The sequence below is a fragment of the Micromonospora sp. NPDC050276 genome, from assembly GCF_044459545.1.
Classification (GTDB): Bacteria; Actinomycetota; Actinomycetes; order Mycobacteriales; family Micromonosporaceae; genus Micromonospora.
In genome coordinates this window covers 67,058-123,915 of sequence record NZ_JBITJA010000009.1, presented here as the reverse complement: position 1 = coordinate 123,915, position 56,858 = coordinate 67,058, and the positions used below count along the sequence as shown (strand labels likewise).

General features: G+C 71.4%; 51 protein-coding genes and 1 pseudogene (2 of these 52 running past the window's edge). 31 read left to right on the top strand and 21 right to left on the bottom strand.

Features of this window, described 5'->3' with window-relative positions:
- Positions 1-237: the beginning of an MmpS family transport accessory protein gene (locus tag ACIBF8_RS21260; protein ID WP_396785056.1), read on the bottom strand. It extends 264 nt beyond the left edge of the window; the window shows 237 of its 501 coding nt (coding positions 1-237); its start codon is at positions 235-237; the stop codon falls past the left edge of the window.
- Positions 238-810: 573 nt separating this feature from the next.
- On the opposite strand from ACIBF8_RS21260, the gene glmS reads away from it, so the two are divergent.
- A complete protein-coding gene (gene glmS / locus ACIBF8_RS21255) occupies positions 811-2,724 on the top strand; it encodes a glutamine--fructose-6-phosphate transaminase (isomerizing) (protein WP_396785055.1) in 1,914 nt (637 codons plus the stop codon).
- A gap of 57 nt (positions 2,725-2,781) precedes the next feature.
- On the opposite strand, the gene ACIBF8_RS21250 is transcribed toward glmS, so the two are convergent.
- Positions 2,782-4,386, bottom strand: coding sequence for an alpha/beta hydrolase (locus tag ACIBF8_RS21250; RefSeq protein ID WP_396785053.1), 1,605 nt, complete (start codon positions 4,384-4,386; stop codon positions 2,782-2,784).
- Complete coding sequence (locus ACIBF8_RS21245; RefSeq protein WP_396785052.1) at positions 4,383-4,679, bottom strand: hypothetical protein; 297 nt, start codon at positions 4,677-4,679, stop codon at positions 4,383-4,385. The genes ACIBF8_RS21250 and ACIBF8_RS21245 overlap by 4 nt, the downstream gene beginning before the upstream one ends.
- A gap of 174 nt (positions 4,680-4,853) precedes the next feature.
- Here ACIBF8_RS21245 and ACIBF8_RS21240 point away from each other — a divergent pair, with 174 nt between their 5' ends.
- The 6 genes from ACIBF8_RS21240 to ung all read left to right on the top strand — a co-directional run bounded on the left by ACIBF8_RS21240 (position 4,854) and on the right by ung (position 10,303).
- Complete coding sequence (locus ACIBF8_RS21240; protein WP_396785051.1) at positions 4,854-5,222, top strand: holo-ACP synthase; 369 nt, start codon at positions 4,854-4,856, stop codon at positions 5,220-5,222.
- Positions 5,223-5,277: 55 nt separating this feature from the next.
- Positions 5,278-6,747, top strand: a complete 1,470-nt coding sequence (locus ACIBF8_RS21235; RefSeq protein WP_396785050.1) for an NAD(P)H-hydrate dehydratase — start codon at positions 5,278-5,280, stop codon at positions 6,745-6,747.
- 91 nt (positions 6,748-6,838) lie between these two features.
- A complete protein-coding gene (gene alr / locus ACIBF8_RS21230; RefSeq protein ID WP_396785049.1) occupies positions 6,839-7,957 on the top strand; it encodes an alanine racemase in 1,119 nt (372 codons plus the stop codon).
- The gene (locus tag ACIBF8_RS21225) at positions 7,954-9,057 is read left to right on the top strand and encodes an alpha/beta fold hydrolase (RefSeq protein ID WP_396785048.1); all 1,104 of its coding nucleotides are present in this window, start codon (positions 7,954-7,956) and stop codon (positions 9,055-9,057) included. The genes alr and ACIBF8_RS21225 overlap by 4 nt, the downstream gene beginning before the upstream one ends.
- Positions 9,054-9,536 carry a tRNA (adenosine(37)-N6)-threonylcarbamoyltransferase complex ATPase subunit type 1 TsaE gene (tsaE, locus tag ACIBF8_RS21220; RefSeq protein ID WP_396785046.1) on the top strand — a complete coding sequence of 161 codons (483 nt, stop codon included), beginning with the start codon at positions 9,054-9,056 and terminating at the stop codon, positions 9,534-9,536. The genes ACIBF8_RS21225 and tsaE overlap by 4 nt, the downstream gene beginning before the upstream one ends.
- A gap of 65 nt (positions 9,537-9,601) precedes the next feature.
- Complete coding sequence (gene ung, locus ACIBF8_RS21215; protein WP_396785045.1) at positions 9,602-10,303, top strand: uracil-DNA glycosylase; 702 nt, start codon at positions 9,602-9,604, stop codon at positions 10,301-10,303.
- Positions 10,304-10,314: 11 nt separating this feature from the next.
- Here ung and ACIBF8_RS21210 read toward each other — a convergent pair whose 3' ends face one another.
- Positions 10,315-11,019, bottom strand: coding sequence for a helix-turn-helix domain-containing protein (locus tag ACIBF8_RS21210; protein WP_396785043.1), 705 nt, complete (start codon positions 11,017-11,019; stop codon positions 10,315-10,317).
- Positions 11,020-11,370: 351 nt separating this feature from the next.
- Here ACIBF8_RS21210 and tsaB point away from each other — a divergent pair, with 351 nt between their 5' ends.
- The 4 genes from tsaB to ACIBF8_RS21190 are packed head-to-tail and all read left to right on the top strand — an operon-like array spanning position 11,371 to position 13,835.
- Complete coding sequence (tsaB, locus tag ACIBF8_RS21205; protein WP_396785041.1) at positions 11,371-12,048, top strand: tRNA (adenosine(37)-N6)-threonylcarbamoyltransferase complex dimerization subunit type 1 TsaB; 678 nt, start codon at positions 11,371-11,373, stop codon at positions 12,046-12,048.
- Positions 12,045-12,527: a ribosomal protein S18-alanine N-acetyltransferase gene (gene rimI / locus ACIBF8_RS21200; protein WP_396785040.1), complete on the top strand. Its 483-nt coding sequence runs from the start codon at positions 12,045-12,047 to the stop codon at positions 12,525-12,527. The genes tsaB and rimI overlap by 4 nt, the downstream gene beginning before the upstream one ends.
- Positions 12,520-13,566: a tRNA (adenosine(37)-N6)-threonylcarbamoyltransferase complex transferase subunit TsaD gene (gene tsaD / locus ACIBF8_RS21195; RefSeq protein WP_396785039.1), complete on the top strand. Its 1,047-nt coding sequence runs from the start codon at positions 12,520-12,522 to the stop codon at positions 13,564-13,566. Before rimI ends, tsaD begins: the two co-directional genes overlap by 8 nt.
- A gap of 14 nt (positions 13,567-13,580) precedes the next feature.
- Positions 13,581-13,835: a hypothetical protein gene (locus ACIBF8_RS21190; RefSeq protein WP_088987640.1), complete on the top strand. Its 255-nt coding sequence runs from the start codon at positions 13,581-13,583 to the stop codon at positions 13,833-13,835.
- A 31-nt stretch (positions 13,836-13,866) separates the two neighbouring features.
- Here the strand turns inward: ACIBF8_RS21190 and ACIBF8_RS21185 are convergent, their stop codons facing one another.
- The 8 genes from ACIBF8_RS21185 to ACIBF8_RS21150 form a co-directional block, all read right to left on the bottom strand.
- Positions 13,867-14,607, bottom strand: a complete 741-nt coding sequence (locus ACIBF8_RS21185; RefSeq protein WP_396785038.1) for a DUF4142 domain-containing protein — start codon at positions 14,605-14,607, stop codon at positions 13,867-13,869.
- Between the two features lie 125 nt (positions 14,608-14,732).
- Positions 14,733-15,029 (bottom strand): DUF1707 domain-containing protein, encoded by a 297-nt coding sequence (locus ACIBF8_RS21180; RefSeq protein ID WP_396785036.1) that lies wholly within the window; start codon positions 15,027-15,029, stop codon positions 14,733-14,735.
- A 19-nt stretch (positions 15,030-15,048) separates the two neighbouring features.
- Positions 15,049-16,230, bottom strand: a complete 1,182-nt coding sequence (locus tag ACIBF8_RS21175) for an ROK family protein (protein WP_396785035.1) — start codon at positions 16,228-16,230, stop codon at positions 15,049-15,051.
- A 22-nt stretch (positions 16,231-16,252) separates the two neighbouring features.
- Positions 16,253-17,515: a sugar ABC transporter permease gene (locus ACIBF8_RS21170; protein WP_396785034.1), complete on the bottom strand. Its 1,263-nt coding sequence runs from the start codon at positions 17,513-17,515 to the stop codon at positions 16,253-16,255.
- On the bottom strand, positions 17,512-18,330 hold the full coding sequence (locus tag ACIBF8_RS21165; protein WP_396785032.1) for an ATP-binding cassette domain-containing protein: 819 nt from the start codon (positions 18,328-18,330) through the stop codon (positions 17,512-17,514). Before ACIBF8_RS21165 ends, ACIBF8_RS21170 begins: the two co-directional genes overlap by 4 nt.
- A 115-nt stretch (positions 18,331-18,445) precedes the next feature.
- Entirely contained in the window at positions 18,446-19,534 is a 1,089-nt protein-coding gene (locus tag ACIBF8_RS21160; protein ID WP_396785031.1) for a sugar ABC transporter substrate-binding protein, read from the bottom strand.
- Positions 19,535-19,714: 180 nt separating this feature from the next.
- Positions 19,715-20,194, bottom strand: coding sequence for a Cys-tRNA(Pro) deacylase (ybaK, locus tag ACIBF8_RS21155; protein ID WP_396785029.1), 480 nt, complete (start codon positions 20,192-20,194; stop codon positions 19,715-19,717).
- Between the two features lie 91 nt (positions 20,195-20,285).
- Positions 20,286-21,467: a methyltransferase domain-containing protein gene (locus tag ACIBF8_RS21150; RefSeq protein ID WP_396785027.1), complete on the bottom strand. Its 1,182-nt coding sequence runs from the start codon at positions 21,465-21,467 to the stop codon at positions 20,286-20,288.
- Between the two features lie 259 nt (positions 21,468-21,726).
- Between ACIBF8_RS21150 and groES the strand changes: the two genes are divergently transcribed.
- From groES to ACIBF8_RS21135, 3 genes are all read left to right on the top strand, one after another.
- Positions 21,727-22,041 carry a co-chaperone GroES gene (groES, locus tag ACIBF8_RS21145; protein ID WP_030330046.1) on the top strand — a complete coding sequence of 105 codons (315 nt, stop codon included), beginning with the start codon at positions 21,727-21,729 and terminating at the stop codon, positions 22,039-22,041.
- A 70-nt stretch (positions 22,042-22,111) separates the two neighbouring features.
- A complete protein-coding gene (gene groL, locus ACIBF8_RS21140) occupies positions 22,112-23,752 on the top strand; it encodes a chaperonin GroEL (RefSeq protein WP_396785026.1) in 1,641 nt (546 codons plus the stop codon).
- Between the two features lie 135 nt (positions 23,753-23,887).
- Complete coding sequence (locus ACIBF8_RS21135) at positions 23,888-25,522, top strand: molybdopterin-dependent oxidoreductase (RefSeq protein ID WP_396785024.1); 1,635 nt, start codon at positions 23,888-23,890, stop codon at positions 25,520-25,522.
- Positions 25,523-25,710: 188 nt separating this feature from the next.
- Here ACIBF8_RS21135 and ACIBF8_RS21130 read toward each other — a convergent pair whose 3' ends face one another.
- On the bottom strand, positions 25,711-26,295 hold the full coding sequence (locus ACIBF8_RS21130; protein ID WP_396785023.1) for a hypothetical protein: 585 nt from the start codon (positions 26,293-26,295) through the stop codon (positions 25,711-25,713).
- 886 nt (positions 26,296-27,181) lie between these two features.
- The gene (locus tag ACIBF8_RS21125; protein WP_354995091.1) at positions 27,182-27,565 is read right to left on the bottom strand and encodes a WhiB family transcriptional regulator; all 384 of its coding nucleotides are present in this window, start codon (positions 27,563-27,565) and stop codon (positions 27,182-27,184) included.
- Positions 27,566-27,818: 253 nt separating this feature from the next.
- Between ACIBF8_RS21125 and ACIBF8_RS21120 the strand changes: the two genes are divergently transcribed.
- Positions 27,819-28,637, top strand: a complete 819-nt coding sequence (locus tag ACIBF8_RS21120; RefSeq protein WP_396785022.1) for a response regulator transcription factor — start codon at positions 27,819-27,821, stop codon at positions 28,635-28,637.
- A 46-nt stretch (positions 28,638-28,683) separates the two neighbouring features.
- Here the strand turns inward: ACIBF8_RS21120 and ACIBF8_RS21115 are convergent, their stop codons facing one another.
- On the bottom strand, positions 28,684-29,103 hold the full coding sequence (locus ACIBF8_RS21115) for a DUF5319 domain-containing protein (protein WP_030337860.1): 420 nt from the start codon (positions 29,101-29,103) through the stop codon (positions 28,684-28,686).
- 186 nt (positions 29,104-29,289) lie between these two features.
- Between ACIBF8_RS21115 and guaB the strand changes: the two genes are divergently transcribed.
- Entirely contained in the window at positions 29,290-30,852 is a 1,563-nt protein-coding gene (guaB, locus tag ACIBF8_RS21110) for an IMP dehydrogenase (protein ID WP_396785021.1), read from the top strand.
- Positions 30,853-30,882: 30 nt separating this feature from the next.
- A complete protein-coding gene (locus ACIBF8_RS21105; RefSeq protein WP_124778268.1) occupies positions 30,883-32,001 on the top strand; it encodes a GuaB3 family IMP dehydrogenase-related protein in 1,119 nt (372 codons plus the stop codon).
- 70 nt (positions 32,002-32,071) lie between these two features.
- Here ACIBF8_RS21105 and ACIBF8_RS21100 read toward each other — a convergent pair whose 3' ends face one another.
- Entirely contained in the window at positions 32,072-33,187 is a 1,116-nt protein-coding gene (locus ACIBF8_RS21100) for a sugar phosphate isomerase/epimerase family protein (protein ID WP_396785020.1), read from the bottom strand.
- A 221-nt stretch (positions 33,188-33,408) separates the two neighbouring features.
- Here ACIBF8_RS21100 and ACIBF8_RS21095 point away from each other — a divergent pair, with 221 nt between their 5' ends.
- Positions 33,409-34,815: a M1 family metallopeptidase gene (locus tag ACIBF8_RS21095; RefSeq protein ID WP_396785019.1), complete on the top strand. Its 1,407-nt coding sequence runs from the start codon at positions 33,409-33,411 to the stop codon at positions 34,813-34,815.
- Positions 34,816-34,925: 110 nt separating this feature from the next.
- Positions 34,926-36,383 carry a M1 family metallopeptidase gene (locus ACIBF8_RS21090; RefSeq protein WP_396785017.1) on the top strand — a complete coding sequence of 486 codons (1,458 nt, stop codon included), beginning with the start codon at positions 34,926-34,928 and terminating at the stop codon, positions 36,381-36,383.
- 6 nt (positions 36,384-36,389) lie between these two features.
- Here the strand turns inward: ACIBF8_RS21090 and ACIBF8_RS21085 are convergent, their stop codons facing one another.
- Positions 36,390-37,508 carry an LCP family protein gene (locus tag ACIBF8_RS21085; protein ID WP_396785015.1) on the bottom strand — a complete coding sequence of 373 codons (1,119 nt, stop codon included), beginning with the start codon at positions 37,506-37,508 and terminating at the stop codon, positions 36,390-36,392.
- 145 nt (positions 37,509-37,653) lie between these two features.
- Here ACIBF8_RS21085 and ACIBF8_RS21080 point away from each other — a divergent pair, with 145 nt between their 5' ends.
- Together ACIBF8_RS21080 and guaA are read left to right on the top strand one after the other, a co-directional pair.
- Complete coding sequence (locus tag ACIBF8_RS21080; RefSeq protein WP_396785013.1) at positions 37,654-39,351, top strand: FAD-dependent oxidoreductase; 1,698 nt, start codon at positions 37,654-37,656, stop codon at positions 39,349-39,351.
- Positions 39,352-39,499: 148 nt separating this feature from the next.
- A complete protein-coding gene (guaA, locus tag ACIBF8_RS21075; protein WP_396785011.1) occupies positions 39,500-41,056 on the top strand; it encodes a glutamine-hydrolyzing GMP synthase in 1,557 nt (518 codons plus the stop codon).
- Positions 41,057-41,063: 7 nt separating this feature from the next.
- Here the strand turns inward: guaA and ACIBF8_RS21070 are convergent, their stop codons facing one another.
- On the bottom strand, positions 41,064-41,378 hold the full coding sequence (locus tag ACIBF8_RS21070; RefSeq protein ID WP_396785010.1) for a PspC domain-containing protein: 315 nt from the start codon (positions 41,376-41,378) through the stop codon (positions 41,064-41,066).
- 143 nt (positions 41,379-41,521) lie between these two features.
- On the opposite strand from ACIBF8_RS21070, the gene ACIBF8_RS21065 reads away from it, so the two are divergent.
- The 3 genes from ACIBF8_RS21065 to ACIBF8_RS21055 all read left to right on the top strand — a co-directional run bounded on the left by ACIBF8_RS21065 (position 41,522) and on the right by ACIBF8_RS21055 (position 45,063).
- Positions 41,522-42,472, top strand: coding sequence for an NUDIX domain-containing protein (locus ACIBF8_RS21065; protein ID WP_396785008.1), 951 nt, complete (start codon positions 41,522-41,524; stop codon positions 42,470-42,472).
- Positions 42,473-42,725: 253 nt separating this feature from the next.
- Complete coding sequence (locus ACIBF8_RS21060; protein WP_396785007.1) at positions 42,726-43,766, top strand: NUDIX hydrolase; 1,041 nt, start codon at positions 42,726-42,728, stop codon at positions 43,764-43,766.
- 346 nt (positions 43,767-44,112) lie between these two features.
- Positions 44,113-45,063 carry a CDP-alcohol phosphatidyltransferase family protein gene (locus ACIBF8_RS21055; protein ID WP_396785006.1) on the top strand — a complete coding sequence of 317 codons (951 nt, stop codon included), beginning with the start codon at positions 44,113-44,115 and terminating at the stop codon, positions 45,061-45,063.
- Positions 45,064-45,120: 57 nt separating this feature from the next.
- On the opposite strand, the gene ACIBF8_RS21050 is transcribed toward ACIBF8_RS21055, so the two are convergent.
- The 3 genes and pseudogenes from ACIBF8_RS21050 to ACIBF8_RS21040 all read right to left on the bottom strand — a co-directional run bounded on the left by ACIBF8_RS21050 (position 45,121) and on the right by ACIBF8_RS21040 (position 49,049).
- Positions 45,121-46,374: a phosphatidylserine decarboxylase gene (locus ACIBF8_RS21050; RefSeq protein WP_396785005.1), complete on the bottom strand. Its 1,254-nt coding sequence runs from the start codon at positions 46,372-46,374 to the stop codon at positions 45,121-45,123.
- Positions 46,375-46,968: 594 nt separating this feature from the next.
- A pseudogene (locus ACIBF8_RS21045) lies at positions 46,969-47,220 on the bottom strand (hypothetical protein); the annotation flags it as partial.
- Positions 47,217-49,049, bottom strand: coding sequence for a PspC domain-containing protein (locus ACIBF8_RS21040; protein WP_396785004.1), 1,833 nt, complete (start codon positions 49,047-49,049; stop codon positions 47,217-47,219). The pseudogene ACIBF8_RS21045 and the gene ACIBF8_RS21040, both read right to left, overlap by 4 nt.
- A 182-nt stretch (positions 49,050-49,231) precedes the next feature.
- On the opposite strand from ACIBF8_RS21040, the gene ACIBF8_RS21035 reads away from it, so the two are divergent.
- From ACIBF8_RS21035 to ACIBF8_RS21005, 7 genes are all read left to right on the top strand, one after another.
- Complete coding sequence (locus ACIBF8_RS21035) at positions 49,232-50,470, top strand: PspC domain-containing protein (protein WP_396785003.1); 1,239 nt, start codon at positions 49,232-49,234, stop codon at positions 50,468-50,470.
- Positions 50,471-50,472: 2 nt separating this feature from the next.
- Positions 50,473-51,159 carry a response regulator transcription factor gene (locus ACIBF8_RS21030; protein WP_030337843.1) on the top strand — a complete coding sequence of 229 codons (687 nt, stop codon included), beginning with the start codon at positions 50,473-50,475 and terminating at the stop codon, positions 51,157-51,159.
- Between the two features lie 578 nt (positions 51,160-51,737).
- Positions 51,738-53,378: an ABC transporter substrate-binding protein gene (locus tag ACIBF8_RS21025; protein ID WP_396785002.1), complete on the top strand. Its 1,641-nt coding sequence runs from the start codon at positions 51,738-51,740 to the stop codon at positions 53,376-53,378.
- A 148-nt stretch (positions 53,379-53,526) separates the two neighbouring features.
- Positions 53,527-54,453: an ABC transporter permease gene (locus tag ACIBF8_RS21020; protein WP_393313908.1), complete on the top strand. Its 927-nt coding sequence runs from the start codon at positions 53,527-53,529 to the stop codon at positions 54,451-54,453.
- The gene (locus ACIBF8_RS21015; RefSeq protein WP_396785001.1) at positions 54,446-55,414 is read left to right on the top strand and encodes an ABC transporter permease; all 969 of its coding nucleotides are present in this window, start codon (positions 54,446-54,448) and stop codon (positions 55,412-55,414) included. The genes ACIBF8_RS21020 and ACIBF8_RS21015 overlap by 8 nt, the downstream gene beginning before the upstream one ends.
- A 10-nt stretch (positions 55,415-55,424) precedes the next feature.
- Positions 55,425-56,468 (top strand): ABC transporter ATP-binding protein, encoded by a 1,044-nt coding sequence (locus tag ACIBF8_RS21010; RefSeq protein ID WP_396785000.1) that lies wholly within the window; start codon positions 55,425-55,427, stop codon positions 56,466-56,468.
- Positions 56,461-56,858, top strand: partial view of an ABC transporter ATP-binding protein gene (locus ACIBF8_RS21005; RefSeq protein WP_396784999.1) — the beginning only. Its footprint extends 616 nt past the window's final position; the window shows 398 of its 1,014 coding nt (coding positions 1-398); its start codon is at positions 56,461-56,463; the stop codon falls past the right edge of the window. Before ACIBF8_RS21010 ends, ACIBF8_RS21005 begins: the two co-directional genes overlap by 8 nt.

The window sequence follows — 56,858 nt, the reverse complement described above, 5'->3', positions numbered from 1 at the left end:
CGTCACCGGGGCCGGTCCGGAGGTCGGTCGGGTGATCGGCTGCTTGCTGGGGCTGGGCGCCGCGACGGTCGGCCCGGTGGTGGGTCGGTCCGGGAGGAGCGGTCCGGCGCTCGGTGGGGTCCAGCCGTCGTCATCGGGGTAGCCCCACGGTTCCTCGGCGACCGGGTCCGGGTTGGTCTGATCGAGCCACAGGCCGCCCACACAGAGGCAGCCACACACGAGTAGCGCGAGTGCCACGACGACCGCGACGACGATTCCGACGACTCGCCCGCTGCTCGTGGCCGGTCTGACGGGGGCCTGCGGATACCCGGGGTAGGCGTACGGCGGCGGATAGCCGGGCGGTGGCCAGCCAGCCGGCGGTGGCCAGCCAGCCGGCGGAGGCGGCGTCCACGGCGCGGCCGGCGGGGACGGTGACCATGGGGCCGGCGGTACCCACGGCTGGCCCAGTGCCAGCGGGTCGGGGGGCGGGAACGGAGCCGAGGAGGGCGCTGCCGTCGGATCCGGTGGGGGTGCGGAGGAGGCCGGGTCCGGTGCGGGTGAGGGGGATGGGTCGGGCGGGGGCGCGTCGGACATGGCTGCTCCGGGTGGGAGTGGGTATGGGACGAACGGGCCGTGGACGGGAGCGCCAAACCCGCCGAGAGACTGTCGCACCGGAAGGCGGGTCGCAACCCCGCCATCCAGGGCGGGGCGCGAGTGGCCTGTGACGCTCGTCCCGTTGCGGCCGTCCAAGCACCGATCGCTCAGATTCCGTGATTGATAACCCGACTTTCGAGCACCCATCATGAGCGAAACTGGGTTAGGCTGCGGGCCATGTGTGGAATCGTGGGATACGCGGGCGCGCGCCCCGCACTCGGCATCGTGCTCGACGGGCTGCGGCGGCTGGAATACCGCGGCTACGACTCGGCAGGCGTCGCGATCGTCTGCGACGACCAGCTGCTGACCGAGAAGAAGGCCGGCAAGCTGGCCAACCTGGAGAAGGTGCTCTCCGAGCGAGCCGCCGACGACCCGACGTCCTGCGCGGCCAGCCCGATCGGCATCGGTGACGGCACCACCGGCATCGGGCACACCCGGTGGGCCACCCACGGCGGCCCGACCGACCGCAACGCCCACCCGCACGTCGCTCCCGACGGGCGGGTCGCGGTGATCCACAACGGCATCATCGAGAACTTCGCCAAGCTCCGCGCCGAGCTGGAAGCCGATGGCGTCCAGTTCGCCAGCGACACCGACACCGAGTGCGCCGCGCACCTGCTCGCCGCCGCGCTGGCCGACCTGCGCGCCGCCGGTCAGCCGGACAGCCCGCAGCTGCTCGCCGCCGGCATGCGCGTCGTCTGTCAGCGACTGGAGGGCGCGTTCACCCTGCTCGCGGTGGACGCCGCCGTGCCCGGCGCGGTGGTCGGCGCCCGACGCAACTCGCCGCTGGTGGTCGGCCGGGGCGACGGGGAGAACTACCTGGCCAGCGACGTGGCCGCGTTCATCGAGCACACCCGGGAAGCGGTCGAGCTGGGCCAGGACCAGATCGTGCTGATCACCGGTGACAGCATCGAGATCACCGATTTCGAGGGCCAGCCCGCCGCCGGCAAGGACTTCCACATCGACTGGGACTCCTCGGCCGCGGAGAAGGGCGGCTACGACTGGTTCATGCTCAAGGAGATCGAGGAGCAGCCGCAGGCCATCGCCGACACGCTGCTCGGCCGGCTCACCGAGAGCGGTGAGATCGCCCTCGACGAGGTCCGCCTCAGCGACCAGGATCTGCGCGACGTCGACAAGATCTTCATCGTGGCCTGCGGCACCGCGTACCACGCCGGCATGGTCGCCAAGTACGCCATCGAGCACTGGACCCGGATCCCGTGCGAGGTGGAGCTGGCCAGCGAGTTCCGCTACCGCGACCCGGTGCTCGACCGGTCCACGCTGATCGTGGTGATCTCGCAGTCCGGCGAGACGATGGACACCCTGATGGCGCTGCGCCACGCCAAGGAGCAGAAGGCCCGGGTGCTGGCGATCTGCAACACCAACGGCTCGACCATCCCCCGCGAGTCGGACGCCGTGCTCTACACCCACGGCGGGCCGGAGATCGCCGTCGCCTCCACCAAGGCGTTCCTGACCCAGGTCGTCGCCTGCTACCTGATCGGTCTGCACCTGGCCCAGGTACGCGGGATCAAGTTCGCCGACGAGGTGGGCGCGGTGGTCGCGCAGTTGCAGGAGATTCCCGGCAAGCTGCGGGAGCTGCTCGACCGGATCGAGCCCGTCCGCGAGCTGGCCCGCGACCTGAAGTCCGAGCCGACGGTGCTGTTCATCGGCCGGCACGTCGGCTACCCGGTGGCCCTGGAGGGCGCGCTGAAGCTCAAGGAGTTGGCGTACATGCACGCCGAGGGCTTCGCCGCCGGTGAGCTGAAGCACGGCCCGATCGCGCTGATCGACAAGGGCACGCCGGTGATCTGCGTGGTGCCCTCGCCGGTCGGCCGGGGCATGCTGCACGACAAGGTCGTCTCCAACATTCAGGAGGTCCGGGCGCGCGGCGCACGGACCATCGTGATCGCGGAGGAGGGTGACGAGGCCGTCGTCCGGTACGCCGACCACCTGATCTACGTGCCGCGTACGCCCACCCTGCTGGCCCCGCTCGTCACCACGGTGCCGCTGCAGGTGCTCGCCGCCGAGATCGCCGCCGCCCGGGGGCACGACGTGGACCAGCCCCGCAACCTGGCCAAGTCGGTCACCGTCGAGTAACCGCCGTCCACGTCCGGAACCCCGGTCGCCGCACCCCGCGGAGGCCGGGTTCCGTCGTCACAGCGGGCGGCCCAGCACGACCCGGGCCATCCCGTCCAGCGCGGGATTGCCCGGGTCCCAGTAACCGGTGTGGCCGCCGCGTCCACTGTCGAAGACCCGGCCACCGAACCCGGGATCCGACGGGTCGTGCCCGAACCACAGCTCGTGCCCGGTCTGGGCGGGCCAGCCCAGCACGGCGGCCAGCGGAGCCGCACCCCACAGGGCCCGTCGACCCAGCTCGTCCGCCGACCGGGCCGCCCGGATCACGTCGTCGGGGGCGCTGCTCGCCCAGACCTCCCCGGGCGGCACGCCCAGCTCGCCGGCGTGCGACGCGCCGACACCGGGCGAGCCGACGAAGACCAGCGCGTCGGCGGCGAGCCCGTGCTCCCGGGCCGCCACCCCCACCACCAGCGACCCGTAGCTGTGCCCGAGCACGGTCTGCCGGGCCGGTGGCCCGTCGTGGCTGACGCGCAGCCCCTCCTGGAAACGGTGCAACGCCGGGCCGGCGTCCCGGGCCTGGCCCGCCGAGGCGGCCTCGGTCAGCAGATCCGGAGCGTCGTAGTCCAGCCAGAGCACCGCCGCGCTGCGCTCACCCGGTGCGAGCGCGGCGCACCGGTCCAGCACTCGGGCCGCCCTGCCCAACTCGCCGGGGGCGTCGTCCAGGCCGGCGGTCATCCCCGGCACGTAGGTCAGCACCCGGTCGGCGTGGTCCGGGTCGCCGAGTGCCACCACCGCACGGCCCTCACCGGCCGGATCCAGCCCGAGCAGGTACGCCCGTGGCGCCCCGCCGGCCGTCAACCGCCCGACCAGCGCGTCCAGGCCGGTCAACCGCCCGGCCAACCCGCGCAGGCGGATCGACGCGAGTGGCCCCGGCGGCACCCGGGCCAGCAAGCGTCGCCGCTCGGCCAGCAACTCCTCGCGCCAGACCCCGAGCCGTAGCCGGTTGGCCTGGTCGCGGGCGGCCACCGGCACCCCGTCCAATCGGCCGACCAGGGCCGGCTCGCGCCCGATCAACCACCGTCGCTGAGCCGGCGTCAAACCGGACCACCAGGCGTGGACCAGGCTCGGCGCGGACCCGGAGGCCGGCCGGCCCGGCGGGGGCGGGGACGCCCAGCCGGTGCCGGCAGCTCGGGCCAGGTCGTCCAACCGGTCGGCGGCGACCCGGTCCGCCGCAGCTGCCCGGTCGAGCGCGTCCCGCACGATGGCGGCCACCCCGGCCACCGCCATGCCGGCCGCTGCCGCTCCGGCCCGGTCGGTGGGGCGAACCCGGGGATGGACCCCGCCCGAGCGGTCCACCAGCAGGCCGGCGGCCTCGGCCTGGGCGACCGCCTCGGTGAGTCGTGCCTTCGCCACGGTCAGCCGACCGGCCAACTCGGCCAGCACCTGGTCGACCTCGATCAGCGCGGGTGCGATCGAGGCCAGCTCGGCACGGAGACCGGCGAGCCGGGTGTCCGCCGCCGTGGCCGCCGCACCCGACCACCCACTCCGCAACCGTTCGCCGGACGTACGCAGGCCGGCCACGCGCCGGTCGACCGGCCCGGTCAACCCCGCCCATGCTGCCCCGGCGGCCCGCCACCCGCCCGGGTCGGCAGCCCACAGCTGCCGGTAGCCGACGCCGCTCACCGGGGCAGGGCGGCGAACCGGTCGGCGGCCCGGTCGTCCACCGACTCGTACGCCTCGGCCGCCACCCGGACCCCACCGGAGGCCGCCGCCACCTGGGCACCCCGCCGGCAGAACCAGGCGTGCCCGGCTGCCTCCAGCGCGGCCAGGGCCGCGCCGGCTTGCCACTCGGGCGCCGCCACCACCAGCCCGGGTAGCCCCGCGAGGCCCGACGCCAACCGGCGGGCCTCGTCGTCGAGCAGGGCGGCGACCGCCCGCAATTCCTCCGGCCGGACGGCGAACGGCTCGTCGGACATGACCACACCCCCGTGGACGATCGGTATCGACGCGCTGACGCTAGGCGCGTACCGGAGGTCGCGCGGTGCCCTGTGGACAGCCGGCGTCGAGGCGTACCCGGGGGTGTCCACAGGCGTTGCCCAGCGCGAGCCCGACGGCTAATCTGCGGCCCCGACCGCCGGTAGGGTGATGTGGTGATCGTCGCTGTCGGCATCGACGTCGTCCTGGTCGACCGGTTCGCCCGGGCGCTGGCACGGACGCCGCTGCTCGCCGACCGACTCTTCACCGACGCCGAGCGGCACACCCGCGCCGGCAACCCGCGCTCGCCAGAGTCGCTCGCCGCCCGGTTCGCCGCGAAGGAGGCGGTGGCCAAGGCGCTCGGCGCTCCGGCCGGGCTGCACTGGCACGACTGCGAGATCGTGCCCGACCCGGATGGCCGCCCCTGGCTGGCCGTCTCCGGCACCGTCGCGGCGGTGGCCGAGGCGCGCGGGGTCAACCACTGGCACCTCTCGTTGTCGCACGACGGCGGGATCGCGTCGGCGATGGTGGTCGCGGAACGATGACGTCGGCCGGGAGGGCCGTTCGGGCCCGCCCGCGAACGGAATGGGACAGGGTGGCATGAGAGCGGTGTGGCGGGTGGCCGACGTACGGGCGGCCGAGGCGGGGTTGATGGGCACGCTGCCGGAGGGGACGCTGATGCAGCGGGCCGCCGCCGGGCTGGCCCGCCGTGCCGCGCTGCTGCTCGCCGAGCGAGGTGGGGTGTACGGCGGCCGGGTGCTGCTGCTGGTCGGCTCGGGCGACAACGGCGGTGACGCGTTGTACGCGGGGGAGCGGCTGGCCCGCCGGGGTGTCCAGGTGTCCGCCGTGCTGCTCACCCCCGGGCGGGCGCACGCTGCCGGTCTGGCCGCGCTGCGCGCCGCCGGCGGCCGGCTGGTGCCGGGCCCGACCGGCCCGGTCGACCTGGTCCTCGACGGCATCGTCGGCATCGGCGGCACCGGCGGGCTGCGAGCGAACGCGGACGAGATGGTCCAGCGCCTCGGCGAGCTGCGTGGACGCGACGGTGCGCGGGCCACCGTGCTGGCGGTCGACGTGCCCAGCGGGGTCGCGGTGGACACCGGCCACGTGCCGCTGTCCGCGTCCGGCCAGCCCACCGCGGTCCGCGCCGACGTGACGGTGGCCTTCGGCGCGCTGAAGCCCGCCCTCGTTGTCGGTCCGGCCGCTGCCCTGGCCGGGCAGGTCGAGCTGGTCGACATCGGGCTGCGCCCGTGGCTGCGCGGCACCCCGGCGCTGCGGGTCACCGAATGGTCCGACCTGGTCGACTGGTGGCCCCAGCTGGGCCCGGCGTCGGAGAAGTACACCCGGGGCGTGGTGGGGGTGGCGACCGGCTCGGCAACCTACCCGGGTGCGGCGGTGCTCTCCGTGAGTGGTGCCCTGGCCGGGCCGACCGGCCTGGTCCGCTACGCCGGTAGCGCCCGGGCCGAGGTGCTGCACCAGCACCCCTCGGTGATCGCCAGTGGGCGGGTCGCCGACGCCGGCCGGGTGCAGGCCTGGGTCTGCGGTTCCGGGCTGGGCACCGGTGCCGACGCGGCGGCCGAGTTGCGTGCCGTACTGGCCGCCCCGGTGCCGGTGGTTCTCGACGCCGACGCGCTGACCCTGCTGGTGGACGGCTCGCTCGCCGACCGGCTGCGGGGTCGGGACGCGCCGATCGTGGTCACCCCGCACGACCGCGAGTTCACCCGGCTGTGCGGGGAGGAGCCGGGCGCCGACCGGGTCGGCGCCGCGCTGCGGCTGGCCGCCTGGATGAACGCTGTGGTGCTGCTCAAGGGCGACCGCACGGTGATCGGCACGCCGGACGGCCGGGCGTACGTCAACCCGACCGGCACCCCGGCGCTGGCCACCGGGGGCACCGGCGACGTGTTGGCCGGGCTGCTCGGCTCGCTGCTGGCGGCCGGGGTGCCCGCCGACCGGGCGGCGGCCTCGGCCGCGTACCTGCACGGGCTCGCCGGGCGGGAGGCGACCCGGGGCGGGCCGGTGACCGCGCCCGACGTGGCGACCGCGTTGCGTCCGGTGCTGGCCCGGCTGGGCTGAACGGGTCGGTTCCGGGTGCGGTGACCGGATCACCGCGCCGGGGACGTGCGTCGCCGCCCGCGGTGATCACGGCGGAAAGTAGGCTGGGCACATGTGGCAGGCCGAGGTGCGCGTCGATCTTGACGCGATCCGCGAGAACGTGAGCAGGCTCCGCTCCGGCACGACCGCCGAGTTGATGGCGGTGGTGAAGGCCGACGGGTACGGCCACGGCATGCTTCCGGCCGCCCGCGCGGCGCTCGACGCCGGTGCGGACTGGCTCGGTGTCTGCACCCTCGACGAGGCCCTCGCGCTGCGGCGGGGCGGGGTGACCGTGCCGGTGCTGGCCTGGCTGCTCGCCCCCGGGTTGCCGCTGCACGAGGGGGTCAGCGCCGGGGTGGATCTGGGCGCGGCCAGTCTCGGGCAACTGGACGAGATGATCGAGGCGAGTCGCCTCGCCGGGCGTCCCGCCCGCCTGCACCTGAAGATCGACACGGGGCTGTCCCGGGGCGGTGCGACCGTCGCCGACTGGCCGGCACTGCTGGACGCCGCCGCGAAGGCACAGGCCGACGGCCTGGTCGAGGTGGTCGGCGTGTGGAGCCACTTCGTGTACGCGGACTCGCCCGGCCACCCCACCACCGACCGTCAACTGGCCGTCTTCCAGGAAGGGCTGGCCATGGTCGAGCGGGCCGGGCTGCGCCCGCGCTGGCGGCACCTCGCCAACTCGGCGGCCACCCTCACCCGCCCGGACACCCACTTCGACCTGGTCCGCCCCGGTCTGGCCATCTACGGGCTCTCCCCGGTGGCCGGTGAGACGTACGGGCTGCGGCCGGCGATGACCGCCCGCGCCCGGGTGATGCTCACCAAGCGGGTGCCGGCCGGCACCGGCGTGTCCTATGGGCACACCTACACGACCGACGCCGACGCGAACCTGGCCGTGGTGCCGCTCGGATACGCCGACGGGGTTCCCCGGCACGCGTCCAACACCGGCCCGGTGCAGCTCGGCGGCGTACGCCGGACGATCTCGGGCCGGGTCTGCATGGACCAGTTCGTGCTCGACTGCGGCGACGACCCGGTGGCCGACGGCGACGTCGCGACGCTGTTCGGCAGCGGCGTCGACGGCGAGCCGACCGCGGACGACTGGGCCGAGGCGGTTGGCACGATCAACTACGAGATCGTCACCCGGTTCGGCGGCACTCGGGTGCCCCGGGTCTACGACGGCGAAAGATCATGAGCTATCGCATTCCGCGTCCGCGCACGGCTGCGGGCCGGGTCGCGGGGATCGTGGGCGCGGCGGTGGGGGTGGCCGCGGCGGGTCTGGCGGCTGGGGTCGCGACCGAACGGACCCTGGTCCGCCGGCTCAAGGCCGACCCGGCCGACCGCTACGCGCACGAGACGTTCGACGAGCAGCGGTACGACGAGGCGTTCCGCCTGGAGCTGCCGGACGGTACGGACATCCACGTCGAGGTGGTCGAGCCGACCCGGCCGGTGCCGGGGCATCCGACGGTGGTGCTGGTGCACGGCTTCTGCCTGGACATGGGGACGTTCCACTTCCAGCGCCAGATGCTGGCCGCCCGGGGTGACTACCGGATCGTGGCGTACGACCAGCCTGGTCACGGTCGGTCCGGCCGGTTGGAGACCGGGGAGTACGATCTCACGGTGCTGGGGCGCACGCTGCGCCAGGTGATCGACCGGACCGCCCCGGACGGGCCGCTGGTGCTGGTCGGTCACTCGATGGGCGGGATGACCATCATGGCGTTCGCCGAGTTGTTCCCGGAGCTGTTCGGTGACCGGGTGGTGGGCACCGTGCTGATGGCCACGTCGGGCGGGCTCATCGCGGAGACCAAGCTGGTCGCGCCCGCGCTGCTCGGTCGGGTCGGTGGCCCGGTGCTCTACATGGTCAGCAACGCCACCCGGTACGGCGGGCCGGTGATCGACAAGGCCCGCAAGTCGACGTCGAACGTGGCCTGGCTGCTGACCCGCAAGTACGGCTTCGGCACCCGCAAGCCCAGCCCGTCACTGGTTTCGTACGTGGAGACGATGAACTCCCGGACGTCGGCCGACACGGTGACCCGCTACCTGCGGACCCTGGCCACCCACTCGCGCTTCCCGGCGCTGGCGGCGTTGGCGGCGACTCCGGTGTTGGTGGTGGTCGGCGACAAGGACATGATCACTCCGGTGACCCACTCCGAGGAGATCGTCCGTCGGTTGCCGGACGCCGAGTTCGTGAAGATCAAGGACAGCGGTCACGTGGTGATGTTGGAGCACGCGGACGAGGTCAACGCCGCGCTGGCGCGGTTCCTGGAGTCATTGCAGAGCGTGGAGGAACGGTGAGTCACGTCGTCAAGCTGCCGACCGTCGAGGACACCCGGGACTTCGGCCGGCGGCTGGCCGGGTTGCTGCGCGCCGGCGACCTGGTGCTGTTGACCGGCCCGTTGGGCGCCGGCAAGACCGCGTTGACCCAGGGCATCGGCGCCGGGCTCGGCGTCCTCGGGGACATCACCTCGCCGACCTTCGTGATCGCCCGCGTGCACCGCCCCGATCCGGCCCGAGGCGGTCGGGTGGCGCTCGTGCACGCCGACGCGTACCGGCTGGGTGACGCCACCGACCCGCGCGCCGAGATCGACGACCTCGACCTGGACGCGTCGGTGGACGACTCGGTGACCGTCGTGGAGTGGGGTGAGGGCCTGGTGGAGCAGTTGGTGGACGCCCACCTGCGGGTCCGCATCGACCGCCGCGACGACGACACCCGCGTCGTCGAGCTGGACCCGATCGGCGGCGACTGGGCCCGGCGGCTCGCGGATCTGGGCTAGGCCGGTCGCTGTCGTACCCGATGCCTAGAGTGCGGGGGACCGACCCGCGCTGTGAGAGGTTCCTGATGCCCGACGACACCCCCGCCCTGGATCTGCTGGCTCTGTTGCCGGAGCAGTGGCGTGCCGTGCTCACCCCGCACCTCGACCCGGCACGCACCGCCGCGTTGGCCGAGTTCGTCGCCCGGGAATACGCGACGCAGACGGTCTTCCCGCCGCTGGAGGATCTGTTCTCGGCGTACCGGCTCTGCCCGCCGCAGGACACCCGGGTGCTGATTCTCGGGCAGGATCCCTACCACCGGGCCGGGCAGGCACACGGGTTGAGCTTCAGCGTCCGCGAGGGTGTGACGGTGCCGCCGTCGTTGCGCAACGTCTTCAAGGAGCTGGGCGAGGACGTGGGCGTGGCCAAGCCGCGCAGCGGCAATCTCGACGGCTGGGCCGCCCAGGGTGTGCTGCTGCTCAACGCGGTGCTGACCGTCCGTCAGGCCACCCCGGGTTCGCACGCCAACGCCGGCTGGGAAGAGTTCACCGACGCGACCATCCGGGCACTGGACGCGGCACCGCAGCGGGTGGTCTTCCTGCTCTGGGGTGGCTACGCCCGCAAGAAGGCCGCGCTGGTCACCAATCCGCAGCACGTGGTGCTGGAGGCCGGTCACCCCAGCCCGATGAATCCGCGCGGTTTCCTCGGCAGCCGCCCGTTCAGCGCCGCCAACAAGGCGCTCGCCGACGCCGGCCTGCCCACCATCGACTGGGAGCGCACCACCGGCTGAGCCGCTGCTGCTCAACCGCCGCCGGCCAGCTGCCGGTCCCGGTAACGGCGCAACAGCTCGGCGGCGCGTGGCTCGCTCAGTTCCAGCTCGACAAGCGGCACCACCGGGTAACTCCGCCCGCCGTGGCGCACCTCGATCGTCTCGGGGAGCTCGTCGCACATCGTGGCCCTGATCTCCCCGTACCAGGTCGACCATCGGTGTTCGCCCGGCTCCTCGGGCTCCAACCACACCCCGCCGAACTCACCCCAGCGAGCGTTCCACCGCTGGCCGTAGTTCGTCTCCAGCCAACGGGTGAATGGTTTGGAGTCCCGCCAGCGCAGGGCGATCTCCAGCGCGTCGACCGGCACCGGCGCGCCCTGCAACAGCGCCGCGGTGGTGCCGGTGATCACCTGCGGGAAGTCAGCGAGCTGGTCCAGCAGCTCGTCCAGGCCGAGCTCGTCGATCCGTTTGGCGATCGGCCGGGCGGCCAGCTCGTCGATCCGGGCGTCGAGGTGCGCGTCCAATGGCTCGACCCCGATGACCAACTGCACATCCATCGCGGCGAGCAACCGCTCCAACACCGGGATGGTCGGCGCCCGCTCACCGCGTTCGAACCGGGCCACCGCAGCCTGGCTGACCTCGGCGAGCGCGGCCAACTGACGCTGGCTCAGCTCGCGTAGTTGTCGTTGATGCCGTACCTCAGCGCCGAGAAGCTTGACGAGGCGAGTGGATGACATCCCGGCATGGTGGCCCAGGGCGAGACGTCCTCGGTACCGCTGCGCCAGATTGACGACTCGCCATCGTTTCGGGCTGAAGGCCCGCCCGGTCGATATCCGTCTGCTGGCGGGCCTTGTCGCAATGAGTGTGATGTCTGTGAGTCATCAAGATGACTCACAGACATCACACTCATTGCAGGATGTGGCCGCCGTGGTGGCTCGGGACCATGCGGTGGGATCGGGCCGGGTGGGGGGTCGCCCGCCGGGGCTGGTTCGCCTGGATGGGAGTGACCGTGGGTGGCGGAGCGGGGCGGGGCGCAGCGGGGCGGGGCGTGACCGGGGCGCGGGGCGGGGCGGCTAGGCTGGCTTACCGTGCTCGTACTCGTGGTGGACAGCTCGACCCCCGCGGTCACCGCAGCGCTGGTGGAGGTCTCGGCGGACGGCGTGGCGTCCCGGGCGCACCGGTGCACCGTCGACGCCCGCGCGCACGGTGAGCTGCTCGCGCCCCAGGTGGACGCGGTCCTCGCCGACGCCGGCGCGCGCCCGCGTGACCTGACCGCCATCGTCGCCGGGCTCGGCCCGGGACCGTTCACCGGGCTGCGCGTCGGCCTGGTCACCGCCGCGACGATGGGGCAGGTGCTCGACATCCCCACGTACGGCGTCTGTTCGCTGGACGCCATCGGCTACCCGGCGGCGTCCGGCGAACCGGTGTTGGCGGCGAGCGACGCCCGGCGCAAGGAGCTCTACTGGGCCGTCTACGACGGCGCCGGCCAGCGGATCGTCGGGCCCGAGGTGTCTGCGCCGGCGGTGGCCGCCGCGCGCGCCCGCGAGTTGGGCGCGACGATCGCGGTCGGCGACGGGGCGCACCGGTATGCGGAGATCCTGGATCTGCCGGTTCGGGTCGAGCTGCGCTACCCGGACGCCACCGTGCTGGCGTTGCTCGCCGCCGAGCGGATCCGGGCCGGTGCGGCCAGTGAGCGGCTCACCCCGCTCTACCTGCGCCGCCCGGACGCCGTGGCGGCCACCGGCCGTAAACCGGTCCTCCCGTGACTTCCGTGCGGCTCGAAAGGTTCCGCTGGTGGCACATCGACGAGGTGCTGCCGATCGAGGCGGACCTGTTCGGCGCTGAGAAGTGGTCGCCGGCCATGTTCTGGAGCGAGCTGGCCAACGGGCACCACTACCGGGTCGCCGTCGACGCCGACGGTTCGGTGCTGGGCTACGCCGGACTCGCCGGCGCACCGCCGGACGAGGTGTGGGTGCAGAACATCGCTGTGCGCCGGGACGCCCAGCGGCGCGGCGTGGGCCGCGCCCTGCTGGAGGAATTGCTCGCCGAGGCGGCCCGACGTGACACCCGCAGCACCCTGCTGGAGGTCGCCGTGGACAACGTGGCAGCCCAGCGGCTCTACGCGACCTACGGTTTTGAGCCGGTCGGGGTGCGGCGCGGCTACTACCAACCGAGCAACACCGACGCGCTGGTCATGCGGCGCGACGCCGAGCTGACCGGGGACGGACCACACGACCATGGCTGACGAACCACTGATCCTGGGTATCGAGACCTCCTGCGACGAGACCGGCGTCGGCATCGTGCGGGGGCACACCCTGCTGGCCGACGCGCTCGCCTCCAGCGTCGAGGAGCACGCCCGGTTCGGCGGTGTGGTGCCGGAGGTGGCCAGCCGGGCCCACCTGGAGGCCATCGTGCCGACCATGGACCGGGCACTGACCGAGGCCGGTGTCACGCTGGCCGACATCGACGCGATCGCGGTCACCTCCGGGCCTGGGCTGGCCGGCGCACTGCTGGTGGGCGTCGCCGCCGCCAAGGGGTACGCGCTCGCCGCCGAGAAGCCCGTCTACGGCGTCAACCACCTCGCCGCCCACGTCGCGGTGGACACCCTTGAGCACGGCCCACTACCCGAACCCGCCATCGCGCTCCTGGTCTCCGGCGGCCACTCGTCCCTCCTGCTTGTCGACGACCTGGCCCGGGGCGTCACGCCGCTGGGTGCCACCATCGACGACGCGGCCGGGGAGGCGTTCGACAAGGTGGCCCGGCTACTCGGGTTGCCGTTCCCGGGTGGCCCGCCCATCGACCGGGAGGCGCGTTCCGGCGACGCCGAGGCGATCGCCTTCCCCCGCGGTCTGACCGCGGCGAAGGACCTCGCCGCCCACCGGTACGACTTCTCCTTCTCCGGGCTGAAAACGGCGGTGGCCCGGTGGGTCGAGGCCCGCCAGCGTGCCGGCGAATCGGTGCCGGTGGCCGACGTGGCCGCGTCCTTCCAGGAGGCGGTCTGCGACGTGCTGACCAACAAGGCGCTCGCCGCCTGCCGGGCGCAGGGCATCGAGACCCTGGTGATCGGCGGGGGAGTGGCGGCCAACTCGCGGCTACGGGCACTGGCCGAGCAGCGGGCCGAGAAGTACGGCATTCGGGTCCGGGTGCCCCGGCCGAAGCTGTGCACCGACAACGGCGCGATGGTGGCCGCGCTCGGCTCGCACCTGGTCGCAGCCGGGGTCGCGCCCAGCCGCCTGGACCTGCCGGCCGACTCGGCACTGCCGCTGACCACGGTCAGCGTGTGACGGGAGCGGCCGACATGATCGTGCGGATGTGGGAGGCGCGCGCCGAGGCGTACGGCGTCGCCGACCTGATCACCTGGGTGTGCGACACCGCACTGCCCGAGTTGGAGCACGACCCGCTGTACGTCTCCAGCGAGGTCTTCTCCTCCACCGACCACCGCGTGGTGGTCATCTCCAAGTGGCGCAGCAACCCGCGCCCACTGCCGGACCCACCAGCCCTGTTGGTGGCCCGCGCCCCGCACTCCTGGGACTTCACCCAGGTCGACCGGTGACACGAGCCACCAACCAGCCCACCGCCGGCGGTCAGCTGCGGCGCAACATCCGATAGGTGGCGATCCCGCCGGTGCCCAGCGCGGCGAGGAAGACCAGCCAGACGACCGTACTGCTGACTCCGGGCTGGGGGCCGGCGTTCGCTCCGGCGGCGGCCAGCAGCCCGTCCTTGCCGGGGGCGGGCAGGGCGGCCGGCGGCAGCTCCGGCCAGCGGACCAACCCGGTGCTCTCCAGCATCTGCATGTGGTGCATGACGAAGCCGTTGGCGTCGTCGCAGAGCTTGCGGACGGTGGCGTCCCGGGTGCTGGCCCGTACCGCGCCGATCACCGGGAAGATCTTGCCGTGGGCGACCCGGAGCCGGGTGACGAAGATCTGATCGAACCGGGCGCCGGAGGCGTTCTGCATCTCCGACAGCCAGCCCTTCTGCTCGGCGGTCGGCTCGCTCGGGATGGTCGCGCCCAGCTTGTTGGCGGCGTCGACGACGAGCTGGTCGAGCCTCTGGTGCTCACTGGCGATGCCGGCGCCGATCTCGCGAACCTTCGCCGACTGGCCCTTCTCTGCGGCCATCTGGCCGGCTGGCATCTCCCACAGCCCGGCCAGCCGCACCCCGTTGAGCAACGTCATGTCGGCGGCGTTGAGTTGCTGACCACCGGCGGGCGCGGCGACGGCCACGCCGGGCAGCACACCGACCCCCGCGATGATCGCGATGAGCAGCATCGCCGCTCGGTGGGTCCGGGTGCCCAGTCGGCGATGGGCGGATCTGAGCGGTGCCATGTCTGTGGTGCCTCCTCGGTCCGGACCGGAACGCGTCTGGACCGGGCAGCCGTATCCTCCCGGTTGCCCGTCCGCCCACTGGTACGGACTGATCGCGCGATCAGTTCATTGCGCGGCCACGCGGATCAGCGGGTGGCGGCGAGCAGGCCGCCGAGCAGCAGCAGGGTGAGCGCCGCGGCGGCGAAGACCATCAGCAACTCTCGACGCCCCTGCCCGACGGGGCCGGCGTCGACGACCGAATCGGGCAGGGCCGGCAGATCGCGGGTCAGCGCGGCCAGGTCGCCGAGGGTGCGCGCCGTCCACACCGCACCCGCCCGATCGGAGAACTCGTCCAACGTCAGCCGGCCCGCCGCGGTGTGCTGGTGCAGCGCGGCGACCACCCGGTTGCGGTCGTCGTCGGAGGCGCGCAGCTCGACATCCACGCCGGACAGCGTACGCGGATCAGCCCACGTCGAGGGGGTCGGCGAGGAGCCGTTCGAAGGCCAGCTCGGCGGCCCCGAGGAGGGGCGCGTCGGCACCCAGCTCCGGGGTGCGCAGCCGGACGTGCTCCAGGCAGGCGCCGAGCGCGTTGGAGTTGAGCCGGCTGCGGATCTGGGCCGCCGCCGCGAGGTAGAGGTCACGCATGGTCCCGCCGAAGATGACCATCTCGGGGTTGAAGACGTTCACCAGGTTGGCCACCCCGAAGCCGAGCCAGTCGCCGGCCTGGCGGACCGCGGTCTGCGCCCGGGCGTCTCCCCGGTCGGCGGCGTCGAAGACCTCCAACAGCGCCTCCCGGCCCCGGGCGTCGGAGCGTCCGGCGGCGCGCAGGAGGCCGTGCTCGCCGATCTCGGTCTCCCAGCAGCCCCGGGAACCGCACTCGCAGGGCTTGCCGTCGCGGACAACCTTCATGTGGCCGACCTCGCCGCCGTAGCCACCGTGGCCGGTCAGTCGACGCCCACCCGCGATGATGCCGGCGCCCACACCGACGTCGCCGTACAGGTAGAGGACGTTGTCGCAGCCCGCCGCCACACCCCGTGCGTGCTCGGCGAACGCGGCGACATCGGCCACGTTGCCCACGGTGATCGGCACGTCGATGCCCAGCTCGTCGGCGAGGGCCGCGGCGATCGGCTCATCCACCCAACCGGTGGTGGGGCCGAGCCGGACCAGGCCGTCGTCCCGGCGGACCATGCCGCAGACCGCGACGCCGGCACCGACGCAGATCGCGTCGGCCGGCACCGTTTGCTGCATCTCCTTGACCGCGCCGGCCAGCAGCGGCGCGGCCTCCGCGGCCAGCAGACCGCGCGGTCGGTCCAGATCCCGGCGGTCCAGGACCGCGCCGCCCAGTCCGATCCGGGCGGCGCGCAGCCGGTCCACCTCCACCGAGTACGCGTACGCGTAGACCCGGGCCGACTCGGGCCGGACGACCAGTGATGGTCGCCCGGCCCGGCCGGTTTCCTTCGGTGCTCCTTCGCTGACCAGCCCCACTGCGGACAGGTCGGCGGTGAGCGCGCCGATGGTGCTGCGGTTGAGGCCCAGCGTGGTGGTCAGTTCGGCCCGCGTGGTCGCCCCGTGGACGTGTACGTGTCGCAGCAGGGCCCCGAGGTTCTGCCGTCGGACGTCATCCTGGCTCGGTCCTGGGCGCATGGTGGTGCTACCTCCCGCGCGGTTAGCGGGTGCCGGTTGCTGCCGCGCGGCGGCGAGAGAGCGCGTCGACGCTGGCCGCGAGCAGTAGCACAACGCCGGTGACCACGTACTTGACTCCCGCGCTGTACCCCATCAGGCCCATTCCGTTTTCGATGACCGCGACCACCGCGCCGCCGAGGATGGCGTCCAGGACGCGGCCCTTGCCGCCGAAGAGGCTGGTGCCACCGATGACGGCCGCGCCGACCGCGTAGAGCAGTACGTTACTGCCGCCGGTGTTCGGGTCGACCGAGTTGGCTCGGCTGGCCGCCACGATGCCTCCGACGGCCGCCATCGATGAGCAGATCATGAAAACCGAGATCCGGATGCGGTCGACGTCGATGCCCGCCCGGCGGGCCGCTTCCCGGTTGCCGCCCACGGCGTAGATGTGCCGGCCGTAGCTGGTGCGTTGCAGCACGAAGGTCCACACGATCAGGAGCACCGCGATGATCGGCACCACGATCGGCACGCCCTTGAGTGAGCTGATCAGGACGTTGCGGCTGCGCTCCAGGTTGAGGACGTACACCGCCGTGCCGAGGATGACGGCGAGCCCGCCGATCCGCAGCGCCACCACCGCGATCGGGTCGGTGATCAGACCGCGGCCCACCCGGTTGCGGTGTCGCAGCAGTTGCACCGCCGCGTAGCCGACGACCGCGAGGGCGGCCAGCGCCCAGCCGAGGGTGGGGGCGAGGTTGCGGTTGGCGATGGCGACGAGCACGTTGTCGCGGACGGAGATGTTGGTGCCATCCTTGACGAGCAGCAGCACGATGCCCTGGAAGGCGAGGAAGCCGGCGAGGGTGACCACGAAGGACGGAATGCCGATCTTGGCGACGAGCATGCCGAGCGTGGTGCCGATGACCAGACCGGTGGCGATCGCGGCGAGCACGGCGACCCACCAGGGGTAGCCGAGCACGGTGACCACATTGGCCAGTACCGCCGCGCAGACGCCGCTGGCGAAGCCGGCGGAGAGGTCGATCTCGCCGAGCAGCAGCACGAAGACGAGGCCCATCGCGATCAGCGTGACCGCCGCACCCTGGGTGAAGAGGTTGGCGAAGTTGCCGGCGGACAGGAACGACGACGGTCGCATGACCGCGAAGACGGTGCAGAGCACGATCAGGCCGAGTACGGCCGGTAGCGCGCCGACGTCGCCACCGCGTACCCGACTGAGGTAGTTGCGGGCGTGGCTCCCGACGGTCGGCGGCGGTGTGACGGCCGCGGGGCTGTCCTTCCGCACGGCGGTGGTGGTCATCGGACGCCTCCTGAGATCGAGTCGGCCGGCTGCGGGCCGTCGCCGTTGCTGCCCGGGTCGGTGGCGAGGCCGAGCCCGCCCGAGCGCCCGGCGGTGATCAGTTCGACCACCTGGGCGTGGGTGATGTCGGTGGTCTTCACCTGGGCGACCATCTGACCGAGGTACAGCGCGGCGATCCGATCGGAGACGGCGAAGACGTCGTTCATGTTGTGCGAGATGAGCACCACGGCCAGGCCGTTGTCGGCGAGACGGCGGACCAGTTCGAGCACCTGGGCGGTCTGTGCCACGCCGAGTGCCGCGGTCGGCTCGTCCAGGATGACCAGCTTGCTGTTCCACAGCACCGCCTTGGCGATGGCCACGGTCTGGCGCTGACCGCCGGAGAGGCTGGAGACGTGTTGGCGGAGTGAGGTGACGGTGCGGATGGAGAGCCCCGCCAGGGTCTCGGCGGCGAGCTGTTCCATGGTCGGCTCGTCGAGGACGATGCCGCTGCGCTTCTCCCGGCCGAGGAACATGTTCTGCACGATGTCCAGGTTGTCGCAGAGCGCGAGGTCCTGGTAGACGACCTCGATGCCGAGCGCGGCGGCGTCGCGGGGGCTGCCGATGTGCACCGGTTCGCCGTTGAACAGGAACTCACCGGCGTCGGTGGGGTGGATGCCGCTGATGCACTTCACCAGGGTCGACTTGCCGGCGCCGTTGTCGCCGACCAGTGCGGTCACTTCTCCCGGGTGGACGGTCAGGGCGACGTCGCGGAGCACCTGGACGGGACCGAAGCTCTTGTCGATCCCGCGGAGTTCCAGCAGGGGGGTCGCGGACACGGGGGTCTCCTTCTTAAGGGAGGGTCGGGGCCCGTCCGGCGGGCGCCGCCCGGCACGGGAGGGGTGCTCCCGTGCCGGGCGGCGATGGTCGTCCCGGCGGGTACTGCGGCGTCGGTCAGCTGATGCCGGCGTCGGCGCAGGCCTTGGCGTACGCCGCGGTGCAGACCTCTTCCTTGGTCACGTAGCCGTCGGCGATGACGTCCTTGATGTTGTCCTTGTAGATCGCCTTCGGGGTGAGCAGCACCGCGGGAACGTCGCGGTCACCGTCCTTCACCGTCTGACCGGTGTCCTTCTGCTCGCCCTTGGCGAGTGCGATGGCCAGGTCGGAGGCGGCCTTCGCCTCTTCCCGGACCGCCTTGTAGACGGTCATGCACTGGTCACCGGCGAGGATGTTCTGCAGGCCCTCGGTGCTGGCGTCCTGTCCGGTCACCGGCACCTTGCCGTTGAGCTTGTTCTTCTTCAGGATCGAGATGGCGGCGTTGCCGAGGCCGTCGTTGGCGGCCAGCACGCCGTCGATCTTGCCGTTGGCCTTGGTGAGCTGCTGCTCGAAGATCGTCGCGGCCTGCGCGTTGTCCCACGCCGGCACGGCGTCCTCGGGGCCCTTGACGTATTCCTTCGAGTCGAACTTCGGCTTGAGCACCGAGTCGTAGCCGGCCTTGAACAGGGTGGCGTTGTTGTCGGTGGGGGAGCCGTTCAGGTACGCCACGACGGGGTTCTTGACGCCCTTCTCGGTCAGGCACTTCGACAGACCCTCGCCCTGGAGCTTGCCGACGGTCTCGTTGTCGAAGCTCACGTAGTACTGGGCCGAGCCACCGAGGGTGAGCCGGTCGTAGTCGATGGTGGCGACGCCCTGCGACTTGGCCTTGTCGAGCACGGCCTTTCCGGTGCCCGAGTCCAGGTTGACGATCATCAGGGCGGTGACGCCACCGGTGATCATCTGGTCGGCGATGGTCTGGAAGGCGGTCTTGTCGTTCTGGGCGTTCTGGATGTCGTACTGGACGCCGGCGGCCTTGAACGCCTCCTCCAGGAACCGGCGGTCCGCGGTCTCCCAGCGGGCCGAGGACTTGCTGTCCGGGAGGATCACGCCGATCTTGGGAGTCTTGGCGGAGTCGGCCGAACCGGGGCCGGAGTCGTCGCCACAGGCGGTCAAGCCGCCGGTCGTGAGCAGGCCCACGGCGGCGATGGTGAGGATCCCCTTACGCATGTGCAGGGTCCTTTCGGGGGTGGGGGAGGTGGTGTTTTTGTTGTGTCCGGCAACGTATTTCGCGTCACACTGGCTCCACAAGACCGCGCAGGTGCCAAGTTTGTTGGGGGCGATAACAATTCAGCAACGCGACTGTTACTCCCCGGGTATCCCACGGGGGAGTGAACGTAACGACGGTCGTCAGCGGGCCTGCAACGGCGCGGTGCGGGCGTCGGTCAGCGCCACCAGATCCGCCGCGGCCAGTTCGAGTTGCAGGCCGCGCCGACCAGCCGAGACGTAGATCGTCGGGAGATCCAGCGCGGATTCGTCCAGCACCGTGGGCAACCGCCGACGCTGCCCGAGCGGGCTGATCCCACCGCGGACGTAACCGGTGGCCCGTTCGGCGACCGCCCGGTCGGCCAGCGTGGCCCGCTTGCCGCCGACCGCCGCCGCGAGCGCCTTGAGGTCCAGCTCGCCGGTGACCGGAACGACCGCCACGGTGAGTGCGCCGTCGACCTCGGTCACCAGCGACTTGAACACGCGCTCCGGTGCCACGCCGAGCGCCACCGCCACCAACGCGCCGTAGTTCGGGGCGTCCGGCGCCACCCGGTACGGATGGGTGCGATGCGCGATCCCGCGCTTGACCAACAGTGCCGTTGCCGGCGTGCCCTGTCCCGCCACAGCGACGAGGCTAGTCCACCGGCAGGTCGGGGCGACGTCAGTCGACCGGCCGGCCGCAGCGGCGCTAGTCGGCCGGCCGGCTGCAGCGGCGCTAGTCGGCCGGCCGGCCGATCAGCACGGTCGGTGCACCGTCGACGCGGGTGAGCACCAGGCTCGCCGCCGCGTCGCCGCTCAACCGCAGATCCCGCCGGAGCTGCTCCGGGGTGAGCGCCGAACCCCGCTTGAGGATCTCCACCCGGCCCACCCGACGATCGCGCAGCAGCGCCCGCAGCCGCTTGAGCGAGAACGGCAGCACGTCGGTGATCTCCAGGCAGCGCGCGAACGGGCTGCGGATCGGCTGGTCGGCGTAGAGGTAGGCGATGCTCGGATCGCCCAGGGTGGCGTCCAGGTCGGTGGCCAGTTCGGCGACGAGGTGCGCGCGGACCACCGCCGGGTCCGGGTCGTACAGGTAGCGGCGCGGCGGCCCGACCGGCGCTTCGGCGGCACCCGAGCCGGTGAGCTGGTGGATCCCGGTGCGGAACACGCTGGCCCGGCGGGGCACCTCCGCCAGCGCGCCGCACCAGAGCGCCGCCTCGACCAGGTCGCCGTCCACGCCGACCCACTCCGCCTCCGCGCCGGCCGGGATGAGCGCGTGATCCAGGCCGGGGGCCACCTTCACCACCGTGTGCGGCACCCGCTCGGCCAGCCCGGTGACGAAGTCCCACGGTGGCGAGTAGGCGCGCGGGTCGAAGATCCGCCGCCCGGTGCCGGTCGTGCGACGGGCCGGGTCGCAGAAGACCCCGTCGACCCGGGACACGTCGAACGCGGTCGCGTCGCCGCACTCGACCGTGAACAGCTCGGCCAGCCCGGCGGCCTCGGCGTTGGCGGCGGCCATCGCGGCGGTCACCGGGTCGGCCTCCACCCCGTACACCCGGATGCCGGCGCGGGCGGCGGCCAGCGCGTCGGCCCCGAGCCCGCACCCGAGGTCGGCCAGGGTGCGCACACCGGCGGCGGACAGCCGGGCGGCCCGCCGGTCGGCGACCACCCGGCGGGTGGCCTGCTCCAGGCCGGGGCGGGTGAGGAACATCCCGGCGGCGGCCGCGCCGAACTTGCCCACCGCCCGGTGGCGCAGCTCGGCCTGCGTGAGGGCCGCCGCGGCCAACGTCGGTGGCACCCCGGCCGCGCGCAGCGCCGACGCCGCGGCCAGTGGATCACCGCCGGCCAGCCCGGCCGCCGCCGTGAGCGCGGCCGACCCCTCGGGGGTACGCAGCGCCGCCAGCTGATCGAGATCCACCCGGTCATTGTCCCGGCCGACCCGGAAATCCTGCCTGGCGGGGCGCGACGCGCTGGCACTCTCCTTGACGGAGTGCTAGCCACGGAATAACCTGCGATTAGCACTCTCACCCTGAGGGTGCCAGCTTCCGGGTCTCGCGACCCGGTTGCGCACGCCAGGCGGACCGGCACCCGCGACGACGGCCCCGCCCGGTGGCATGAGGCAGATTGACGCTGGTCAGCCCCGCTGGCCAGCAACGAAACCAGTACCCCAGGAGGGTATGCCCGTGACTACCGCGACCAAGGTTGCGATCAAGCCGCTCGAGGACCGCATCGTGGTCCAGGCGAACGAGGCTGAGACCACCACGGCGTCGGGCATCGTGATCCCCGACACCGCCAAGGAGAAGCCGCAGGAGGGCACCGTCCTCGCTGTGGGCCCGGGGCGCGTCGACGACAACGGCAACCGGGTTCCGGTTGACGTTCAGGTCGGCGACACCGTCCTCTACTCGAAGTACGGCGGCACCGAGGTCAAGTACGCCGGCGAGGAGTACCTGGTGCTCTCCGCCCGCGACGTCCTCGCGGTCATCGAGAAGTAAGCAACCGATCAGTGCCACTGCCCCGGTCCGGCTCGCCGGGCCGGGGCAATGGCGCTTCGAAGGGACATTAATGGCGAAGATCCTGAGCTTCTCGGACGACGCCCGACACCTGCTGGAGCACGGTGTCAACGCCCTCGCGGACGCGGTCAAGGTCACCCTCGGACCGCGCGGGCGCAACGTCGTCCTGGACAAGAAATTCGGTGCGCCGACGATCACCAACGATGGTGTGACCATCGCCAAGGAGATCGAGCTCACCAACCCGTACGAGAACCTTGGCGCGCAGCTGGTCAAGGAGGTGGCGACCAAGACCAACGACGTCGCCGGCGACGGGACCACCACCGCGACCGTGCTGGCCCAGGCCATGGTCCGTGAGGGTCTGCGCAACGTGACCGCCGGGACCAACCCGGCCGGCCTCAAGCGGGGCATCGACGCGGCGGCCGTCAAGGTCTCCGAGGCGCTGCTCGGCCGGGCCGCCGAGGTCACCAGCCAGGAGTCGATCGCGAACGTGGCGACGATCTCGGCACAGGACTCCACCATCGGCGATCTGATCGCCGAGGCGATGGAGCGGGTCGGCCGCGACGGTGTCATCACCGTCGAGGAGGGCTCGATGCTCACCACCGAGCTGGACGTGACCGAGGGTCTCCAGTTCGACAAGGGCTTCATCTCGCCGAACTTCGTCACCGACCTGGAGGGTCAGGAGTCCGTCCTTGAGGACGCGTACATCCTGGTCACCACCCAGAAGATCTCGGCGATCGAGGAGCTGCTGCCACTGCTGGAGAAGGTCCTGCAGAACAGCAAGCCCCTGCTGATCATCGCCGAGGACGTGGACGGCCAGGCGCTCTCCACCCTGGTGGTCAACTCGCTGCGCAAGACCCTCAAGGTCTGCGCGGTCAAGGCACCGGGCTTCGGTGACCGGCGCAAGGCGATGCTCCAGGACATCGCGATCTCCACGGGCGCCGAGCTGGTCGCCCCGGAGCTGGGCTACAAGCTCGACCAGGTCGGCCTGGAGGTGCTCGGCACCGCTCGGCGCGTCGTGGTCGACAAGGAGAACACCACGATCGTCGACGGCGGTGGCCAGAAGGCCGACGTCGCCGACCGGGTCGCCCAGATCCGCAAGGAGATCGAGGCCTCCGACTCCGACTGGGACCGGGAGAAGCTGGCCGAGCGGCTGGCGAAGCTCTCCGGTGGCATCGCCGTCATCAAGGCTGGCGCGGCCACCGAGGTCGAGATGAAGGAGCGCAAGCACCGCATCGAGGACGCCATCGCGGCGACCAAGGCTGCGGTCGAGGAGGGCACCGTGCCCGGCGGCGGCGCCGCCCTGGTGCAGGTCCTCTCGGTGCTCGACGACGACCTGGGTTTCACCGGTGACGAGAAGGTCGGCGTCTCGGTCGTCCGCAAGGCGCTCGTCGAGCCGCTGCGCTGGATCGCCCAGAACGCCGGTCACGACGGCTACGTCGTGACCCAGAAGGTCGCCGACCTGGAGTGGGGCAACGGCCTCGACGCCGCCAAGGGCGAGTACGTCGACCTGGTCAAGGCCGGCATCATCGACCCGGTGAAGGTGACCCGCAACGCGGTCACCAACGCCGCCTCGATCGCCGGTCTGCTGCTCACCACGGAGAGCCTCGTGGTCGAGAAGCCGGAGCAGGCCGAGCCAGCCGCCGCCGGCGGCCACGGCCACGGTCACGGCCACCAGCACGGCCCGGGCTTCTGATCCGGTAGCGACACCCGTTCCGGGGCACACCGCCGTACGGCGGTGTGCCCCGGCTCGTTCTTGCGGGTCCACCCGGGTCTTACCGAACGCTGACGTTGTTGGCGACCGGGCGAGATGATCGCGCACACTGGGCCGATGAGCACCACGTCACGGCGATACGCCGCGTTGGCCGGGATCACCGCCGCCGCCGTCGCGATCGGGATCGCCGAACCAGTCGCGGTGTTGACCGGCCCGCGGTCGGCGCCCCTGGTCGCGGTCGGCGGGGTCGTCGTCGACGCCGTCCCCGAGTCGCTGAAGCAACTCGCCATCGACCTCTTCGGCACCGCCGACAAGATCGCGCTGCTGGTCGGCACGGCCGTGCTGCTCGGAGGCTTCGCCGCGCTGTTCGGCGTACTCGCGGTTCGCCGGCTGGCCCTCGGCCTGGCCGGCATCGCCCTCTTCGGTGCCATCGGCGTGGCCGCCGCGTTGACCCGTTCCGGCGCGGACCTCGCCGACGCGCTGCCGTCGCTGGTCGGCGCCGGTCTCGGCGCCCTGGTGCTCTGGCTGTTCATCGCCGGACCGTTCGAGCTGAACCCCTGGTCCTGGTCACCACCGACAGCCACCGCGCGGTCCGCCGCGTCGGCGTCGCCCGGCGGTTCGCTGCCGAAGATTCCTGCCGGACCGGCGGCGGCGGACGAGGGGGTCGAGCCCGCGGGGGTCGACCCGGAGTCACGGCGGCGGTTCCTCACCGGGAGCGGGGTGCTGCTCGGCACGGCCGTCGTGGCCGGTCTCGGTGGGCGCTGGCTGGCCGGTCGGCGCGGCGTGTCGGCAGCCCGGGACGCGATCCGCCTACCCGCGCCGGTCGCCCCCGCACCGGCCGTACCGGCTGGCGCGGACCTCTCGCTGACCCAGCTCGCGCCGTACGTCACCCCGAATTTCGGCTTCTACCGGATCGACACCGCGCTGGTGGTGCCCCAGGTCGACCCGGACACCTGGCGGCTGCGAATCCACGGGCGGGTCGGCAAGGAACGCACCTACAGCTACGCGGATCTGTTGGCCCGACCGCTGGTCGAGCGGTACGTCACACTGGCCTGTGTCTCCAACGAGGTGGGTGGGGACCTGATCGGCAACGCCCGCTGGCTCGGCGTACCCCTGCGGGAGTTGCTCGACGAGGTCGAGCCGGACGACGACGCCGACCAGGTCGTCGGCCGGTCGGTCGACGGCTGGACCTGCGGCACCCCCACCGCCGCGCTCCGCGACGGACGGGACGCGCTGCTGGCGGTCGGGATGAACGGTGAGCCGCTGCCCGTCGAGCACGGCTTCCCGGTCCGGATGGTGGTGCCCGGCCTCTACGGCTACGTGTCAGCCTGCAAGTGGGTGACCGAACTGGAGCTGACCCGGTTCGCTGACTTCGACGCGTACTGGGTGCCGCGCGGCTGGTCGGCCCAGGGCCCGATCAAGACCCAGTCGCGAATCGACACGCCCCGCGGGCGCAACCGGTTGACCGCCGGGCCAGTGACCGTCGCCGGCGTGGCCTGGGCACAGCACCGGGGCATCCGCCGCGTCGAGGTACGCGTCGACAACCAGGATTGGCAGCAGGCCGAGCTGGCCCCGACCGTGTCGGTGGACACCTGGGTGCAGTGGTCCTGGCGGTGGGACGCCACGCCGGGCGAGCACCGGCTCCAGGTCCGAGCGACGGACGCGACCGGCGAAACCCAGACCGAGCGTACGCAGGGCGTCGCCCCAGACGGCGCCACCGGCTGGCACACGGTCACCGTCACCGTCCGCTGACCCCTGACACGGCGCCGCCACCCGGCCTTGCGTCTGCGGCTGAGCGGTAACTGTCCGAGAGCTCGCGGGTTTTGAGCGTGGACATGCCGTTGGCCGGCACCCCGGGGTTGCGGGTGCCGGCCAACGGTCGGTGTCCTGTTCTGCTGTTCTGCTGTTCTGCTGTTCGGTGGTGCTGTGGTGCTGTGGGGTCAGCTGTTCCAGTACTGGGCGACGAGGTCGGCGGCCTGCTGCTCCCACTGGGCGTAGGCGTCCGGGTAGGCCGAGACCTGCACGGTCTGCGCGGCCTGGGTCAGGGGCATGTCCTGCCACCCGTCAACCTGCTTGAGGCCCTTCAGGAACGCAGTCGTGGAGTACTGCGGGTCGGTGATTTGTTCCGGGGTGCCCCACCCCGAGCTCGGGCGCTGCTGGAACAGGCCCAGCGAGTCGTGGTCGTTGGCGTCGCCGAGGTGGCCCAGGTTCTCCAGCTTCGACTCCTGCAGGCTCGTCGCGATCGAGATCACCGCGGCCCGCTCGGGCAGGCCGGCCTTCTTCGTCGCGGCGATGATCGCCTTGACGTTGGCGGTCTGCTCGTCGTTGAGGGTGATGTGCGACTGCTCGCCCTGGGTGCCGTGTGGGATCAGCTTGCTGGTGTCGGGCTTGTCAGCCTGCACGGCCATTGCGACCGGGTTGGCGTCGACGGGGTTGGCGTGCGCGGCGATCGGACCGGCGAACACACCACCGGCGAACGCGAGACCAGCAACCGACAGCACGCTCTTACGAATGATCGTGTTCATGGGGGTAGCTCCTTCGGGGGTAGGACACCCGCCCACGCCGATCGGGGGAACGGCAGTAACGGGTGTGAGCACCTCGTCCGGCGCCGCACAAACAAACAAGGGGGGAAGGTTTGGGGGGTGACGCCCACGTTCACTGGGGCGTCGGGGTCGGCGACCTCGCAAGCCCGGGGGGGCTCGGGGCGCCGGTTCCCTGTGTAACGACCGGGGGGCCGGGGTCATTCCGGGGGTGGCCCAACCGTCGGGGCGGTGCCCGAGCCCTCGGGTCGTGGGTGCTGCAACGACCCGGGGGCCGGGGTCATTCCCGGCGGCCCACCTGCCAGCGCCCTGCTCGACGCGTGGCCGGTTGGCCGTGGGGACCGCAACAACCCGGGGGCCCGGGGAGATTCCCGGCGGCCCACCTACCAGCGCCCTGCTCGACGCGGGTGGCCGGTTGGCCGTGGGGACCGCAACGACCGGGCACGGGCCGGCATTCCAACCTGCCCGACCAGCCCTCGGGGGGCGGGGCGGCGGCCGGTGGTGCTGCGATCGTCAGGGTATGTAACGACCCCACCCCGGCCACGATTCCGGCCCAGGCGTGCGCTCGATCACGGGACAAAGCGCCGCATACCACGCAGGGGCGAAGTCATGTGCCAGGCCCCAAGGTCCCAGGCCGGACAACCTTCCCAGGGGGCACCTCGGCTCGCCCTGTGGACCGCGCAGCTGGGCGTGATCTACTCGGGTTCGCTGAAGTTGGGGCATCCCGCCCAAGCGGACACCCCGACTTCAAGGAAGTCGTGTTGATCATGTCGGGGCCGCCGAACGGGTGGCGCCTGGAACCGGAGCAAACGGGTGGAACCGCGCGAACCGCGCTCCGGGGAGGCGGCGCGGTTCGCGGAAATCGGGGACGTCAGGCGACGTTGCGTTGGGCCGGGACGGTCGACTTGTGCGGGCGGCCCAGGCGAGCCTCCAGCCGTGCGACGTCCACCCGGGCGTGCCGGCGGTCCGCCAGGTCCTCCCAGCCGACGGCGAGCAGCCGCAGTCGCTCCGACTCGCTGAAGCCACCCCACACCCCGTACGGCTCGCGCACCGACAGTGCGTGTGCGGCGCATTCGGCGCGAACCGGGCAGGCGCGGCAGACCGCCTTGGCGGCGGACTCACGACGCAGCCGAGAGGAACCACGCTCTCCGTCGGGGTGGAAGAACTGGGCACTGTCGCGCCCTCGGCAGGCACCGAGTCGCTGCCAGTCCCAGAGATCGACGATGGGTCCGGGCAGTCTACGTACGTTCGACATCAGCACCCCTCCTCCCGCGCGGCTCCGCGAGAATCCTTGTGGCCGGCATCCGGGCGGCGGGCCGCGCAGGCGCACCGTTCCCGGCCTGGACCTCCCGGTACCCGGGCTGTCGCCAACTCACACGTGTGTGATCGAAAACGTCCGGGAAATTGCGGCTTTTGCCCCATCTGTCGGAAAAGTTCGAAGGATTGCCGGGAACCTCCTCCCCAGCCAACCGCGTCATGGTCTGCTCGTGGGCGGAGAGGAGACCACAGTGCGTACCGTTCTTGTGTGCGTTCGGACACCACTCGCGGCCCAGCAACTTACTTCTGCTGCCGCGCGGCTGGGGTTGTCCGCGATCGTTCGTACCGCCGTCTCTGATCCTGAGGTGATGCTGCGGTTGGCCGAGCGCCCGGCCGACGTGGTGCTGGCCGACACGGCCCTCACCCGGCCGGACAGCGCCGGTTTCGTCCGCCGGGTGTTGGCGCGTGCGCCGCAGGCGGCGGTGCTGCTGCTCGGCACCGAGGAGTCCGAGGCTGCGGCGGCCACCATCAGCGCCGGCGCCCGGGGTCTCATCCAGAACGTCGACCATGACCTGACCAGCGCGGTGGCGAAGGCCCTGCTGTTGCTCACCGCCCCCGGCCGGGCCTCCCGGCAGCGGATCAGCGATCCGGCCCGGGACGCGGCGGCGGTGGGCGGTTCCGGTCGATCGGGACCGTCGCCGCGCGGCTCCGGCGAGCCCGGCTGGGCGGCCACGCCCGGCGACGGGGCGACCGGTGTGGCGTCGGTGCCGGTGCAGCGGGGCGACGACGAGGTGGAGGCGACGACCGGCGAGGCGGGGGTGACCCAGAACGACCCTGCCCGTCCCGTTCCGAACAGTCGGCCCACTCGGGCGTCGATCGGCCTCACCGAGCGGGAGCTGCAGGTGCTGCTCGGCATGGCCGAGGGCAAGAGCAACGCGGAGATCGGCCGGGAGCTGTTCGTCTCGGAGGACACCGTCAAGACGCACGCCCGCCGGTTGTTCCGCAAGCTCGGCGCCCGGGACCGGGCACATGCGGTCGCGGCGGGGTTCCGCGCGGGTCTGGTCGCCTGATCTACGCGTCGCCTGATCTACGCGTCGTGCACGTCGCGCGGCAGCGTCACTTGGTGGCGGTCGGGGCGCCCGGCTCGTCCTCGGTGCCCTCGGAGAGGGTGTCGTGCACCCCGTCGGCGTACCCCCGGGCGTAGTCCCAGGTCACGTAGTGGTCCGGGTCGGGATCGTAGGCGGGCTCGTGCACCCGGGGGCGGCCCGAGTTGAGCAGGTGCCGCAGGTTGCCGCGGAGCAGGTCCCAGTCGAAGTAGTGCGGCTCACGGCAGTCCTCGCATTCGATCACCAGCCCTCGGACCCCGATCGGGGCCAGCAGAGCCTGGTAGATCTCCAGGTCGGCGAGGTCCTCCAGCACATCCTGCCGCTCGACGTCGGTCAGCGGATCCGGCGTCGCGTCATCGCCCGGGTCATCCAGACCCGCGGTCGGATCGGCCGGGTCGCCATTGAACGGGTCGATGGGCTCGTCGTGCACCCCCTCACCGTAGACCCAACGCGGCGCGAACGTCCGCCCCCCGGCCTCCGCGCCGAGCCGGCCTGCCACGGAGGGGTCGCCCAGCTCACTGGGTACGATGAAGCGACGTGCCGGCACCGTGGCGCGCTCCGGTGCCTGCCCGCGCCACCTCGCTGAAGCCCATCCGAGCAGCTCAGGGGAGCAATCGTGGAAAATTCGCCCAGCACCGATCTTCCGGCCGGCGTCGAGCACGCCGACCTGGGCGGCCACCTGCCCGAGCTGCCGGCCGGCTCCGCCCGGGTGGTTCCGCTCGGCCTCACCTTCGACGACGTGCTGCTTCAGCCGGGCGAGTCGGACGTGGTGCCCAGCCGGGTCAACACCCGGACGAAGCTCACCCGCAACATCGAGTTGTCCATCCCGCTGCTGTCCAGCGCGATGGACACGGTGACCGAGGCCCGGATGGCGATCGCCATGGCCCGCCAGGGCGGCATCGGCGTGCTGCACCGCAACCTCTCCCTGGAGGACCAGGCGCTCCAGGTCGACCTGGTCAAGCGCTCCGAGTCCGGCATGATCACCAACCCGGTGACCGCCAGCCCGGACGACACGCTGCGCGAGGTCGACGAGCTGTGCGGGCGTTACCGCATCTCCGGCGTCCCGGTGGTGGACGGCGACGGCCAGCTGGTCGGCATCGTCACCAACCGCGACATGCGTTTCGTCTCCGAGCCGAACACCCCGGTCCGCGAGATTATGACCCACACCCCGCTGATCACCGCCCGGGTCGGCGTGAGCAAGGACGACGCCCTGGCGCTGCTGCGTCAGCACAAGGTCGAGAAGCTGCCGATCGTCGACGACTCGGGCCGGCTGCGTGGCCTGATCACCGTCAAGGACTTCACCAAGAGCGAGCAGTACCCGGACGCCAGCAAGGACGACGCCGGCCGGCTCCGGGTGGCGGCCGCCATCGGGGTGGGCGAGGACGCCTACAAGCGGGCCCGTGCCCTGGTCGACGCGGGCGTCGACGTGCTGATCGTGGACACCGCACACGGTCACCAGCGGGCCGTGCTGGACATGGTCCGCCGGCTCAAGGCCGATGTGGCGGTCGACGTCATGGGCGGCAACGTGGCCACGTACGCCGGCGCGAAGGCGCTGGTCGAGGCCGGCGCCGACGGCGTCAAGGTGGGCGTGGGCCCGGGGGCGATCTGCACCACCCGGATCGTCGCCGGGGTCGGTGTGCCGCAGGTGACCGCGATCATGGAGGCGGCTCGGGCCGCCCGCCCGGCCGGCGTGCCGGTGATCGGCGACGGTGGCATCCAATACTCCGGCGACATCGCCAAGGCCCTGGTTGCCGGGGCCGACACGGTGATGCTCGGCAGCCTGCTGGCCGGCTGTGAGGAGAGCCCCGGCGAGCTGATCTTCGTCAACGGCAAGCAGTTCAAGACGTACCGCGGGATGGGGTCGCTCGGCGCGATGCAGTCCCGGGGCCAGGCCAAGTCGTACAGCAAGGACCGCTACTTCCAGCAGGACGTGCTCAGCGACGACAAGCTGGTCCCCGAGGGCGTGGAGGGCCAGGTGCCCTACCGGGGCCCGCTCTCCCGGGTGGCTCACCAGCTGGTCGGCGGTCTGCGACTGGCCATGGGGTACGCCGGTGCGGAGAACATCCCCGATCTGCACCGCCGGGGCCAGCTCATCCGGATCACCGCGGCTGGACTGAAGGAGAGCCACCCGCACGACATCCAGATGACCGTCGAGGCGCCCAACTACCACACCCGCTGACCCACCACCCCCAACCATCTGGAGTCCCCCATGCGTGACGTGGTCGAGATCGGGCTGGGCAAGACCGCGCAGCGCGGCTACCACCTGGACGACATCGCCATCGTGCCGAGCCGCCGCACCCGGGACGTCGACGACGTCTCGACGTCCTGGCAACTCGACGCGTACCCGTTCGGCATTCCGTGCGTCGGCCACCCCTCCGACGCCACCATGAGCCCGTCCTCGGCGGTGCGCCTCGGTCAGCTCGGCGGCCTCGGCGTGCTCAACGTCGAGGGTCTCTGGACCCGCTACGAGAACCCGACGAAGGTGCTGGACGAGCTGGCCGGCCTCGACGAGGAGGCCCGCGCGACCAAGCGGCTCCAAGAGGTGTACGCCGAGCCGATCCGCCCGGACCTGATCGCGGAGCGGGTCCGCGAGCTGCGCGCCGGCGGCGGCACGGTGGCGGTGCGGGTCTCCCCGCAGCACACCCTGGCGTTGGCTCCGGTGATCCTGGACGCCGGGGTGGACATCCTCGTCATCCAGGGCACCATCGTCTCGGCCGAGCACGTGTCGACTACCGACGAGCCGCTGAACCTCAAGGAGTTCATCGCCGACCTGGACCTGCCGGTGATCGTCGGTGGCTGCACGGACTACAAGACGGCGCTGCACCTGATGCGCACCGGCGCGGCGGGCGTGATCGTGGGCATCGGTGGTGACGAGTGGTCGACCACCGAGTCGGTGCTGGGCATCCGGGTGCCGATGGCCACCGCGATCGCCGACGCCGCGGCGGCCCGCCGCGACTACCTGGACGAGACCGGTGGCCGGTACGTGCACCTGATCGCCGACGGTGACATCCAGACCTCCGGTGACATCGCCAAGGCGCTCGGCTGCGGCGCGGACGCGGTGATGCTCGGTGAGCCGCTGTCGCTGTGCGACGAGGCGCCCGCCGGTGGCGCCTGGTGGCACTCGGCGGCGAGCCACCCGTCGCTGCCTCGGGGCGCGTTCGAGGTCTCCGGTGAGCCGCTCGGGTCGATGGAGCAGTTGCTCTTCGGGCCGGCCGACGAGGCCGACGGTCAGCTCAACCTGTTCGGTGGGCTGCGTCGGGCCATGGCCAAGTGCGGTTACCGCGACCTGAAGGAGTTCCAGAAGGTCGGTCTGGTCCTCGACCGCTGACCGATCCGTCAGACGCCGGAAGGCCGGCCCCGCTGTGCTGCGGGGCCGGCCTTCGTCGCGTTCGGTCGAATCACTTCTCGACGTAGATGGTCAGGTCGGACATGTTCTGGTAGCTCGTCGCCGCGAAGTCGAGCGACTGGCCCTTGTTGTCCGTCCCGCCGGGGGCGGTGTCCATCTCCCAGTTGGCGTGGTGGAAGTTGCGCTCGCCGATGGTCTGGAAGAACTGCTGGAAGTTGATGTCGCCGTCGCCCAGCGGCGTCATCTGGTACCCGTTGGAGACGCTGGTGTCCCGGTCGCCGTCCTTGGCGTGGAAGAGCGGGAACCGGGTGGTCCGGTCGGCCACGGTGAGGATCGGGTCGAAGAGGTCGGTCACCTCTTGGCCGGCCGCGTTGACGTACTTCTGGTGCTTGTACCGGGCGACGTAGGCCCAGTAGATGTCCAGCTCGAAGAAGACGTACCGCGGATCGGTGATCTCGAAGAAGTACTCCAGTCGGCGGATGCCGGAGGATCGGGTCTGCCGGCCCTGCGCGTCGCGCGGGCCCCGGTCGATCAGGAAGCTGTAGGCGGCGTCGTGGTTGTGCGTGTAGAGCCGCATGCCCCGGGCGCGAGCCTGTCGGCCCAGCTCGTTCCAGATGTCCGCGGCGGCATCCCACTCGGCCTTGTACGCGCTGCTGGTCGGATCGCTGCCGGTGCCGATGTTCTTCATGCCGAGTTCCTCGGCGATGTCCAGTTGTTGCTGGAAGGTGGCCGGCTGGATCGAGGCGTGGGTGCCGTTGGCCACCAGGCCGTTGTCGTCGAGGATCTTGCGGATCTCGGCGGGGGTGATCTGCCGGCCGAGGATCTCGGTGCTCTGGGTGTAGCCGGCGAACTCGATCTCCTTGTAGCCGATCTCGGCGAGTCGAGCGAGGACGCGCTCGAAGCCGTACGGCACCCCGCTGTCGTCGGGCGCGGCGGTGATCCGGTCGCGGACGCTGTAGAGGATGATGCCGCGGTTCTTGGCCGGGATCAGCGGTTCGACGCGCAGTTTGCTCGCGTTGCCGGGGTTGGCGAGGGCGGGGGTGCCGGTGGCGAGGACGGGTAGCCCGGCCGCGCTGATCGCGGCGGCGGCGCCGGCGGAGGCGGCGAGCAGGGACCGGCGGCTGAGACGGGGGGTGGGGGAGGCGTCGGGGGCGGTGTGGTCTGGCATGGTTCCACCTTTCGCGACGGTGGTCGGAGACCGACACTAACGTCGGTCTAAGTCGAAAGAAAGTATCGATCGACGGCAGCTTTTGTTTGATTCGACGAAAGTCACTGACGATTGTCGATACCGGCCGCGCGACCGCCGATGCTGACTACGCTCGTCCTGACCGGAATGTCGCAGGAAACCGGAATGTCGTAGGAGGTCGGAATGCCACGGGAGGGCTGGGCATGGTCCTGACCGGACAGAGACTGGGCGTCGCCACCGCGCTGACCTGCGTCCTCGGACTGATCGCGACCGGTTGCACGGGCGACGACCGCGACGGCTTCCGGCCCGGCGCGGCCGATGTCGGCGACCCGTACGTGCCGGGGCACGGCAACGGTGGCTACGACGTCACGCACTACGGCCTCGATGTTCGCTACGACCCGTCGACCGACCGGCTGACCGGTCGAGCCGTCATCACGGCCACCGCCACCCAGAACCTGTCCCGCTTCAATCTGGACCTGGCCGGGCTGGAGGTCCGCGCTGTCACCGTGGGTGACGCAGCGGCCGACCATCGGCGCGGCGACGGCGAACTGGTGGTGACGCCCCACGGCGGCCTGCCGCGGGGCTGGCCGTTTACCGTGACGGTCGACTACGAGGGCGTGCCCACGGCCGTCGACGACGGGGCGCTGGGCAGCGGCGGCTTCCTGCACACCGCCGACGGCGCGGTGGCGCTCGGCCAACCGGACTCGGCGGCCACCTGGTTCCCGGTCAACGACCACCCGTCGGACAAGGCCAGCTACGACCTGGCGGTGACCGTCCCGGACGGCCTGGCCGCACTCAGCAACGGCGTACCCGGGCCGAAGAGCAGCACCGACGGCTGGACCACCTGGCGCTGGTCGGAGCGCACCCCGATGGCCAGCTACCTGAGCACGCTCGTGATCGGCGACTACCGGGTGGTGACCGGCACGCACGCCGGCCGACCGATGATCACGGCGGTGGCCGCGAGCCTGCCGGCAACCGGCGGCGCGGCCACCTCGCTGGCCCGCACCGGCGCGATCGTCGACTTCCTGGCCAGCCGCTTCGGCCCGTACCCGTTCGACTCGTACGGGGGAATCGTGATCGCCGACGACCGGATCGGGTACGCGCTGGAGACCCAGTCCCGCCCGGTCTACGGCCCCGCCTTCTTCGCGGACGACCGGCCCAACCCGAGCGTCGTCGCACACGAGCTGGCTCACCAGTGGTTCGGCGACAGCGTGTCACTGACCAGGTGGAGCGACATCTGGCTCAACGAGGGCTTCGCCAGCTACGCCGAGTGGCTGTGGGAGGAGCACGACGGCGGCCGGACCGCCCAGCGCAACTTCGAACTCCAGTACGCGGCGACCGACTGGTCGCAGCCGTCGGTCGAGCCGGGCCGGGAACAGATGTTCGGCACGGCCGTCTACAAGCGCGGGGCGCTCGCCGTGCACGCGTTGCGCCGGACCGTCGGTGACGACCTGTTCTTCCGCATCCTGCGCACCTGGACCACCGAGCGGGCGGCGGGCAACGCGACCACCTCGGACCTTGTCGCGCTGGCCGAGCGGGTCGCCAACCGGCAACTGCGGCCGTTCTTCGACGCCTGGTTGGTGGGTGGGTCGGCCCCCACACTGCCCTGACCGACCCGGGCTGGCCGGTCGATATGCTGCCGGCTGCGGACGGCGGGTGAGCGCCCGTTCGCGCGGAGCGGCGGAGGCCGTGACCGGCCACCGTGCGGAAAGGGTGTGGGATGCGGGGGACGCGGCACAGACTGCGAATGGGCGCCGGCCTGCTGATCACCGGTGCGCTCGCACTGTCCGGATGCGACTCGACGGGCGCGGAGACGGCGTCACCAGCGAGCGCGTCCCCCACGCCGGCACGGACCTTCACCGCGGGCGCCGACGGGGTCGGCGACGCCTACTTCCCGACCTACGGCAACGGCGGTTACGACGTCGGGCGGTACACGGTGAAGGTGCGCTACGACCCGGCCAAGGACCAGCTGACGGGTACGACCACCGTGCGGGCCACCGCGACGGCCGACCTGTCGACGTTCAACCTCGATTTGGCCGGCCTGACCGTCAGCGCGGTCACCGTGGACGGCGCACCGGCGACCCACAGCCACAAGCGGAACGAGTTGGTGATCAAGCCAGCCTCCGGCCTGATCAACGGCAACGGGTTCGTCGCCGAGATCACCTACGCCGGTAAGCCGAAGCCGTTGAAGAACGAGACGCTCGGTGACGGCGGCTTCCTGCACACCTCCGACGGTGCCATCGCGCTGGGCCAACCCGAGTCGGCCAGCACCTGGTTCCCGGTCAACGACCACCCGTCGGACAAGGCGGCCTACGACTTCGAGGTCACCGTGCCGGACGGGCTGACCGCGATCAGCAACGGTGTTCCCGGCGGGAAGGCCAGCTCGGGCGGTTGGACCACCTGGAAGTGGTCGGAGAAGTCACCGATGGCCAGCTACCTGAGCACGCTGGTGATCGGCAAGTTCCGGATCTCCACGGGCGAGCACAAGGGCCGCCCGGTCTACAGCGCGGTCACCACCACCGTGGCCAAGGGTGCCGCGGACGAGTCCATCGCCCAGACCGTAACGGTGGCCGACTACCTGGAGAGCGTGTTCGGGCCGTACCCGTTCGACGCGTACGGCGGCGTGGTGATCTCCGACAGCCGGATCTCCTACGCGCTGGAGACGCAGAGCCGGCCGGTCTACTCGGCAGGCTTCTTCCGGCAGGGTGAGAACACCGAGGTCGTCGCCCACGAGTTGGCGCACCAGTGGTTCGGCGACAGCGTCGCGTTGGCCAAGTGGGAGGACATCTGGCTCAACGAGGGCTTCGCGACGTACGCGGAGTGGCTCTGGGCCGAGCACACCAAGGCGTACACCGCCAAGGAAGCGTTCGACAGGCGGTACGCCGAGATGTCCGTGCAGGTGTGGAAGACACCGCCGGGCAAGCCCGGTGTGGACAAGCTGTTCAGCGAGTCGGTCTACCAACGTGGTGGCATGACCCTGCACGCCCTGCGGGTGGCCGTCGGTGACAAGGCGTTCTTCGAGATCGTCAAGACCTGGGCGGCGGAGAAGCGCAACGGCACCGCCACCACGGCCGAGTTCGTGGCCTTGGCCGAGCGCATCTCCGGCAAGCAGCTCGACGCGCTCTTCGACGCCTGGCTCTACGGCACCAAGAAGCCCGCCCTGCCCAAACGGCTCTGAGCGGAGTCAGTTCTTGACGACCAACTTGGGGTGGGCGGCAAGGTAGGCGTCGGCGCGGCCGGCGCGGAGTTCGGTGAGGAACTTGCGGCCCTCGGTGGTCAGCTGTTCGCCCCGGTAGGCGCTGCCCTTGCCGACCCCGGAACCGGGCAGGCCGACCAGCTTGAACTGGTTCTCCGGCAAGCCACTCAGGGCGTACGCGATGTCGACAATCCGGCGGCCACCCACGTAGACCAGCGTGTCGCCCAGCGCGGAGACCACCTGGTCGACCCGCTCCGGTTGTTTGGCCAGGCCCTCATCCAGGATCTTGCGGGTCATCGCCCGGATCAGCTGCTGCTGGTGACGTTGCCGCGCGTAGTCACCGCCGGTGATGTAGCGCTGCCGCGCGTAGTCCAGCGCCTGCCAGCCGTTCAGGTGCTGCTCGCCCTTCTCGTAGACCTGCTGCGGCCCGGTGTATCCGCCCGGCGCGCTCTCCCGGTGCTTGCCGTCCGGCCGGCGGTGCAGCGAGGCGACCCGCTGGTCCACATAGATGTCCACCCCACCCAGGGCGTTGACCAGCCGGTCGAACCCGTTGAACGTGAGCACCGCGCCAGCGTCGATGCGCAGCCCGGTGTAACCGCTGACCGTGCTACGCAGCAGCTCGTACCCCTGGGCTGTGCTCGGCTGTTTGGGTTTTCCCGGCACCCGGCTGCCGAAGCTCATCGCGTGCGTGAGCTTGGTCTTGCCGCCCTTGTAGCCGGCCTTCGGGAACGCCGGGATGTCCACCAGCAGGTCACGGGGGAGCGAGAAGAGGTACGCCCGGTCCAACCCCTTGGGCACGTGCAGCACCAGCACGGCGTCCGCGTGCGGCTCCCAGCCGGGCACGCTGACCCGGGTGTCCACACCGACCAGCAGCAGGTTGAGCGGTCCGGTGATGTCCGCGCCCGGTGGCGGACCGCTGGGGCTCGGGGTGGGCGTGGCGACCGGCGACGGAGTCGGTGAACCGGCCACCGGCGCGCCGCCCGGCTTGCTGTCGCCGGTCAGCCGGGTGATCACCACCGCGCCGGCCGCGATCAGCGCGACGGCGGCGAGGGCCGTCAACCCCAGCACCAGCCACCGTCGGCGCGGCGCCATCGACGCGAGAACCATCATGGATTCCTTCCACCCGTCTGCTGAACAACGCTCCGACGGGTGCTCCGGGTTGCGGCCCGGAGGCGCCGGGTCGGACGGCCGGTGCATGATCGCGCGAAAAGTGCCGCTGGCGCGAGCGCTACTCGCGAGTAATGATGCCTCCATGCGGTATGACGTGGTCGTCATCGGGTCGGGCTTCGGTGGCAGCGTCACCGCGCTCCGCCTGGCCGAGAAGGGTTACTCGGTCGCCGTGCTGGAAGCCGGCCGCCGCTTCGCCGACGACGAGTTTCCGCAGACGTCCTGGCGGGCCCGCCGATTCCTCTGGGCGCCGAAGCTGGGCTGCTACGGCATCCAACGGCTCACCCTGCTCCGCCCGGCCGACCGAGGGTCCGGCGGCGGGGTGCTGGTGCTCTCCGGTGCCGGAGTGGGCGGTGGCTCACTCGTCTACGCGAACACCCTCTACGAACCGCTGCCGGCCTTCTACGCCGACCCGCAGTGGCGGGACATCACTGACTGGCGCGACGAGTTGGCCCATCACTACGACCAGGCGAAACGGATGCTCGGCGTCACCACGTACCCCGTGGACACGGGCGCGGACCGGGCCATGCGCGCGGTGGCCGAGCGGATGGGGGTGGGGCACACCTTCCACGCCACCCCGGTGGGCGTGCACATCGGTCGGCCCGGCCAGCGGGTCGCCGACCCGTACTTCGGTGGCGTCGGCCCGGAACGCACCGGCTGCCTGCACTGCGGCTCGTGCATGACCGGCTGCCGGCACGGGGCGAAGAACACCCTGGTCAAGAACTACCTCTGGCTCGCGGAACGGCTCGGGGTGACGGTCCGCCCGTTGACCACGGTGACCGCCGTCCGGCCCGCCGACGGCGGCGGGTACCAGGTGCACACCGAACGCACGGGTGCCTGGCTGCGCAAGGGTCGGCGGGTCCTCCACGCCGACCAGGTGGTCTTCGCCGCCGGGGCACTCGGCACCCAACGGCTGCTGCACGCGATGCGGGCCGGCGAGGTGTTACCCGGGCTCTCGCCCCGCCTCGGCGAGCTGACCCGGACCAACTCCGAGGCGATCCTCGGCGCCTCGGTGCCACGACAGCGGGCCCGGTCCGAACGGCTGGACTACACCGAGGGGGTGGCCATCACCAGCTCGTTCCACCCCGACCCGCAGACACACATCGAGCCGGTCCGCTACGGGCGAGGCTCCAACGCGATGGGGTTGCTCCAGTCGCTGCTCGTCGACGGCGGCCCGCACCGGGTGCGGCGCTGGCTGGGCAGCATCGTGCGGCAGCCCGGCCTGGCCGCGCGGATGCTGTCGGTGCGCGGCTGGTCGGAACGAACGGTGATCGCCCTGGTCATGCAGTCCGTGGACAACTCGCTGACCACCCGCTGGCGGCGTGGCCCGTTCGGCAACAGGTTGGTCACCGGCCCGGGCCACGGCACACCCAACCCGACGTGGATCCCGGCCGGCAACACCGCGGCGCGGATGCTCGCGGACGAGATCGGCGGCACCCCGGGCGGCTCGCTGACCGAGCCGTTCGACATTCCGATGACCGCGCACATCCTGGGCGGGGCGGTCATCGGTGCCACCCCGGCCGACGGGGTGATCGACCCCTGGCACCGGGTGTACGGGCACCCCGGGCTGCACGTGGTCGACGGCGCCGCGGTCTCGGCCAACCTGGGCGTGAACCCCTCCCTGACGATCACCGCCCAGGCGGAACGCGCGATGTCATTCTGGCCGAACAAGGGCGAACAGGACCCCCGCCCGACGCTCGGCTCCCCGTACCGCCGCCTCGCCCCCGTACCCCCGCACCACCCGGCGGTCCCGGCGGACGCCCCGGGAGCGCTGCGTTCCTGACCCCCACCCCGGCGATCTTGCACTTTCGGTCGGTGTTTTGTGGCTCTTGCGGCTTTTGTCGGGGCAGAAAGTGCAAGATCGCGGGGGGATTGGCATGTCGGCGAGCCGGTGCCGGGAACGGTCGTGACCCTGGGTAGGCTTTGTGCACATGAGCCTGCCTCGCCCCGTCCTCGTGGTGGACTTCGGAGCCCAGTACGCCCAGCTCATCGCGCGCCGGGTTCGCGAGGCGAAGGTCTACTCCGAGATCGTGCCGCACTCGATGCCGATCGCCGAGATGCTGGCGAAGAACCCCGCCGCGATCATCCTCTCCGGTGGCCCGGCCAGCGTCTACGCCCCGGACGCGCCGCAGATCGACGCGGGCGTGTTCAGCGCCGACGTGCCGGTCTTCGGCATCTGCTACGGCTTCCAGGCGATGGCCCAGGCGCTCGGCGGCACGGTCACCAAGACCGGCAACCGGGAGTACGGCGGCACCCCGCTGCGCCCCCGTCTCCTCGACCCCGGTGTGCTGCTCCGTGACCTGCCGGCGGACCTGCCGGTCTGGATGAGCCACGGCGACTGCGTCACCGAGGCGCCCGAGGGCTTCACGGTGACCGCCGAGTCGGCGGGCGCGCCGGTCGCCGCCTTCGAGGACCTGGCCGGTCGTCGGGCCGGCGTGCAGTTCCACCCGGAGGTCGGGCACACCGCCCACGGTCAGGAGATGCTGACCCGCTTCCTCTACGACATCGCCGGCATCGAGCCGACCTGGACGCCCGAGAACATCATCGACGAGCAGGTCGCTCGGATCCGCGCCCAGATCGGCGACAAGGAGGTCATCTGCGGTCTGTCCGGCGGGGTGGACTCGGCGGTTGCCGCGGCGCTGGTGCACAAGGCGGTCGGTGACCAGCTGACCTGCGTCTTCGTCGATCACGGTCTGCTGCGCGCCGGTGAGGCCGAGCAGGTCGAGAAGGACTACGTGGCCGCCACCGGCATCAAGCTGAAGGTGGTCGACGCCGCCGACCGGTTCCTCGGCGCGCTCGCCGGAGTGACCGACCCGGAGCAGAAGCGCAAGATCATTGGTCGGGAGTTCATCCGGGTCTTCGAGGCCGCGGCCCGCGAGATCGCCGCGCACGGTGACGTGGAGTTCCTCGTCCAGGGCACCCTCTACCCCGACGTGGTGGAGTCCGGCGGCGGCACCGGCACCGCCAACATCAAGAGCCACCACAACGTCGGCGGCCTCCCGGAGGACCTGAAGTTCGCGCTGGTCGAGCCGCTGCGCACCCTGTTCAAGGACGAGGTGCGGGCGCTCGGCCTCCAGTTGGGCCTGCCCGAGGCGATGGTCTGGCGGCACCCGTTCCCCGGCCCCGGCCTGGCCATCCGGATCATCGGCGCGGTCGACCAGGAGCGCCTTGACCTGCTCCGCCAGGCCGACCTGATCGCCCGCGAGGAGCTGACCGCCGCCGGCCTCGACCGGGGCGTCTGGCAGTTCCCGGTGGTGCTGCTCGCCGACGTGCGCAGCGTCGGTGTGCAGGGAGACGGGCGCAGCTACGGGCACCCCGTGGTGCTACGCCCGGTCTCCAGCGAGGACGCGATGACCGCCGACTGGTCCCGGCTGCCCTACGACGTGGTGGCCCGGATCTCCACTCGGATCACCAACGAGGTCGCCGAGGTGAACCGGGTGGTCCTGGACGTCACCAGCAAGCCGCCGGGCACCATCGAGTGGGAGTGAGCGCCGCTCAACCGGCCGGCGGCGTGCTGGGCGGGCTCGTCGGCGGGTAGGGCGACGGGCCGTTCTGCGGCGCGACGCCCGCGGTGTGCGGCCAGGCCGGGGCGCCGGTCGGCTCCTCCGGCATCAGGAACCACATGATCGGGTACGCGAACAGCGCGAGCCCGCCGGTGAGCAGGCCGGTGACCGCGAAGACCACCCGGACCAGAGTGGGATCGACGGCGAAGTAGCGGCCGACGCCGCTGGCGACCCCGGCGACCATGCGGTCGGTGGTGGGGCGCCGAAGCTGCTTGTACGGGGCGTGGGGTGCGGTGGTCGATGTCATACCCCCACGGTCCGCGCTGGCGCCCGTCCCGGCCTCGGTGACCGCCCGGATCATTACCCTGACCAATCCCTGATCGGGGTCAGACAGTCAGGAATCCGACTCTTTTCCGTCCCGGTAACCCGGCCCGGGGAGAATTTGCTTCCGTGACCACCTTGCTGAAGCCGCTCCGCAGGATCGCGGCATACGCAGTTTGTGCTGATTCAAGCGGCCGAGTCCTGCTGGTCCGCGCATCGGAGCGCTCCGGCACCCCCGGCGCGTGGTCGCTGCCCGGCGGAGCGGTCGACCACGGCGAGGATCCGAACCACACGGTCGTTCGCGAGACCGCCGCCGAGACCGGCCTGTCGGTCGCCGTCTCCGGCCTGGCCGACGTGCTCGCCGACATGCGGGCACTCCCGGATCGGGGCATCACCATCCACACCGACCGGCTCATCTACCGGGTGGCGGTGCGGGGCGGCACCCTCGCCGACCGGGCCGGGGAGCGCCCCACCGACCTGGCCCGGTGGTACACCCTCGACGAGGCGCGCGAGCTGCCGCTGCGCTCGTTCACCGCACGTGCCCTCGGGCTGCCCGCCTCCTCGACCGACGTGGTGCCCGACGAGGCACCCGAGTTCCCCTCCTTCTACGCCGTGCCCGGCCCCGACGGGCTGCACCGGGCCCAGCGCTTCGCCGCGTACGCGGTCTGCACCGACCCCGCCGGCCGGGTGCTGCTCACCCGGGTCTCCGACGGCTACCCCGGCGCCGGCTGCTGGCACCTGCCCGGCGGCGGCACCGACTACGGCGAGCAGCCCGGCGCGGCCCTGATCCGGGAGCTCGTCGAGGAGACCGGGCAGACCGGCCGCCTCGTCGAGTTGCTCGGCGTCGCCAGCCACCGCGACGCCGCCTCGCTCGGCCCCGAGGGCTACCCGATCGACTGGCACGGCGTACGGGCCTTCTACCGGGTCGTCGTCGACCAGCCCAACCCGCTGACCGTGGCCGACGTGGGCGGCTCCACCTGCGAGGCCCGCTGGTTCGCCCGCGAGGAGTTGGGCGCTCTCCCCACCGACCGCCTCACCGAGGTGACCGCCGAAGCGGTGCAAGCAGCCCAGCTCACCTGACCCCGACCCGTCCGCGCGGGCCGGCGGTCCGCCGCGCCGCCGGCCGTGCCCACGGTCGGCGGCCTCGCGCCTCGCGCCTCGCGCCTCTCCTGGCGCCGTCCAGGGCCCGCCCCCTTGATCGACTCGGATTCCTTGAAGGCGGGGTATCCCGGGTGCTGGGATGCCGCGCCTTCCGTGAACCCGAGTCGATCACGATTCGTCTCGACTAGCTTCATGATCAACGATCTGGGGTGCGAAGCGGGGGCGAGCAAAGGTGCAGTTTGCGCGGCGAGTCGGGGCCTACGGACTTTTGCGGGATTCGGGCCGGATCCTGGTGGTTCGGGACGGGGCGGAGGGCGAGTTTCCGGGGGTCTGGCGGTTGCCGGGCGGTGCCGTTGGGCATGCGGAGCACCCGGAGCGCACCGTGGTCCGCGAGGTTGCCGATCAGGCCGGGCTTGCGGTGACCGTGACGCGGCTGGTCGCGGTGGTCGCCGATGTGGCCACCTCACCGGAGGACAAGGTGGCGCTGCACACCGACCGGCTGCTGTTCGAGCTCAGCACGTCCCACGGCGCACCGTCCCACGGCGCACCGTCCCACGGCGCACCGTCCCACGGCGCACCGTCCCACGGCGCACCGTCCCACGGCGCACCGTCCGTGAGCGCACCGTCCGAGGGTGCGCTGGCCGAGGGGGCGGGACCCGAAGGTGCGCTGCGGGACGCTGGAGCTGGCCTGGTTGAGCAGGCTTCCTGGCTTTCCCTGGCGGACGTGGCGCAACTGCCGCTGACCCCGTTCACCGCCGAGGTGCTCGGTCTGCCGGTCACCCCACTGCCGCCCGGATCGCATTGGACGGGCACCCCGCTCCCGCCGCCGCACCCCGACCGTCGGCTGCGCTTCGGGGCGTACGGGCTGGTCACCGACCCTGCTGGGCGGATCCTGCTCACCCAGATCGCGGAGGGTTATCCGGGGGCCGGCCTGTGGCACCTGCCCGGCGGGGGCACCGATCACGGCGAACAGCCGACTGCCGGTCTGCTCCGCGAGCTGGGTGAGGAGGGTGGTCAGGTCGGCCGGGTGGTGGAGCTTCTCGGGGTGAACAACCTGCACAACCCGGCCGCACTGGGCCCTGAGGGTCGACCGCTGGACTGGCATGGCGTACGGGTGATCTATCGGGTTCTGGTGGACGTACCTACCGACGCAGTGGTGACCGAGTCCGCCGGTGGCTCGACCGCCCGGGCGGGCTGGTTCACCCGCGCCGAGGCGGCTGACCTGCCGTTGAGTGACATCGCTGCCGTGGCAATCGGACAGAGAGGCCGATAGCACCCCGCTCGATGAGCCGAGATGGTGACCCTCCGGTACAGTCAAAGGCGGGAATGGTGGAGGAAACGGGCGATGAAGCCCGGGATGGGAACAACTGAGCGGTTCGAGCGGTTTAAGCCAGATATTAAGTACCGCCGGCAGCTATCGCCAAGCCATGTTCCCCTATGCGATGGTGTACTCCGCAAAACGGCTGCCGGGCCATGCAAGGTCCGGCACGAGACAGCCGGACACCCGCCACACGGCGGTCAGCAGATCCGGTGATGGAGGAAACGTGCCGAGAGCCCCATGGCGCCGGCGTCGTACTACTGACAGTCCGCGCCCCGCAGGGCGTCGCTGGGCGGGCCGGTTGCGCCGCAGCAGCACGTTCGCCCGCCAGGTGCTGTTGGTCCGGGTCGGTCGCCGCGATGGCGATCTGCACCCGACCGACCTGGCCCCGACCGAGCACCGGTACGCCGATCGGCAGCGCCGACGCTACGGCCTGGACCGGCTCAGCCGGCCGACACTGGGCGTGGACCCGACACTGGGCGTGGACCGCGCGAAGATCGAAGCGGTCGTGCCGGTCAGTCCGGCGATGCCGCCGATGGCGCAGGTCGACGAGGCCCGCTCGATCCCGCTGCTCCCCGGCGAGCGCACCATCGCGCGCCGGATGAAGTTCGGCCTGGTCAACGCCTGCACGCTGGCCAGCCTGGTGCTCGGCATGCTGGCCATCTTCCTGGCCATGCAGGGCGAGGTGCGCATCGCCGCGCTGTGCCTGATCGCCTGTGTCGCGTTCGACGGGCTGGACGGCGCGTTGGCCCGACGGCTCGGCGTGGCCAGCCCGTTCGGCGCCCAGATGGACTCACTGGCCGACATGTGCTCGTTCGGTCTCGCCGCGCCGGTCGTGGTCTACGCCTCGCTCGCCGGCTCCGTCTCGACCGCCGCAGCGGCGGTGGCCTGCGCCCTGGTCGCGGCGTGTGCCGCGATTCGGCTGGCCCGCTTCAACGTCTCACCGAAGGACGGCCGCTTCTTCTGCGGGGTGCCCACCACCATGGCCGCCGCGGTGCTCGCCGTGACCGTGGCGATCCGCCTCCCGGTGCCCGGTGCCGTGCTGGTCGCCGGGGTGGCGCTGCTGGCCTTCGCGATGGTGTCCAGCTTCCCGTACGCCAAGCTCGCCCGTCTGGTGAAGCTGCCGCCGTGGCTGTGGCTGGCCCCGGTGATCGGCGCGCTGGTCGACATCCGGATCACGTTCGCCCTGGTCGTGGTGGGCTACCTGGTCAGCGGGCCGGTTCTCTGGCTGCGGCAGCGTCGTACCGCTTGATCTGAGCAAACCGAACGGGGCGTCGCGGGAAGCGGCGCCCCGTTCGTCGTTCGTGGGTCAGCGCCAGCGGGCGATGACCGTGGACCCACCGACCACCTTGTCGCCCGGCCCGACCAGCGGGTCCGCAGCCGCGGCGGGCAGGTAGACATCGGTCCGGGAGCCGAACCGGATCAGCCCGAAGCGCTCGCCCTTGGCCAGCAGCGCGCCGATCGGCGCGCGCTGCACGATCCGGCGGGCGATCAGCCCGGTGCGCTGGGCGACGACCACCGTGCCGCGGGCAGTGTCCAGCACGGTGTACGCAGCGACGTTGTGCTCGGCGTCCGGCTTCATCGCGTTGACGAAGCCGCCGTCGGCGACGAAGTAGTCCACCACCTTGCCAGCGACCGGGGCGCGGTTGACGTGCACGTCCAGTACCGACAGGAACACCGCGATCCGCAGCCACTCGCCGTCGCCGAAGCGCTCGTCGTGCAGCCGCTGCACCGACAGGACCTTGCCGTCCGCGCTGGCGACCACGGCGCTGGGGTCCTCCGGCACGTCCCGCTCGGGATCCCGGAAGAACGCGGCGACCGGCCCGGCGGCCAGTGCCGGCAGCAGCCACAGCTTGGACGACGGACGCGCCACCCGGGCCAGGGCCGCGAGGCCCAGCGCGATGCCCGCCGCCGCGACGCCGTTGGAGTCGATGTGCATTCCCCGGGTCAGCGGCACGCTCGACGGCCGGTACGCGGGAGCCAGGCTGTCGGCCGTGGCCGGGTTGGCCGGGGTGAACCGCAGTCGGTAGACCCGGACCGGTGGCGAGTTGCGCAGCACCAGGTCGGCACCGACTCCGTAGAGGGCGTCGTGTCGGGCCAACTCGGCAGCGGCACCGTCGGTGCGGCCGGGCGTGGCGACGGTAGCCACGCTCAGCACCGCCCCGTCGGTCAGGTATTTGGCCAAACCCTCGATGCCGCTGCGGGCCGCCTCGGCCGTGCCGGCGAACACCTCACCGGCGATGACTACCCGGGCGGCTTCGGCTTCGGCCAGCGAGTCGACGACGCTCACCCGGTCGGCGACCCAGCGGCCCTGGGCGGTGACGTGCTCGCGCAGCGCCGCGGCGCCGAACGGCTCGGCGGGCACCACGGTCAGCCGGTCACCGGGGAGCAGCGCCTCGACCGCCGCGGCCAGCACCGCGGAGTCCGGGCTCACCCCGACCAGCAGGGCGGCCTTGGCGTCGTTGATCCGGGCCAGCTCGGCGACGAGGGTACGGGCGGCTCGCTCGCCGATGCGGACCGGACCGGACCGGCCGGTGGTACGCACGGCGGGGGACTGGGTCATGTCGGGCGGGCTCCTGACGGGGGTAGAGACGGGAATCGCGGCGGGACCGCCATGGGCGGGACGGGCCGGCCGGCGGAGGCGAGACTCCACCGGCCAGCATATGCGTCCGTCCGCGCCGGCCGCACCGCCGTGGCGATGCGCTGGACCGACGCCACCAGGCGTCCGAGGTCAGGCGTCCCGGCGCCGGCCCTCCCGCTCGTCGCCCGGCTGGTCGCCGATGGCCTCACCCGGCTGGTCCCCGGCGGTCCTGCCCGCTCGGTCGCCGGCCGCCTCGCCCGGCTGGTCGGACCGGGTCGGCTCGTCGCTCTCGGACGAGGCTGACCGGGCGAGGATCCCGATGGTCGGCTCCTCGTCCGCGGGGCGGGGTTGGCCGGGGATCGGCTCGGTCTGCGGCTCCGACGGCGGATGTGCCAGCCAGGCCGGGTGGATCACGTCGGTGGTCGGCGCGTCCTCCGTTCGCAGCCCGGTGGTCGGGGCCTCCCGGGTCGGGGTCGATGGATCGTCCCAGGTGGACAGTTCGGCTTCCCAGACCGGCAGCGCCGCGCCAGAGGTCGACGTGGCGGCGCCGGAGACGGGCGCGCCGGAGACGGACATGCCGGAGACGGGTGTGACAGCCTCGGCGGCACCAGCGCCGGCCTCGGCGGTGGGATCCGGCTGGCTTGGCCGCCCCGAGCGCAGCGCGCCGACCAGACCGAAGACCCCGATCAGAATGAGTGCACCGGCCAGGAACCAGCCGACCGGGGGCAGCGCGAGCCCGAGCAGTTGGGCGAGCAGCCACCAGGCGGAGAGCGACAGGAACACGAGCCCGAAGGCGAACGACACCAGATCCGTGCGGTGAGCCTTCACCGGGTCACCTCCAGGTTGCCGGCATTGACGTGGATGTAGAGGCGCAGGGTCCCGCCGCCGGGCCCGTCCGCGCCGACGTCGGTGGATTCGCGCAGGCGGCCGTCCAGCCCTCCGGAACGGCTGCCGAAGATGGTGGCGTCACCCGCGTTGACGTCGGCCACGGTGGTGACGTCCACGTTCGGCGGAACGACCACGGTCGCCTGGCCGAAGTTGACGGCCACGGTCACCTGGCTGTCCCGTTTCGAGAAGTCGATCCCGCGCAGGTCGAGCACGGCGTCACCGAAGCTGTTCTCGTACCGGTCGGCGAGGTCGCGGTAGTCGGTCGGTGCCCAGGTCACCGCACCGTCGACCCCCCGGATCCGGTCGTAGGACTCGGCCACCGTCGCCGTGCCCAGCGCCGCCGCGGTCACCAGACCGAGCGCGATGAGCCAGCGGGCCCGCCCGAACCAGGTGCCGACCAGCAGCCCCACTGCGATCGTGGCCAACGCGGCCGCGAAGTACGCCGAGGCGCTGATGGCGAAGACGTCCAGCAGGTCGAGCAGGGCGACGACGCCGAGGACAAGGAAGATCAGCGAGAAGGTCACCGCACCGAGTGGCGAACGCTCCTTGGGACGCTTCGGCGGCTTCGGTGGCTTGGGTGCGGCGGTCGGGGCCGGGGCCGGCGAAGCGTACGGGCCGTGTGGCGCGAACGGGGGGCGGTAACCGGAGGGCGGCGGGGCGGTCGGATAGCCGGTTGGGGCAGTGGCCGCGCTGCTCACGGGTGCCGATGGCCAGCCGGCGCTGGGCGTGCCGGTGCTCGGCCAGCCCGTGGGCGGGGCCGGCCAGCCGGGCTGGACAGCCGTCGTCCCGGCCGGTTGCCCGGACACCGGACCCACCCCGGACACCGGCTGCGCGGCGGTGGACGACAGCGGATCGCTGGTCGGCGGAGCGTCGTACGCCGGGATGGTGACGGTGGGCGCCGCACCCGTCGTCGCGGTGGCGTACCCCGGACTGCTGGTGACCGTCGGCGGCGTCACCACCGGACCGGTCGACGGCGCCGTGCCGTACGACGGCGCGGGCCAGGCCACCGGCGGGACGACCGGGCCGGGCGGGTTGCCGGACGGTGCGGACTGCGGTGGACCTCCGGGGGTGCCGGGCCGTGGATTACGGCCGTCCCGGTTGAGCAGCAGCGCCCCGGCCACCAGGATGGCCGCGCCGAGCAGCACCGCCCGGAAGGCGTCGGTGACGATGTACGCGAAGCTGGCCGCGACGAGGATGCCCAGGACGATCACTGTCACCGGGGACATGCTGGAGCGACCGCGACCGAGCATGGACTCGATCGGGGACGCGGTGTCGCCCTCGTTCGGGATGATCAGCCAGGCGGCGACGTACACCAGGATGCCGATGCCCCCGAAGAACCCGAGCACCGCGAGCAGCACCCGCCAGAGCACCGGATCGGTGTTGGTGGCCCGCCCGATCGCCGCGCAGACGCCGGCCAGATAGCGACCCTCGCGCGGGCGGACCAGCCCGTACCGCGAGGTGAAGCCGGTCCCGCCCAGCGGCGGTGGCGGCGCGGACGGACCGGGACCACCCGGCCCGGGTGGCGTGCCGCCCGGGCCGTAGCCGGTGCCCGCCGCGAACCCTGGGCCTGGGCCGTAGCCCGCCGGGGGCGGCCCGTAGCCGCTGGCCGGATCGCCGGGTGCGGTGTCGGCGGTCGCGCCGGTGCCAGCGTGCGGACCGAACGTGCTGGGCTCGGTCCACTCGGTGGGCGTCGTGGTGGGCGGGGGCGGTGCTGAACCGCCCGGCTGTGCCGACCCCGGTCGGGGTGGCGGGGCAGCTTCCTCGGTCATGCTTCGATCCTGCTGCCCGGCGCACCCGAACGACCTCAGGACCCGACCCTGACCCCACCCTGAGATCCCGCGGCCGGAATGTCGGGGGCGTCCCCGTGGTCGCGGACGCCGCAGCGTGTGACGATCGAGTCACCCACCTCGACCCGCCCGCCACCGCGACCAGGGAGCCTCCGATCAGCACCGTGACCCCGCCTCCGCGGCTCTACCGCGCCCCCGAGCACCGGATGGCCGCCGGCGTCGCCGCCGGTATCGCCGACCATCTCGGCATCTCGGTGCTGCGGGTACGCGTCGCGTTCATGGTTCTGCTCGGGCTGAGCGGGCTCGGCCTGCTGCTCTACGCGGCGTTCTGGGCGGTGGTGCCGCTGCGTCCCGGTGACACCGCGGTGCCGCCCCGGCGGGACGTCGCCCAACTCCTGCCGTTCGTGGGAATCGGGCTCGGTGTCCTGTTGATCCAGGTGATGGTCTTCGACTCGGTCGGTGCGGCGGGCACCGCCGGTTGGTTGGTGGCCATCATCGCGGTCGGCGCCGGGGTCATCTGGCACCAGTCCGCGCCCGAGCGGCGGCGGCAGTGGGGTGACGCGATGCCGGTGCCCTGGCTCGGCGCGGTCGTCGAGGAGAGCGACCGGCGAGCCTTCGTGCTCCGGTTCATCGGCGGGGGAGTCCTGGTCGCGGTCGGCATCATCGGTGTCGCGGCCGTCTACTCGCCCGCACAGAACTTCGATGCGGTGATCAATGGTGTGATCTTCGCGCTGGTCGGGCTGGCCGGCGTCGGCGTGGTCGCCGCGCCGGTGCTCTGGCGTACGTACAGCCAGCTCCGCTCGGAGCGCGAGGGACGCATCCGCGAGCAGGAGCGGGCCGAGTTGGCCGCGATGGTGCACGACCAGGTGCTGCACACCTTGGCGCTGATCCAGCGCAACGCCGGCGACGTCAAGACGGTGCAGCGGCTGGCCCGAGGGCAGGAGCGCTCGCTGCGCAACTGGCTCTACAAGCCGACGGCATCGCCGAATGAGCGCTTCGCCGCCGCGCTGGAGCAGGCCGCGGCCGAGGTCGAGGACACCTTCGCGATCAGCGTGGAGACGGTGGTGGTGGGGGACCGGGAGACCGACGAGAAGGTCGGCGCACTGGTCGCGGCCGCGCGGGAGGCGTTGGTGAACGCGGCCCGGCACGCCGGCGTGCAGACCGTGTCGCTCTACGCCGAGGTCGAGCCCGATCAGGTCAGCGTCTTCGTCCGGGACCGGGGGAAGGGCTTCGATCCGGATACCGTGGAGGACCACCGGCACGGCGTACGCGGCTCGATCATCGGGCGGATGAAGCGGCACGGCGGACGGGCCGAAATCCGGTCCGGCCCGGGGGAGGGGACTGAGGTCCGGTTGATCCTGCCGATCTCCCGGGACTCGTCCGCAGCGGAGAGGAACAGATGACCATGGCCGAGCAGTCGACCGAGCACCTCGACCCGGCGGATGCCCGCCCCGAGCGGCTGCGGGTGTTCCTGGTGGACGACCACGCCATGTTCCGAGCCGGGGTGCGTGCGGAGTTGGGCGCCCACGTCGAGGTGGTGGGCGAGGCGAGCACGGTGGCCGAGGCGGTCACCCGGATCGCGGCCGTCGGCCCGGACGTGGTGCTGCTCGACGTGCACATGCCCGACGGCGGCGGGCGCGCGGTGCTGGAGGCGATGCGGCGTACGCACCCGCAGGTCAAGTTCCTGGCGTTGAGTGTCTCCGACGCGGCGGAGGACGTGATCGGGCTGATCCGTGCCGGTGCCCGGGGGTACGTCACCAAGACCATCTCGCCGGACGAGCTGGCCGCGGCGATCCGTCGCGTGGCGGACGGGGACGCGGTGTTCAGCCCGAGGCTGGCCGGGTTCGTGCTGGACGCCTTCGCGGCCCGGCCGGACGCCCCGGTGGCCGACCCGGAGCTGGACCAGCTCACCAACCGTGAGCGGGAGGTGCTGCGGCTGCTGGCCCGGGGGTACGCGTACAAGGAGATCGCCAAGGAGCTGTTCATCTCCATCAAGACGGTGGAGACGCACGTGTCGAACGTGCTGCGCAAGCTTCAGATGTCCAACCGTTACGAGCTCTCCCGCTGGGCGGCGGATCGCCGGCTGGTGTGACGGTGGGGTGCCACCGACGAGGAGCAGAGGAACGTTCTTCGCGCCCTCGTCCACCCAGCCGATGATCGTGCCCGTGCAGCCGTAGTCACCCTCGTCCGTACGGCTCGAAACATGAGTGGTGACGGACGTCCCATCGGGTCGAGGTGACCAGGGGCTTGAGTGCGGCCGGGGCCGGCTGTTCGGGCGACGCAACGTATTTCCTGGTCAGTGCTGTCCGCGTCGACCGTTTTATGATCATTTTTCAAGTATCGGCAACGTGGCGGGCAACTAACGGCTTGATAACGGCACCTTCACGGAAGCGGCCAGTGGGTGTCACAGTGGCAGCACCTCACCATCGGTGTGTGGCACTCCGTGCGCCCCACGACCACGACCTCGCCGTTCGCGGCAGTCCGTGGCTGTGTCGATTGCGTCGTGTCGCGCCTCGCTGGTGGGGAGCCCGGCGGATCGGAACATCAGGGGTGTCTCCAACTTCCCTGTGGTCCCGGCGACCCGCGCCCCCGGGGTGGTCGGGCGGTGTCACCCCCAAACGTGCGTGAAACCCACGACGGAACCTGGTTAGAAAGAGGAGGCCCCTCGGAATGAGAGTCTCGAAGCGGGCGACGAGCGCGATCGCGCTCAGCGCGGCTGCCGCGCTTGTCGCGAGCGGTTGCTCGAGCGGTGATAGTGACGGCGACTCTGCCGCCAGCAAGGACGGCTCGATCAGTGTCCACGGCGTCCAGCCGGAGAACCCGCTGGTCCCGTCGAACACCACGGAGACCGGCGGCGGCAAGGTCGTCGACTGGCTGTGGACCGGCCTGGTCGAGTACCCGAACGACGGTGGGGCCCCGCGTAACGCGCTGGCGGAGTCGATCAACACCACGGACTCCAAGGTCTTCACGATCAAGATCAAGGCCGGCACCAAGTTCCACGACGGCACCGAGGTGAAGTCGAAGAACTTCGTCGACGCCTGGAACTGGGCTGCCTACTCGCCGAACGGCGCGCAGAACGGCAGCTTCTTCTCCGACATCGAGGGCTTCGACAAGACCTACACCACGGACCCGGATGGCCCGGACGGTCCGCAGAAGGCCCCGACGCCGAGCACCGACAAGCTGTCCGGCCTGAAGGTCATCGACGACCAGACCTTCGAGGTCACCCTGGCAGCGCCGACCGCGGTCTTCCCGACCAAGCTCGGCTACAGCGCCTTCATGCCGCTGCCGGACGTCTTCTTCACGCAGAAGCCCGAGGAGTTCGGCAAGAAGCCGATCGGCAACGGCCCGGTGAAGTTCGTGTCCTGGGAGGACAACGTCCTCATCAAGCTGACGCGCTTCGACGACTACAACCTGCGCGACAAGATGAAGGTCAAGGACGTCGACGTCAAGCTGTACCAGGACGAGACGGCCGCCTACGCCGACCTGCTGGCGAACAACCTCGACTTCATGGAGGTTGTCCCCACCTCGGCGCTCGCGGGTGACAAGTGGAAGACCGACCTCGGTGACCGGGGCCGCTCGACCGTCACGCCGTCGACCGCGCTGATCGCGTTCCCGACCTACGACAAGCGCTTCCAGAACCCGAAGCTGCGTCGTGCCGTGTCGCTGTCGATCAACCGGCAGGAGATCTCGGACAAGATCTTCTTCGGCACCCGCAAGCCGGCCGACAGCTGGGCGAACCCGCTGACCCCGGGCGCCAAGCCGGGCAACTGCACCGCCTGCAAGTTCGACCCGACCACGGCCAAGCAGCTGCTGACCGAGGCCGGCGGCTTCACCGGTGAGATGGTCTTCTACTACAACTCGGACTCCAGCCACAAGGACTGGATGGACGCCGTTGCGCAGCAGGTCAAGACCAACCTTGGCATCAACGCTCGGGCCGAGGGCGTGCCGACCTTCGCGGTCTTCCGCCAGAACATCAACGCTCACAAGATGAGCGGCCCGTACCGTGCCGCCTGGCAGCAGGACTACCCGGACGTCGAGAACTGGGTCAACCCGCTCTACGTGACGGGTGGCTCCTCGAACGACGGCCTGTACAGCAACAAGGAGGTCGACGCCCTGGCGAAGCAGGCCAGCGCCGCGCCGAGCCTGGAGGCCTCGCACGAGGCGTTCGCCAAGGCCGTCGAGCTGGTCGACCAGGACGTCCCGAGCATCCCGATCTACTTCTACGGCCAGCAGTCCGGCCACTCGGAGAAGATCAAGAAGCTCGAGCTGAACAACGTCGGCGAACTCGACATCACCTCGGTCGAGCTCTGATCCGAACGGTCTGACCCCGGGTCGGGCTCGCCACATCCGGTGAGCCCGACCCGGGGCCGTTCCGCGATTGGGTGTTACAACACTCCACTCGCACGTTGTCACCACCGTGTCGGCCGTCCGACGCGCCCCCTGTCTGGAGGACCACCCCATGGGCCGTTATCTGTTGAGACGGCTGCTCCAACTCGTGCCCGTCTTCATCGGTACGACGTTCCTGATCTACTGGCTCGTCTGGGCCGTCCCGGGCGATCCGTTCGCCGGCAAGTGTGGCGAGCGTCGCTGCCCGGATCAGTACATCGCCTTCATGACCGAGAAGTACCACCTCGACCAGAACGTCTTCGTGCAGTACGGCAACTACATGAAGAACCTGCTCCAGGGTGACTTCGGTCAGACGTTCTCGCAACGGGATATCGGCGACATCATCGCCACGGCGTACCCGAACACGCTGAAGCTGGCCCTGGTGGCGCTCGCCATCGAGGCCGTGATCGGCCTGGGCGCCGGCGTGCTGACCGGTCTGCGCCGCAACGGCTTCCTGGACAACCTGGTCCTGGTCTCCACGCTCTTCCTGATCGCGCTGCCGGTCTTCGTCGTCGGCTTCGTGCTTCAGTGGTTGCTGGGCGTGCAGTGGGGCATCGTCAAGCCGACCGTCTCCTCCGAAATGCGGTGGTCCGAGCTGATCGTGCCGGGCTTCGTGCTCGGTAGTGCGTCAGTGGCCTACATCGCCCGCGTGGCGCGTACCAGCATCGCGGAGAACCGCCGCGCCGACTACGTGCGCACCGCGATCGCCAAGGGTCTGCCGATGCGCCGGGTGGTGGGCGTGCACCTGCTGCGCAACTCGCTCATCCCGGTGGTCACTCTGCTCGGCACCGACCTCGGTGCCCTGATGGGCGGCGCGATCGTCACCGAGGGGATCTTCGGCATCAACGGGATCGGCCGTGCGGTGTACCGCGCGATCGTGACCAAGGAAAGCGCCACCGTGGTGGGCATCGTGGTCGTCCTGGTGCTGGTCTATCTCGTGATGAACCTGCTGGTTGACCTGCTCTACGCCGCCCTGGACCCGAGGATCCGTTATGAGTGACCCAAGCACCGCATCGATCGTCAGTACCCCTGGCGCGCAACCGACCGACTCTGGCACCCCCGCCACCGCGGGCCAGCCGCAGAGCAACGAGAAGCCCCGCGGTCTGCTCGGTGACGCTTGGCGGGACCTCCGGCGCAAGCCGCTGTTCTGGATCGCGAGCACCCTGATCGTGATCTTCGTGTTGATGGCGCTCTTCCCGGCCCTGTTCGCGCCGGGCGACCCGGTCAACGGGTCGCTGTCCCGCAGCCTGGGCAAGGCGTCCGGGGACGCCTGGTTCGGGTACGACCTGCAGGGCCGCGACGTCTACGCTCGGGTCATCTACGGCGCCAGCGCCTCCATCCAGGTCGCCGTGCTCGCCGTGCTCGGCACGCTGCTGGTGGGCGGCACGATGGGCATCATCTCCGGCTACCGGGGTGGCTGGGTGGACGGACTGCTGAGCCGGATCGCCGACGTCTTCTTCGGCCTGCCGTTCGTGCTCGGCGCGATCGTCATCCTGACCACGTTCAACGGCTCGGGCTCGGGCAACAGCAAGGTCAAGATCATGAGCCTGGTGACGATCTCCCTGATCGTGCTGAGCTGGCCGGTCGTGATGCGACTCATGCGTTCCTCGGTGCTCGCCACCAAGGAGGCCGACTACATCGTCGCGGCCCGCGCCCTGGGTGCCGGCACCGGCCGGATCATCCTCAAGCACCTGCTGCCGAACTGTCTGGCCCCGCTGCTGGTCTACGGCACGATCATGGTCGGCTCGTTCATCGGCGCCGAGGCCACGCTGTCCTTCCTGGGCGTCGGTCTGAAGTCGCCGGTGGTCTCCTGGGGCATCATGATCAGCGACGGTAAGGACTTCCTCCGGGTCGCGCCAGGGCTGGTCTTCTTCCCCGCCGCGTTCCTCGTCACCGCAGTGCTGAGCTTCGTGATGCTCGGTGAGGCGGTCCGCGAGGCCCTCGATCCGAAACTCCGCTAGGGGATATCCAGTGTCCGACATTCTCGTGTCCGAGCAGTCCGCGCCGGGACCCGGCGGGTCCGGGCGTCCCTCCGGCCGGCTGCTCGAGGTCGACGACCTGCGGGTGGAGTTCCGCACCCGGGACGGCGTCGCAAAGGTCATCAACGGGGTCACGTACCACGTCGACGCGGGGGAGACCCTCGCCGTGCTCGGCGAGTCCGGCTCCGGTAAGAGCGTCACGGCGCAGACCATCATGGGCATCCTCGACACGCCCCCCGGCTTCGTGACCGGTGGGCAGGTCCGCTTCCACGGCAAGGACATGCTCCGCATGTCCGCCGAGGAACGCCGCCGCATCCGCGGTGAGGGCATCGCGATGATCTTCCAGGACGCGCTCTCCGCGCTGAACCCCGTCTTCACCGTCGGGTTCCAGATCGCCGAGCAGTTCCGGGTCCGGCGGGGCATGGGCCGCGCGGAGGCCAAGAAGCGCGCGATCGAGATGCTCGACCAGGTCAAGATCCCGAACGCCAAGGGCCGGTTCAACAACTACCCACACCAGTTCTCCGGCGGTATGCGGCAGCGCGCGATGATCGCGATGTCGCTGGCGCTCGACCCGGAGGTGCTGATCGCGGACGAGCCGACCACCGCCCTCGACGTGACCGTGCAGGCCCAGATCATGGACCTGCTGGCCGAGCTTCAGCGTGAGCGGCAGATGGGCATGATCCTGATCACCCACGACCTCGGCGTGGTCGCCGACGTCGCGGACCGGATCGCGGTCATGTACGCGGGCCGGATCGTCGAGGAAGCCGACGTGTACGACCTGTACGCCAAGCCGGCGCACCCGTACACGATGGGTCTGATCGACTCGATCCCGCGGCTGGACGAGAAGGGGCAGCAGCTCCGGACGATCAAGGGTCTCCCGCCGAACCTGATGAACATCCCGCCGGGCTGCCCGTTCAACCCGCGCTGCCCCATGGCTCAGCCGGTGTGCCGGGAGAAGGTCCCGCCGCTGCTGCAGGTGGGTACCGCCCGGGCCAGCGCCTGCCACTTCGCCGAGGAGCTGGTGAACCGTGTCTGAGAACATCCTCGAGGTCCGTGACCTGGTCAAGCACTACCCCGTCACGCAGGGTGTGGTGTTCAAGAAGACCGTCGGTCAGGTCAAGGCGGTCGACGGGGTCTCGTTCGGTCTGCGCGCCGGTGAGACGCTCGGCGTGGTCGGCGAGTCCGGCTGCGGCAAGTCGACCCTTGCGCGGGTGCTGATGAACCTGGAGAAGCCGACCGCCGGCAGCGTGGTCTACAAGGGCCAGGACATCTCCACGCTGTCCGGTGGGGCGCTGCGACGCCTGCGCCGGCAGATCCAGCTGGTCATGCAGGACCCGTACACCTCGCTGAACCCGCGGATGACGGTCGGGGACCTGCTCGGCGAGCCGTTCGAGATCCACCCGGAGGTGGCGCCGAGGGGCAGCCG

What these genes read in the sequence shown, in the direction of transcription:
- ACIBF8_RS21020 (WP_393313908.1), top strand. Translation starts at nt 53,527, where the DNA reads ATGGGCCGTTATCTGTTGAGACGGCTGCTCCAACTCGTGCCCGTCTTC.
- ACIBF8_RS21040 (WP_396785004.1), bottom strand. Translation starts at nt 49,049, where the DNA reads ATGACCGAGGAAGCTGCCCCGCCACCCCGACCGGGGTCGGCACAGCCG.
- ACIBF8_RS21125 (WP_354995091.1), bottom strand. Translation starts at nt 27,565, where the DNA reads ATGTCGAACGTACGTAGACTGCCCGGACCCATCGTCGATCTCTGGGAC.
- ACIBF8_RS21050 (WP_396785005.1), bottom strand. Translation starts at nt 46,374, where the DNA reads ATGACCCAGTCCCCCGCCGTGCGTACCACCGGCCGGTCCGGTCCGGTC.
- ACIBF8_RS21090 (WP_396785017.1), top strand. Translation starts at nt 34,926, where the DNA reads ATGCGGGGGACGCGGCACAGACTGCGAATGGGCGCCGGCCTGCTGATC.
- tsaD (WP_396785039.1), top strand. Translation starts at nt 12,520, where the DNA reads ATGGCTGACGAACCACTGATCCTGGGTATCGAGACCTCCTGCGACGAG.
- ACIBF8_RS21080 (WP_396785013.1), top strand. Translation starts at nt 37,654, where the DNA reads ATGCGGTATGACGTGGTCGTCATCGGGTCGGGCTTCGGTGGCAGCGTC.
- glmS (WP_396785055.1), top strand. Translation starts at nt 811, where the DNA reads ATGTGTGGAATCGTGGGATACGCGGGCGCGCGCCCCGCACTCGGCATC.
- ACIBF8_RS21130 (WP_396785023.1), bottom strand. Translation starts at nt 26,295, where the DNA reads ATGAACACGATCATTCGTAAGAGCGTGCTGTCGGTTGCTGGTCTCGCG.
- ACIBF8_RS21070 (WP_396785010.1), bottom strand. Translation starts at nt 41,378, where the DNA reads ATGACATCGACCACCGCACCCCACGCCCCGTACAAGCAGCTTCGGCGC.
- ACIBF8_RS21100 (WP_396785020.1), bottom strand. Translation starts at nt 33,187, where the DNA reads ATGCCAGACCACACCGCCCCCGACGCCTCCCCCACCCCCCGTCTCAGC.
- ACIBF8_RS21105 (WP_124778268.1), top strand. Translation starts at nt 30,883, where the DNA reads ATGCGTGACGTGGTCGAGATCGGGCTGGGCAAGACCGCGCAGCGCGGC.
- ACIBF8_RS21210 (WP_396785043.1), bottom strand. Translation starts at nt 11,019, where the DNA reads ATGTCATCCACTCGCCTCGTCAAGCTTCTCGGCGCTGAGGTACGGCAT.
- ACIBF8_RS21160 (WP_396785031.1), bottom strand. Translation starts at nt 19,534, where the DNA reads ATGCGTAAGGGGATCCTCACCATCGCCGCCGTGGGCCTGCTCACGACC.
- ACIBF8_RS21175 (WP_396785035.1), bottom strand. Translation starts at nt 16,230, where the DNA reads ATGCGCCCAGGACCGAGCCAGGATGACGTCCGACGGCAGAACCTCGGG.
- ACIBF8_RS21085 (WP_396785015.1), bottom strand. Translation starts at nt 37,508, where the DNA reads ATGGTTCTCGCGTCGATGGCGCCGCGCCGACGGTGGCTGGTGCTGGGG.
- ung (WP_396785045.1), top strand. Translation starts at nt 9,602, where the DNA reads ATGCCCGACGACACCCCCGCCCTGGATCTGCTGGCTCTGTTGCCGGAG.
- ACIBF8_RS21030 (WP_030337843.1), top strand. Translation starts at nt 50,473, where the DNA reads ATGGCCGAGCAGTCGACCGAGCACCTCGACCCGGCGGATGCCCGCCCC.
- ACIBF8_RS21015 (WP_396785001.1), top strand. Translation starts at nt 54,446, where the DNA reads ATGAGTGACCCAAGCACCGCATCGATCGTCAGTACCCCTGGCGCGCAA.
- ACIBF8_RS21095 (WP_396785019.1), top strand. Translation starts at nt 33,409, where the DNA reads ATGGTCCTGACCGGACAGAGACTGGGCGTCGCCACCGCGCTGACCTGC.
- ACIBF8_RS21185 (WP_396785038.1), bottom strand. Translation starts at nt 14,607, where the DNA reads ATGGCACCGCTCAGATCCGCCCATCGCCGACTGGGCACCCGGACCCAC.
- groL (WP_396785026.1), top strand. Translation starts at nt 22,112, where the DNA reads ATGGCGAAGATCCTGAGCTTCTCGGACGACGCCCGACACCTGCTGGAG.
- guaA (WP_396785011.1), top strand. Translation starts at nt 39,500, where the DNA reads ATGAGCCTGCCTCGCCCCGTCCTCGTGGTGGACTTCGGAGCCCAGTAC.
- ACIBF8_RS21025 (WP_396785002.1), top strand. Translation starts at nt 51,738, where the DNA reads ATGAGAGTCTCGAAGCGGGCGACGAGCGCGATCGCGCTCAGCGCGGCT.
- ACIBF8_RS21225 (WP_396785048.1), top strand. Translation starts at nt 7,954, where the DNA reads ATGAGCTATCGCATTCCGCGTCCGCGCACGGCTGCGGGCCGGGTCGCG.
- ACIBF8_RS21170 (WP_396785034.1), bottom strand. Translation starts at nt 17,515, where the DNA reads ATGACCACCACCGCCGTGCGGAAGGACAGCCCCGCGGCCGTCACACCG.
- groES (WP_030330046.1), top strand. Translation starts at nt 21,727, where the DNA reads ATGCCCGTGACTACCGCGACCAAGGTTGCGATCAAGCCGCTCGAGGAC.
- ACIBF8_RS21190 (WP_088987640.1), top strand. Translation starts at nt 13,581, where the DNA reads ATGATCGTGCGGATGTGGGAGGCGCGCGCCGAGGCGTACGGCGTCGCC.
- ACIBF8_RS21245 (WP_396785052.1), bottom strand. Translation starts at nt 4,679, where the DNA reads ATGTCCGACGAGCCGTTCGCCGTCCGGCCGGAGGAATTGCGGGCGGTC.
- alr (WP_396785049.1), top strand. Translation starts at nt 6,839, where the DNA reads ATGTGGCAGGCCGAGGTGCGCGTCGATCTTGACGCGATCCGCGAGAAC.
- ACIBF8_RS21235 (WP_396785050.1), top strand. Translation starts at nt 5,278, where the DNA reads ATGAGAGCGGTGTGGCGGGTGGCCGACGTACGGGCGGCCGAGGCGGGG.
- ACIBF8_RS21135 (WP_396785024.1), top strand. Translation starts at nt 23,888, where the DNA reads ATGAGCACCACGTCACGGCGATACGCCGCGTTGGCCGGGATCACCGCC.